Genomic DNA, 55437 nt, shown 5'->3' with positions numbered 1-55437 from the left:
AGCGGGGCTGGTCCCAGGAAACCCTGTCGCTTGAGAGCGGGCTGTCGCGCTCATACCTGAGCGGCATCGAAAGCGGCAAGCGCAACCTGGCGCTCGCCAACATCTGCAGGCTGGCCGAGACGCTCGCCGTGCCAACCCCGGAGATGCTCGACTTCAGCCGCCATGACGCCAGCCAGCTGCAGGTGGAACAATCGCGCGCGCCCTTCGGCAACCGCCAGCGCGCGGCGATCGAGGCCACCGTGCGCCATATGGCGGAGCTGACCGAGCCCGAGCTGAACCTGGTGGCCGCGGTGGCGCGGGCGCTGGCGGGCAAGGGCAGCTTCCGCCCGTCGCTGACTCACGCCACCAACGCCGCATCCGATGCCAAGGGCGACAGCGCAGACTAGACGCCCAGCATGCCCTGCCGTTCGATAAAGCGGATCACCTCGTCCAGGCCCTGCCCGGACTTGACGCTGCCCATCACGAACGGCCGGGCGCCGCGCATCTTGCGCGCATCGCTCTCCATCACTTCCAGCGATGCCCCGACGTATGGCGCCAGGTCCGTCTTGTTGATCACCAGCAAGTCGGACTTGGTAATGCCCGGCCCACCCTTTCTCGGAATCTTCTCACCGCCGGCTACGTCGATGACGTAGATCGTCAAATCAGAAAGTTCTGGGCTGAAGGTGGCAGCGAGGTTGTCGCCGCCGGACTCGATGAAGACCACGTCAGCATCCGGGAAGCGCGCCAACATGCGGTCCACCGCCTCCAGGTTAATCGAGGCGTCCTCGCGGATCGCGGTGTGCGGACATCCGCCCGTTTCCACGCCCATGATGCGTTCCGCCGGCAACGCGCCGGAGACCGTCAGGAGACGCTGGTCTTCCTTCGTGTAGATGTCGTTGGTGATGGCAACCAGGTCGTAGCGGTCGCGCATCGCCTTGCACAGCATTTCCAGCAGCGTGGTCTTGCCGGAGCCAACCGGGCCGCCGACGCCGACGCGCAGCGGAGGGTTCTTCTTGGTACGGGCCTGGGTCATGGTGCGATATGGGTTCAGGATCGGAACAGCCGGGAGTACTGCGTTTCGTGGCGCGCGGAAAGCAGGCCCAGCATCGGGGAAAAGGTGGAAAGTTGCGGCGGCGTGGTGTCGGCGCGGCGCGTGGCTTCATCGACTGTGTCGAGCACCGCGCAGTGCAGGCGCCGCAGCATGTGCTGCCCCGCCACCTGGCCCAGCGGCACCGCCTTGATCGCCGCGGCGACCTGGTTCTCGGCCCAGTTGAAGCAATAGGCAGCGAGGCCGTCGCGCGCCTCGACCTGCAGCGCCACGCATGCCGCAGTGAACGCAGTCGGCAGGCACACCGGCGACAGCGCCGCCAGCGTCTCGCGCAGCACGGGCGCGCCCCACTCCATCTGCGCAATCAGCCTGGACAGCGACCAGCCCATCTGCTCGGTCTCAAGCCGCAACTCGGAAGTCTCGCGCGTGGCGCGGAACCAGTCGTTCCATGTCCGCACCTGCGCGGCATCGCCCGCTTTCCAGCAGCGATGCAGCAGCAGCCACAGCGGCGCTTCGCATTGCGCCTGCACATGCAGCAGGTTGTCGCGGATCCATCGTTCTGCGCTTGCCGCATCGTGCACGCTGCCACAATCGATCGCAGCTTCCAGGCCTTGCGAATAGCTGAAGCCGCCGATTGGCAGCGATGGCGATGCGAGGTGCAGCAGTGAGATCAACTGGTGGAGTTGCGTCATGGCGCGGACTCCGGTTCAGCGATGGCTTGCTCCCCTCTCCCGCAAGCGGGAGAGGGGAGTATCGGCGAGTTCAGTTCTTCATCGGTTGGCATGGTCCGGCACCCACCTTGCAGGGCAAAATTCAGTGCTTATGTCCACACTTCTCGTCATGCACGTGATCGTGCGAGTGCCCATGATGCTCATGAAACACCGCCTGCGCCGCCGCATAGTCCTCCGCAAACGTCGCATCGTGCCCATGCTTGTGCCCGCCGCCATAAGCCCCGGCCTCCGGCTCGAACGGCAGCTCGGCACGTTCGGCGCGCACGCCCAGCCGTTGCAGCATGTCCGCCAGCACCGCGTCATATTCCAGCCGCAGGTAGTCGCGCCCGATCTCCACCGGCGTATGGCGGTTGCCGAGGTGATAGGCCGCGCGCATCAGCGCATGCGGGTCTTCCGCGCGCACTTCCAGCACCGCCTCGGCAGCGGCCTGCACTTCCACGAAGCTGCCGTCTTCGGCCACCAACAGGTCGCCGCCGCGCAGCACGGTGCCGCGCGCCAGGAACAGCGCGGCTTCGTCGCCGTTGTCGAGCACCGCGCGCAGGCGGCTCTTGCTGCGTTCGGCGAAGGGCAGGACCAGCTTGGGCGCGCGGCGCACCAGCACGGGCGCGATGCCGTGCGGGGCGCTCAGGAGTTTGTCGATCTTCAGCATGGGCGATGCGGGGCGCGGGCCCCGGCCAGTCAGAACAGGAAATAGCGCTGCGCCATGGGCAGCTCGGTGGCGGGCTCGCAGGTCAGCAACTGGCCGTCGGCAACGACCTGGTAGGTCTCCGGATCGACCGTGACATGCGGTTGCCAGTCATTGTGCACCATGTCGCGCTTGCTTACCGTGCGCGTGCCGCGCACCGCCGACAGCGTCTTGGCCAGTCCGTAGCGCTCGCCGATGCCGGCCGCCAGCGCCGCCTGCGACACAAAGGTCAGCGACGAACGGTGCAGCGCCCCGCCGGCCGAAGCAAACATCGGCCGGTAGTGCACCGGCTGCGGCGTCGGGATCGACGCATTGGGATCGCCCATCGCGGCCGCGGCAATCATGCCGCCCTTCAGGATCAGGCTGGGCTTGACGCCGAAGAACGCCGGACGCCACAACACCAGGTCGGCCCACTTGCCGACTTCAACCGAGCCCACCTCATGAGCGATGCCATGCGTCAGCGCCGGGTTGATGGTGTACTTGGCGACATAGCGCTTGACGCGGAAGTTGTCGTGCCCGCCGCGCGCATCGTTGGGATCGCCCGGCAGCTTGCCGCGCTGCAGCGCCATCTTGTGCGCGGTCTGCCAGGTGCGGATGATGACCTCGCCGACGCGCCCCATCGCCTGCGAGTCGCTGGAGATCATCGAGAACGCGCCCAGGTCGTGCAGGATGTCTTCGGCGGCGATGGTCTCGCGGCGGATGCGGCTTTCGGCAAAGGCGATGTCCTCGGCAATCGACGGGTCCAGGTGGTGGCACACCATCAGCATGTCGAGGTGCTCGTCCAGCGTGTTGACCGTGTACGGGCGCGTCGGGTTGGTCGACGACGGCAGCACGTTGGCCTCGCCGCACACCTTGATGATATCGGGCGCATGGCCGCCGCCCGCGCCTTCGGTGTGGTACGTATGGATGGTGCGGCCCTTGAACGCGGCGATGGTCGCTTCAACGAAGCCGGCTTCGTTGAGCGTGTCGGTATGGATCGCCACCTGGGTATCGGTCGCGTCCGCCACCGACAGGCAGGTGTCGATCGCCGCCGGCGTGGTGCCCCAGTCCTCGTGCAGCTTCAGGCCGATGGCGCCCGCCTCCACCTGCTCCAGGAGCGGCCCCTGCTGGCTGGCGTTGCCCTTGCCCAGCAGGCCGATATTCATCGGGTAGGCATCGGCTGCCTGCAGCATGCGCTCCATGTACCACGGCCCCGGCGTCACGGTGGTGGCAAAGGTGCCGGTGGCCGGCCCGGTGCCGCCGCCGATCATGGTGGTGACGCCGCTCATCAGCGCCTCTTCGATCTGCTGCGGGCAAATGAAGTGGATATGGCTGTCGATGCCGCCTGCGGTGACGATCATGCCCTCGCCCGCGATCACCTCGGTGCCCGGCCCGACCACGATGGTGACGCCCGGCTGGATATCCGGATTGCCGGCCTTGCCGATCGCCGCGATGCGCCCGCCCTTCAGGCCGATATCGGCCTTGACGATGCCCCAGTGGTCAACGATCAGCGCATTGGTGATGACGGTGTCGACGCAATCGCTGGCCATGCGCTGGCTCTGCCCCATGCCGTCACGGATCACTTTGCCGCCGCCGAACTTCACTTCCTCGCCATAGATGGTGAAGTCTTTCTCGACTTCGATGATGAGCCCGGTATCGGCCAGCCGCAGGCGGTCGCCGGTGGTCGGGCCGAACATCTCGGCATAGGCCTGCCTGGAGATCTTTGCCATCACAGCGCTCCCATGATCTTGCCGTTGAAGCCATAGACGATGCGGTCGCCGTCCAGCGCCACCAGTTCCACCGTGCGCGTCTGACCGGGCTCGAAGCGCACCGCGGTGCCGGCAGCAATATTCAGCCGGAAGCCGCGCGCGGATTCGCGGTCAAAGGCCAGCGCCGCATTGGTCTCGTAGAAATGGAAGTGCGAGCCGACCTGGATCGGCCGGTCGCCGGTATTGGCCACCGTCACGCTGACCGTGGCGCGGCCGGCATTCAGTTCGATCTCGCCGTCGGCGGGCATCAGTTCACCGGGGATCATGGCGATTCTCCTCAGGCCACCAGCAGGCTGGCGCCATACAGCGCCACGCCGGCACCTGCCGCGCGGGCCAGCCAGCCGGCATGGCGGCGCAGCAACGTGCCAGCGCCGATGCCCAGCAGGTGCAGCGCCATGGTGGCGGCCGCAAACCCGCCTACGTATGCGAGTACCGCAGGCAGCGCGCCCGCAGTGGCGGGCAGTTCGGCCCCGTGGGCGTAGCCGTGGAAGATGGCAAAGCCGCCGACCAGCAGCGTACCGGCCCACGCCGGCAGCTTCGCGCGCAGCGCCAGCAGCAACCCGATCACCAGCAACGAGGCCGCGATCATCGGTTCGACTGCGGGCAGCGCCACACCGGACAAGCCGATTGCAGCCCCCACCAGCATCAGCGCCACGAAGGCCAGCGGCAGGCGCAGGGTGTCGGCGGCCGAGCGGGCAATCAATGCGCTCCACACGCCCACCGCCGCCATCGCCAGCAAATGGTCGGCGCCGGTGAAGGGGTGCGCCAGGCCGGCCCACAGGCTGGCGCTGACGGTGGCGGCATCGTGGCCGGGATGCGCCAGCGCGGCGCCGGCGGCAACGGTCAGGGAAGTGCCCAGGGCAAGGCGCAGGCAGGCGGTACGGTTCATGTCGGCTCTCGGGTTGGTCTTGTTATCGCGGTCCAGAATCGGAATCGGTCATGTTCAGACAATGGGATGGTGGACGGTCACCAGCTTGGTGCCATCCGGAAAGGTGGCCTCCACCTGGATCTCGGGGATCATCTCGGCCACGCCATCCATCACGTCCTCGCGGCCCAGCACGGTGGTGCCCTCATGCATCAGCTCGGCCACGGTGCGGCCATCGCGCGCGCCTTCCATGATGGCGGCGGTGATCAGCGCCACCGCTTCCGGGTAGTTCAGCTTCAGCCCGCGTGCCTTGCGCCGCTCGGCCAGCAGCGCGGCGGTGAAGATCAGCAGCTTGTCTTTCTCTCGCGGCGTCAGTTCCATCTCTTGTTCCTGGTTTCTTGTGTTCGGTTGTCTCTGTTGGCGGCCTACGTGGCCCACAGTCGCAGCGGCCGCGCCGCGACACCGTGGATCGGCATGCGCAGCGCCTGCCAGCTGTCGACCATGACGTGGCGCACGGCTTCCATCTGCCGGCCCAGCACGCGCAGCAGCAGCATCGACTGGCCGCTGGCGGCCAGGCAGGTCACGCCGGCGCGCAGCTCCGGCGTATAAGGCAGCTGTTCGGCCAGGGCTTCGGCCAGTTCCTGCGTCGCGCCCTCGCCTACCGCCCACAGCGTGCCCAGCACATTGAGTCCATCGAGGCCGGCCACCGCGGTGCGCAGCGGCGACTCGGCTTCAAGATGCGATTGCTCGATCCACAACGCACGCTCGCCCGTGCCGACGCGGGTATCCAGCCACAGCGCGCCGCGGGTCCACTGCTCGCCGGATGCCTGCCGGCCCAGCACCACAGCATCCCAGCCGATCGCGCTGCCGCCGGGCGCGACGTCGAGCACGGTCGAAATCCGCGCACGGGCGTCGTCGAAGACGATGTTCTCCTGCGGCAGCCAGTCCAGCCGCGCGCCTGCGCCCACCGTCAGGCGCACATGCTGCGCCGCCTCGCGGCCGAGCGACTTGTACCACTTGGTGGCACCCGGCGTGGCCAGCACGGCGTGCGCGCCATCCTCGACCGTCACGTCGATATCCAGGCTGTCGCCGCCTGCCACGCCAGCCGGCGGATGCAGGATCACCGCGTGGCAGATGCCGCCTTCCGGGTACAGCGGCTTCTGTACCAGCAGCGGCCCCTGGTGGCGCCGCTCGGTCAGCGCGGTGCGTTCGCCGCGCTGCGCAAAGCGCAGCCGCAGGGTGGCCTGCCATGCGGCGGGCACGGTGAGCGATGAAGGAAGATCGGGATGGCGCATGGCAAGGACAGCCGGCGGAGGCGCGCGCGCAATGGCGGGAGTTGCAAGCAATCATAGCGCGCTGCCTGGCTTCGCGTAAGCAGCGTATGACCCACAAATCCTGGCGCTGCCGCGCAGCCGCCCTACACGGCGATCAGCTCCCGCACGCCGTCCTGCTCCATGCTGGCGCCGGCACCCCGCGCCACCACTTCGCCGCGGCTCATCACGACATAGTGGTCGGCAATATGCCGCGCGAACTCGTAGTACTGCTCGACCAGCAGCACCGTCATGCCGAACTCGTCGACCAGCAGGCGCAGCGCCCGGCCGATGTCCTGGATGATGGAAGGCTGGATGCCCTCGGTGGGCTCGTCCAGGATCAGCAGGCCCGGCTCGCTCATCAGCGCGCGCCCGATCGCCAGTTGCTGCTGCTGGCCGCCGGACAGGTCGCCGCCGCGGCGCAGGCGCATGGTGCGCAGCACCGGGAACAACTGGTAGATCCGGTCCGGCACGCCGGACGGCCGCGCCCGGCTGGCTGCGCCGATCAGCAGGTTTTCTTCCACCGTCAGCCGCGGGAAGATCTCCCGGCCCTGCGGCACATAGGCCAGCCCGGCGGACACGCGCTCATACGGAGCCTTCTTCTCCAGCGCCTGCCCTTGCCATTGGATGCTGCCGCTGCGCGTGGGCACCACGCCCATCAGGCACTTGAGCAGCGTACTCTTGCCCACGCCGTTGCGGCCCAGCAGCGTGGTCAGCTTGCCGGCGGGCACGTCGAAGCTGACATTGCGCAGGATATGGCTGCCGCCATAGAACTGGTTCAGTGCATTGACCTGCAGCATGCTTATCTTCCCAGGTAGGATTCGATCACGCGCTCATCGCGCTTGACGCTGTCGAGCGTGCCTTCGGCCAGCACGCTGCCCTCGGCCAGCACCGTGACCTGGCCGGCATCGCCCGCGAGCGCGGCGACGAACTCCATGTCGTGCTCGACCACCATCATCGAGCAGCTGCCGCGCAGGCCGTTGAGCAGCGCCGCCAGCTGCATGGTCTCTTCATCGGTCATGCCGGCCACCGGCTCGTCCAGCAACAGCAGCTGCGGCTGCTGCATCAACAGCATGCCGATCTCCAGGCGCTGCTTCTGCCCGTGCGACAGCAGCCCGGCGGGCCGGTAGGCCTCTGCCTCCAGTCCGGTCAGCGCCAGCGTTTCCTCGATGCGGCGATGCCCCTCCGCCGTCAGCCGCGCGCGCAGCGACGACCACCAGCGCTTGTCGGCCTTCATCGCCAGTTCCAGGTTCTCCCACACCGCGTGCTGCTCGAACACCGTGGGCTTCTGGAACTTGCGGCCGATGCCGACCTGCGCGATGCGCGGCTCGGTCATCCGCATCAGGTCGATGGTCTGGCCCAGGAACACGCGCCCGCTGACATTGGCATTGCGCGGCCCGGTCTTGCCGGTGATGACATCCATCATCGTGGTCTTGCCGGCACCGTTGGGACCGATCACGCAGCGCAACTCGCCATGGTCGATCGACAAGGTCAGCTTGTTCAGCGCGCGGAAGCCGTCGAACTGCACCGTCAGGTCTTCCAGGTACAGGATCGGCCCATGCGAGACATCGATGGTGCCGGGCTCGACGATGCGGCCCAGGCCGGTGGCATCGCCGCTTTCGGCCTGGCCGTGCTGGAGTGCGGCGTTCATGCTTCACCTCCCGTGCGGCCTGCCACGGCAGGCGCGGAAACAGGGTCTGCAGCGGCTGATGGTGCGGCCGCGCGCCGCTCGCGCAGCCGGTTCCACAGCCCGGTCACGCCATCGGGCAGGTACAAGGTCACCAGCACGAACATCGCGCCCAGCAGGAACAGCCAGTATTCGGCAAAGTGGGCTGTGAACAGGGTCTTGGCACCATTGACCAGGAACGCGCCGATCACCGGTCCGATCAGCGTGCCGCGCCCGCCCACGGCGACCCACACCGCCATCTCGATCGAATTGCCGGGCGACATCTCGCCGGGGTTGATGATGCCCACCTGCGGCACGTACAGCGCCCCCGCGATGCCGCACAGCACCGCCGAAAAGGTCCACACGAAGAGCTTGTAGCCCAGCGGGTTGTAGCCGGAGAACATCACCCGCATCTCGGCATCGCGCACCGCGGTGACCACGCGCCCGAGCTTGGACGTGACGATGTAGCGGCAGGCGATGAAGCCCGCCAGCAGCGCCAGGAAGGTCAGCACGAACAGCGCCGTGCGCGTCTGCGGCGCCGCAATCGCAAAGCCGGCAATGCGCTTGAAGTCCGTGAAGCCGTTGTTGCCGCCGAAACCGGTCTCGTTGCGGAAGAACAGCAGCATCGCCGCATACGTCATCGCCTGCGTGATGATCGACAGGTACACGCCCTTGATGCGCGAGCGGAAGGCGAAGAAGCCGAACAGCCACGCCAGCACGCCTGGCACCAGCACCACCAGCAGCAGCGCATAGCCGAGGTGCTCGGTGCCGTGCCAGAACCATGGCAGCTCCTTCCAGTCGAGGAACACCATGAAGTCCGGCAGTTCGCTCTTGTACACGCCCTCGCGCCCGATCGATCGCATCAGGTACATGCCCATGGCATAGCCGCCCAGCGCGAAGAACAGCCCGTGGCCCAGGCTCAGGATGCCGCAGTAGCCCCACACCAGGTCCAGCGCGATCGCCGCCAGCGCAAAGCACATGATCTTGCCGACCAGCGTCAGCGCATAAGCCGACAGGTGCAGCGGATGCCCCTCCGGCAACACCAGCGCGCACACCGGCACGCCGATGCCGACGATCACCACCAGCGCCGCAAGCACCAGCCAGCCGCGCGGCGAGAACAGTGCCTGCCGCTCCGGCACCGCTAGCCGGAACGCGGTGGCGGAAGAATTCGATTGGACTCGCTGCATCATGCCTCCGCGCTGCGCCCCTTGAGCGCGAAAAGTCCCTGCGGCCGCTTCTGGATAAACAGCACGATCAGCACCAGGACAAAGATCTTGGCCAGCACCGCGCCGTAGAAGGGCTCGATGAACTTGTTGATGATGCCCAGCCCGAAGGCGCCGACGATGGTGCCGGCCAGCTGCCCGACGCCGCCCAGCACCACCACCATGAACGAATCGATGATGTAGGCCTGGCCCAGGTCGGGGCCGACATTGCCGATCTGCGACAGCGCGCAGCCGCCCAGCCCGGCAATGCCGGCGCCGAAGGCAAAGGCGTAGCTGTCGACCTTCCAGGTGCGCACGCCGACGCAGGCCGCCATGGTGCGGTTCTGCGTGGTGGCGCGCACGAACAGCCCCAGCCGCGTGCGGTTCAGCACCGCCCACGCCACCGCCACCACCGCCAGCGCGAACAGGATGATGACGATGCGGTTGTACGGGATCACCAGGCCCGGCATCCATTCGATGCCGCCGCTCATCCACGCCGGGTTGGCCACTTCCACGTTCTGCGCGCCGAACAGCGTGCGCACCGCCTGCATCAGCAGCAGGCTCACGCCGAAGGTGGCCAGCAGCGTTTCCAGCGGGCGGCCGTACAGGTGGCGCAGCACCAGCCGCTCGAGCACGAAGCCCACCAGCGCGGCGGCCAGGAACGAGGCCGGCAGCGCCGCCGGCAGGTACCAGTCGAACGCACCCGGCGCGTAGGCGCGGAACAGCGACTGCACCACGTAGGTGGCATAGGCGCCGATCATCAGGAATTCACCGTGCGCCATGTTGATGACGCCGATCAGGCCATAGGTGATGGCCAGCCCGAGCGCGGCCAGCAGCAGCACGCTGCCCAGGCTCAGGCCGGCGAACAGGTTGCCGATCAGCTCGGCGCGGCGCTGGTCGCTGCGCAGCGTGTCCAGCGCCTGCTGCGCGGCCAGGCGCACGTCGGCATCGGGCTCGCGGTAGTTGCCGGCGCTGTCGCGCTCCACCAGCGGCGCCAGCTTCTGGCGGCTCTGCGGGTTGCTGTCGCTGCCGAGGATGCGGATGGCTTCAAGCCTCGCGTCATGCGCTGCGGGATCGGCCGGCTCGGCCAGCACCAGGTTGGCCCAGATCACGTCCAGGCTGGTGCGCAGTCCGGCATCGGCCTCGTTCTTGCGCGCGGCTTCGACCGCGGCGCGCGAGGCGCTCTCGGGCTGGTCGCGCAGCGTGGCGATGGCCTGCGCGCGCACCGCGATATCGGGCGACTGCAGCAGCAGGCTGCTGGCGGCGCTGTCGACCAGCGCGCGCAGGCTGTTGTTCAGGGTCAGGGATTCGAGCTCGTCGGCTTTCACCGCGACCGGTTTGCCGGTGACGGCATCGACGGTCTTGTCGCCATCCTGGCGCACCATGCCGACCGACGGCGCATATTGCAGCGCGTCGTCCTGCAAGGCCTTCAGGATCGGGCCGGCCTGTTCCGGCGGGGCCTTGGCCAGCGCGGTCAGCGCCGCGGTCTTGGCATCGAAATCGTCTTCGGCCAGCGGCCTCAGGTCGGCCTGCGTCAGCGCCGCGGCCCACGGCGCAGCCGCCAGCAGCAGCGCCGCCAGCAGGGCGCGCAGCCATGGCAGGATGGAAACGGATAAGGGATTGCGCATAGGTGCTGGCGAGTTGCGGAATGAGTGTTTGGGGAGAAGGCAGGTGTCCATGACGAAGCGAGTACCATCTGGCTGGCAAGCGCCAGCCCTCTCCCCCAGCCCCTCTCCCGCAAGCGGGAGAGGGGAGCCAACCGGCAGCGGGTGGCCCGGCTTACATCACCTTGTCCGGCTTGCCTTCGTTACCCGCGATGAACGGGCTCCACGGCTGCGCGCGCACCGCCTTCGGCGTCTTCCACACCACCGAGAACTGGCCGTCGCCCTTCACTTCGCCGATCATCACCGGCTTGTACAGGTGGTGGTTCTCGCCCATGGTCAGCGTGAAGCCGTCCGGTGCCTTGAAGGTCTGGCCGTACATGGCAGCGCGCACCTTGTTGGTATCGGTGGTGCCGGCCTTCTTCACGGCCTGCGCCCACATATGGATGCCCACGTAGGTGGCTTCCATCGGGTCGTTGGTCACACGCTTGTCGCCGCCGGGCAGGTTGTTGGCCTTGACCCATGCCGCCCACTGCTTGCGAAAGGCGTCGTTCTCGGGGTTCTTGACCGACATGAAGTAGTTCCATGCGGCCAGGTGGCCCACCAGTGGCTTGGTATCGATGCCGCGCAGTTCCTCCTCACCCACCGAGAACGCCACCACCGGCACGTCCTTGGCCTTCAGCCCGGCGTTGCCAAGTTCCTTGTAGAACGGCACGTTGGAGTCGCCGTTGATGGTGGAGATCACCGCGGTCTTGCCGCCCTGCGAGAACTTCTTGATATTGGCGACGATGGTCTGGTAGTCGCTGTGGCCAAACGGGGTGTAGACCTCTTCGATGTCCTTGTCGGCCACGCCCTTGCTCTTCAGGAACGCGCGCAGGATCTTGTTGGTGGTGCGCGGGTAGACGTAGTCCGTGCCCAGCAGGAAGAAGCGCTTGGCGCCGCCGCCTTCCTTGCTCATCAGGTATTCCACCGCCGGAATGGCCTGCTGGTTGGGCGCTGCACCGGTGTAGAAGACGTTCTTCGACATCTCTTCGCCTTCATACTGCACCGGGTAGAACAGCAGCGAGTTCAGCTCTTCGTAGACCGGCAGCACGGATTTGCGCGACACCGAGGTCCAGCAGCCGAAGGTCACCGCGACCTTGTCCTTGGTGATCAGCTGGCGCGCCTTTTCCGCGAACAGCGGCCAGTTCGAGGCGGGATCCACCACCACCGGCTCCAGCTTGCGCCCCAGCACGCCGCCGCTCTTGTTGATCTCGTCGATGGTCATCAGCGCCACGTCCTTCAGCGACGTCTCCGAAATGGCCATGGTGCCGGACAGCGAGTGCAGGATACCGACCTTGATCGGTTCCTTGGACTGCGCCATGGCCAGCGGGCTGGTACCGATCATTGCCGCGGCGGCTATCGCCGACAGCTTCAGCATGTCACGTCGTTGCATTTGCAGCTCCCGTTTATGGTGTTAGTCAGGGACTACGCTCCCCGGGTGATGCTTCTGCAACTAGCGTGCCATGGAGGCAGGCCGCCTGATACCCACCGCACCCCCGGCAGATGGCGTGCTGGCGCGGCGCGCAGGCGCTGCCGCCGCCCGCGATCGCGCATCCGCACCAGAGCAGTGCGGGCGGCGCACGCACCACTCCCGTGCATCTGCGCAATTCCGTGCGGGCGGCATGCGCAAGGCACCAGGCGATGCGCGTCCCCGCACCAAGGCCGGGCACCACGCCCCAAGGCAGGCGACGGGCAAAAAAAACGGGGCCCCTTGCAGGGCCCCGCTCTCGATGCCAGGACGTTGGTCCTTACATCACCATCATGTTGGCATTCAGGTTGTGCATGATCCACAGCGAACCCGCCACCACGATCACCAGGATCAGCGCCGTGAACAGCAGCGCGATCACGTTGCTGCGCTGCTCGGACGACGTGTCCAGGTGCAGGAAGTACTTCAGGTGGACCAGGATCTGGACCGCGGCCATGCCGAGGATGATCCAGAGGATGGTGCCCTTGTCCATGCTGCCGTCCATCACGAGCTTGAACGGGATCACGGTCAGGATCACGGCCAGGATGAAGCCGATTGCGTACGACTTGAAGCTGGCGTGGGTGTCATGACCCGCGTGCGAGTCGTGCGAGTCGTGGGCGCCGTGCGCCGCCGGTGCGTTGTGTTGTGCCATCACAGATGTCCCATCAGGTAGACCACGGTAAACACGCCGATCCAGACCACGTCCAGGAAGTGCCAGAACAGCGACAGGCACATCAGGCGCTTGCTCAGGGTCGGGGTGATGCCCTTCTTCGACAGTTGCCACATCAGCACGATCATCCACAGCATGCCGCTGGCGACGTGCAGGCCGTGGGTGCCGACCAGCGTGAAGAACGACGACAGGAAAGCGCTGCGGCCCGGGCCGGCGCCTTCGGCGATCAGGTGATGGAATTCGTTGATTTCCATCGCCATGAACGCCGCGCCCAGCAGGAACGTGATGCCGAGCCACACCTGCACGCGGCTCAGGCTGCGGTTCTGCAGCGAGATCATCGCCATGCCGTACGTGATCGAGGAGAACAGCAGGATGAAGGTCTCCACCAGCACGTAGTTGAGCTCGAACAGCTCCTTCGCCGACGGGCCGCCTGCCAGTTCGCCGCGCAGCACGGCGAAGGCCGCGAACAGTCCGGCGAAGATGATGCAGTCGCTCATCAGATAGATCCAGAAGCCATACACCGTATTGGCACTGGTATCGTGGTGCGCATGGTCATGGCCATGCGCGTCGGCTTTGGCCGGTGCGCCGGCCTGCGCGGGGATGCGGTCTAGGACTTGAGTCGACATGGTTCTCAGGCTTGCGAAGCAATGCGCTGCAGATGGCGCGTTTCGATCTGCTCGACCTCGGTGGCCGGCACGTAGTAGTCGATATGGTCGTCGTTGCTGCGGTGGATAAACGCCCACACCATGCCCACCAGGCCAACGATGGCCATCCACCAGATATGCCAGGTCAGGGCAAAGCCGAACACCAGGCTGAAGGCGCCGATGATGAAGCCCGCGCCCGTGTTCTTGGGCATGTGGATCTTCTCGTAGCCTTCGGTCGGCAGCGTCTCGCCACGGGCCTTCATGTCGGAGAACGCGTCCAGGTCACGCACCACCGGGGTGTGCGCGAAGTTGTAGAACGGCGGCGGCGACGAGGTGGCCCACTCCAGGGTACGGCCGCCCCACGGGTCGCCGGTCACGTCGGCCAGCTTCTTGCGGTCGCGGATCGACACCACGATCTGCAGCACCTGGAAGAAGATGCCCAGCGCCACGAACACCACGCCCACGACGGCCAGGTACAGCCACGGCGTCCAGGCCGGGTTGTCGGTGTGGTTCAGGCGGCGGGTCATGCCCATCAGGCCCAGCACGTACAGCGGCATGAAGGCGAAGTAGAAGCCGACCAGCCAGCACCAGAAGGCGCACTTGCCCAGGCGCTCGTTCAGCGTGAAGCCGAACGCCTTCGGCCACCAGTAGGTGATGCCGGCCAGGTAGCCGAACAGCACGCCGCCGATGATCACGTTGTGGAAGTGGGCGATCAGGAACAGGCTGTTGTGCAGCACGAAGTCAGCGGCCGGCACGGCCATCAGCACGCCGGTCATGCCGCCGATCACGAAGGTGATCATGAAGCCCAGCGTCCACAGCACCGGCGAGGTCATCTGGACCCGGCCGCGGTACATGGTGAACAGCCAGTTGAAGATCTTCACCCCGGTCGGGATGGAGATGATCATGGTGGTGATGCCGAAGAACGCGTTGACGTTGGCGCCCGAGCCCATCGTGAAGAAGTGGTGCAGCCACACGATGAACGACAGCACCATGATCGCGGCGGTCGCGTACACCATGCCCTTGTAGCCGAACAGCTTCTTGCCCGAGAACGTGGCGATCACTTCAGAGAAGATGCCGAACGCCGGCAGGATCAGGATGTACACCTCGGGGTGGCCCCAGATCCAGATCAGGTTCACGTACATCATGGCGTTGCCGCCACCGTCGTTCGTGAAGAAGTGGGTACCGACGTAGCGGTCCAGGCCCAGCAGCGCCAGGGTCACGGTCAGCACCGGGAAAGCGGCCACGATCAGCACGTTGGTGCACAGCGCGGTCCAGGTGAACACCGGCATGCGCATCAGCGTCATGCCCGGCGCGCGCATGCGCAGGATCGTCACCAGGAAGTTCACGCCGGTCAGCAAGGTGCCCAGGCCCGAGATCTGCAAGCTCCAGAGGTAGTAGTCCACCCCCACACCCGGGCTGAAGTCCAGTCCCGACAGCGGCGGGTAGGCCAGCCAGCCGGTCTTGGCGAATTCACCGACGCCCAGCGAGACATTGACCAGCATGGCGCCCGACACGAACAGCCAGAACGACAGCGTGTTCAGGAACGGGAACGCCACGTCGCGCGCGCCGATCTGCAGCGGCACGACCAGATTCATCAGGCCGGTCATCAGCGGCATGGCCACGAAGAAGATCATGATCACGCCGTGGGCGGTGAAGATCTGGTCGTAATGCTCGGGCGGCAGCACGCCGGTCGCGCCATTGGTGGCGAGCGCCAGCTGGGTGCGCATCATGACCGCGTCGGCGAAGCCGCGCAGCAGCATGATCAGGGCGACCAGGCAGTACATCACGCCGATCTTCTTGTGGTCGACCGAGGTGAACCACTCGTTCCAGAGGTAGCCCCACTTCTTGAAATAGGTGATCGCGCCTAGCAGCGCGGCACCGCCTAGGGCGACGCCGGCCAGAACGACCATGATGATCGGCTCATGAAACGGAATCGCCGACAAACTCAACTTGCCAAACATCATTGCTCCTAGGATTGCGCGCCCAGCGCCTTCACAGGCGTGGTCATCGACAGCTGCTCTTCACCGAGGGTGTTGCGCGACGTGCAGATCGGGCCGCCCTTGAACCCGTCGGCGGCGAGCGCCGTGCCGCTGTGGTCCATGTACTTGTGCAGGATGTTGTGGAAGAGCTTGTCTTCCACCTTGCCGTAGTACGTGACCGGCTCCTTCTCGCTGGGTTGTGCCAGCGTCTTGTAGCCTTCAACCCCCAGTTCGGTGGACGAGGCGCGAACCTTGGCGACCCACTGGTCGAACTCGTAGTTCGACATGGCGACCGCCTTGAACTTCATGCCCGAGAAGCCGCCGCCGCTGTAGTTGGCGGATACGCCGTCGTAAGAGCCGGCTTCGTTGGCGATCAGGTGGAGCTTGGTCTCCATCCCTGCCATGGCGTACACCTGGCTGCCCAGTTGCGGGATGAAGAACGAATTCATGATCGAATCCGAGGTGATCTTGAAGTTCACCGGGGTGTCGACCGGAAAGGCGATCTGGTTGACCGTGGCGATCTTCAGTTCCGGATAGATGAACAGCCACTTCCAGTTCAGCGCCACCACCTCGACGGTGACGGGCTTCTTGCTGGATTCAAGCGGCTTGTACGGGTCCAGGTCGTGCGAGGACTTCCAGGTGATGATGCCCAGCGCAATGATGATCAGGCAGGGGATCAGCCACACCACCACTTCGATCGCCGTGGAGTGCGACCAGTCCGGCTCATAGCGCGCCGAGGTATTGGACGCGCGGTACTTCCAGGCGAACACCAGCGTGAGCACGATCACCGGCAGCACCACCAGCAGCATGAGCCAGGTTGCAATCAGGATGATGTTCTTGATGTCGACGCCGACCTGCCCTTTCGGGTCGAGCAGCGTCATGTTGCAGCCGGCGAGCAGGAGCAGGCCAAGGCAAGGCAGGAACCGCGTCCAACGCGGCAGTATGGGTTTCTTCATGTCACGACTGGTTTGGTTACACCGCGCTTCGGGCAAAAGCGCGGCTAAACCGCCTGATGCTCGCGCAAGAGGCGTGGGGCTGAGGGAAAACCGGAAGGACGTGTCCTTAGCTGGCGTTGCGGTCGGGCGGCGGATCGAACGCCGGGGGACCATGCGGCCTTGCAACGCCATGAACACGGAAGGACAACTGACTGCGTGCGCTGCAGGCCCTGTAGGACCTTGCCGGCGCTGCGGCACCTGGCCGAAACCGCGAACGGTCCCGGCTCAGTACGGCGGCCGGGTAGCGTTGGAATACGAGGTTTTTGCACTTCCCGACGGACTTGCCTTCATGGCAAGCGCGGTTTTCGGCCGGGGAGCGCAACACGTAAAACATCGTGGGCGCGACTGTACCGCAACGCAACATTAGGGGTAAACCCAACGGCACAGAACACACTGTTCAGCAGAACGGACAATCGACGCGCAAATCCGCGAAGCAGCATTTGACCGGCATCAACGTCACAAATCGGTTCCTAAAAATGCAGAAAGCCGCGCATCAGGCGGCCTCCAGGGGTGCGACATGCCTGTGTGGCATATTGTCGCACCGCGTCAAAACTGCGTATCCGTCACCCGTAGCGGCGCGTGATCGACTCGGCGACACAGACCGGACGGTCGCTGCCTTCGCGCTCCACCGTGACTTCCCAGGTCGACTGTGCGCCAACCAGTTCGGGCGACTTCGGCAGCGGATCGAGACGCTCGACCTTCAGCAGCTTGATGCGCGCGCGCAGCTTGCTGCCCACCGGCACGGGTGCCGTGAAGCGCACGCGGTTCAGGCCGTAGTTGACGCCGATCTTCGACGGCATGTGCAGCGCGTTGTGCATGAACTTGGGCAGCAGCGACAGCGTCAGGAAGCCGTGCGCGATCGGGCCGCCATAGGGCGACTCCTTCTTCGCGCGCTCCACGTCGATGTGAATCCACTGGTGGTCGCCGGTGGCATCGGCAAACTGGTTGACCTGCTGCTGGGTCACCTCGATCCAGTCGCTGACCGCGACCTCCTGGCCCTGCAGGCCTTCCAGTTCTTCCAGCGATGCGATGGTACGCATGTTGATAGTCTCCTCGTGACGATAAAGTGTTCTTAAGCGGGGCGGCGGCCGTACATGCCCATGCCCTTGACGGTGCAGACCAGTTCGCCGCGCTGGTTGGTGGCTTCCCACTGGGTGTGGACCACGCCGCGGTCCGGCTTGGACTGCGACGGCCGGCTATCGAGCACATTCAGCACGACGGTGAGCGTGTCGCCGGCGTAGACGGGCTTGAGCCAGCGGATCTCGTCCACGCCAGGCGAGCCCATGCTGGCCGACTTGCCGGTGGTGCTCAGCACCAGCAGCCGCATCATGATCGAGCACGTCATCCAGCCGCTCGAGATCACGCCGCCATAGATGCTCCTGGCAGCGGCTTCCTTGTCGATATGGAACGGCTGCGGATCGTACTGGCGGGCAAAGGCCAGGATCTCTTCCTCGGTGACGAGGTACGAACCCAGTTCGCGGCGGCTGCCGACTTCAAAGTCCTCGAAATACAGCATCGGTTGTCTCTCTGTAGTGATTGGCGCCATGGCACTAAGTTTGCTCAGGCAATGATCGCATGGCCGCCGGGGGCCGGCGTCCGTATTTGCCGAACCCGCCCCTAACGGTCCCCAAAGAAAAAAACCGCGCCTGGACTACAGCGCGGTTTTGATTGGACTGGCAGGATCAGGCAGCTTCCTGGAACCCCGGCTGGGCGGCGAACCTGCCCAGGTGGTGATCCACGTCGCCGAAGGTGGTGTTGATCAGCGTCAGCCGCTTGAACATGTGCGCGGCCGGCAGTTCGTTGGTCACGCCCATGCCGCCGTGGATCTGCACTGCCTCCTGGCCAACCGTGCGCGCTGCCTGCCCCACGCGCGCCTTGGCGGCGGAGACATAGCGGCGGCGCTCTTCCGGCGTTACTTCTTCGAAGCGTGCCGCGGCCAGCAGCGTGATCGAGCGCGACTGCTCGGCGTGGATGAACATCTCCACCATGCGGTGCTGCAGCGCCTGGAAGCGCGCGATCGGCACGCCGAACTGCTGGCGCGTCTTGGCGTATTCCAGCGTGGCGGCATTGAGCGTATCCATCACGCCCACGGCCTCGGCGCACAGCAGCACGGCAGCGTAGTCGGCCACTTGCTCGATCACCGGGAAGGCCTTGCCGGCTTCACCCAGCAGTTGCGCGGGGGCATCCTGGAAGGTGATGTCGGCCGCGCGCAGGTTGTCGATGGTGCGGTAGTCCTTGATGCTGACGCCGGCGCCCCTGGCATCCACCAGGAACAGCGAGATGCCGTCCTGGTCGGCTTCGGCACCGCTGCTGCGGGCCGACACGATCAGCTTGTCGGCCTGGCCGCCGTGCAGCACCACGGTCTTGCGGCCGTTGAGCTTGCCGTCGCGGGCGGTGACGCGCACGTTGTTCAGTTCATAGCGCGCCTGCGGCTCGTTGAAGGCCACGGCCAGCTTCAGTTCGCCGCCGGCGACCTGTTCCAGCAGTGCATCCTGGCCACCGGCCAGGCCCAGGGCGTAGGCGCCCACCACCGTGGCCAGGTACGGCTCCACGATCAGGCCTCGGCCCAGCTCCTGCTGCACCACCATCATGTCCAGGGCCTTGCCCGCGAAACCGCCCTGCGCTTCCGGCACCGGCAGCGCGGTCAGGCCAAGCTCGACCAGCGAGCCCCAGGCGGCGTCGCCATAGCCGGCGGCGCTTTCGTAGTTCTGCTTGCGGGACTCGAAGCCGTAGTCCTTGTCGATGAAACGGCGGACGGCGTCGGCCAGCTGCTTCTGTTCGTCGCTGAGATTGAAGTTCATGTTGCGTGTCTCCTCACAGCCCCAGAATCATCTGGCTGATGATGTTCTTCTGAATTTCGTTGGACCCGCCATAGATGGAGGTCTTGCGATAGTTGAAGTAGTACGCGGCCAGCGGCGCGGCGTCGTCGTAGCCGGTCACGGCGTGCTCGGTCTCGCACTCCAGGTAGGCGGTGTCGAACGGCTGCGCGTACGGGCCGACGGCCTCGACCATCAGCTCGGTCAGCAGCTGCTGGATCTCGGTGCCCTTGATCTTGAGCATCGAGGCCTCGGGTCCGGGGCCCTTGCCTGCCGCTTCGCTCGAGACCACGCGCAGCACGGTGATTTCCAGCGCCATCAGCTCGATTTCCAGCGCGGCCACCTTGGCGCCGAACACCGGGTCTTCCAGCAGCGGCTTGCCGTTCTTCTGCTGCTGGCGCGCCACGCGCTTGAGGAAGCCCAGCTCGCGCTTGGAGTTGCCCACGCGGGCGATCCCGGTGCGCTCGTGGCCCAGCAGGTACTTGGCGTAGGTCCAGCCCTTGTTCTCTTCGCCGACGCGGTTCTCGACCGGCACCTCGACGTTGTCGAAGAAGACTTCGTTCACCTCATGCTCTTCGTCGAGCATGATGATCGGGCGCACGGTGATGCCCGGGGTCTTCATGTCGATCAGCAGGAACGAGATGCCCTCCTGCTTCTTGGCTTCGGGGTCGGTGCGCACCAGGCAGAAGATCATGTCGGCGTGCTGGCCGAGCGTGGTCCAGGTCTTCTGGCCGTTGACGATGTAGTGCTTGCCGTCCGAAGTCAGCTCGGCACGGGTCTTCAGCGAGGCCAGGTCCGAGCCCGAGCCCGGCTCCGAATAGCCCTGGCACCACCAGTCGGTGCAGTCCAGGATGCGCGGCAGGTAGTACGACTTTTGCTCTTCGCTGCCGTACTTCATGATCACCGGCGCGACCATCGCCACGCCGAACGGCAGCACGCCGGGCGCGCCGACGCGGGCGTTCTCTTCATCCCAGATATGGCGCTGGGTGGCGTTCCAGCCGGTGCCGCCGTACTGGACGGGCCAGTGCGGTGCCGACCAGCCCTTGCCGGCCAGGGTCTTGTGCCAGCGCACCAGGTCGTCGCGGTTCGGACGGCGGTGGTTGAGAATCTTGCTGCGGATGTCCGCCGGCAAGTTGGCTTCGAGCCAGCTACGCACTTCCTCGCGGAAGGCGTTGTCGGACGCCGAGTAGTTGAGATCCATGCCCGTCTCCAGTGGTGCCGGCTTGGCGTGGGGCCGCCGGCGGTTTGTTCTGCCTGCACGTCAAGCGCCGACAGCAAACGGGCACAAGACGCAATTCAGTGAGCCGTCTGCTTCAGCGCATCCGGCACCACGAGCGGGAAAGTCTCGATGCCCTCTTCGGCCAGCGCCTGCACCTCCTCCGCCGAGGCCGAACCGCGAATGCCGCGTTCCGGCGCCTCGTCATAGTGCATGCGCCTTGCCTCTTCGGCAAAGCGATCGCCAACATCCTCGGTCTGTGCCAGCACCTGCTTCACTGCCTTCAAATAGAGCGCTTGCAGTGTCACCGGTGCGGCAGCCGGCTGCGCCGGCCTGGCGCTGCCTTCGCGCGCGGTCGCGCCCGACAGGTTCAGGCGCGGCGCGCTGGGCAGCCGCGTCACGGCGTGGTCGCCACAGACCGGGCATTGGACGAGGTCACGCGAGATTTGCGACTGCGCATCTTCTTCCGAGGCAAACCAGCCCTCGAAACCATGGTCATGCGCGCAGCGCAGGTCGAGCACCTTCATGATCTTTCCAGCCCGTCAAAAGCTATATTATCCGCGAATCGAAATTTTGTGAACGGTCGTGCTAAATTTTTTAGAACGACCGTTCGGGAACAACCGCATGGCGCAGAATCCACGCGGCTCACTACTCACTATACGGCGTAATGCGGCAGCGGCTGTTCGCCCGGTTGCCAGGCACCCGAGATCACTTTTTCCAGCCAGAATGCGCCGATGATGGTCTTTACGTCGGTGATGCGGCCGCTGCGGACCCAATCGATCACCTGCCCCACCGGCGTGATGAAGGTCTCGATGAACTCGCCGTCGTCGAGCTGCGCCTCGCCATGCGTCAGGTCGCGCGCCAGGAAGATGTCGATGAACTCGGTGGAATACGAGATAACCGGGTGGATGCGCGTCAGGTAGTCCCAGCGCGCCGCGCTGTAGCCGGTCTCCTCCAGCAGTTCGCGTTCGCCGCAGCGCTGCGCGCCCTCTTCCGGATCAAGCTTGCCGGCGGGGAATTCCAGCATCACTTCGCCGATCGGATAGCGGAACTGGCGCTCCATCAGCACGGTGCCGTCGCTGAACAGCGGGATCATCATCACCGCGCCCGGATGGACTACGTACTCGCGCCCGGTCTGCTTGCCGTCCGGCAGCCTGACGATATCTTGCTTGAGGGTGAGGAACTTGCCGCGATGGACCGTGGCCGAGGCGACGCACACTTCCTTCAGTGCGTCATCGTTCCCGGCGGGTTCAGCGGTAGGCGGGGTGCCGCGTTGGATCTTGTCGGTCATGGACGCTCCGGATCAGGCAGGGCCCGGCGCCGACAAGACCGGCTTCAGGCCGTGCGGTGTTTGACGAGGTATTGCCAGGTGAAGCCCGGGAAGGCAAACACCAGCATCATGCACGCGGTAATGGCATAAAACTGCCAGCCCTGCGGGAAGGCGTTGCCAAGGCTGGCCTCCACCGCAAAGCCGGCGGCGCCCGCCACCGCGAACCATACGATCAGTTCCAGCAGGCGCAGCCACAGCGGCTTGCGCGCCCGCCGCAGCGGGATCAGCACGAACAGGCGCTGGTTCACAAACGGCAGGTTCGCACTGATCAGTGCCAGCAGGATGACAAACCAGCCGCTTGCGGATGCGCTCATGGCGTGTGGCGGATCAGGAACCCAGGGTCGAGCGGATGGCCTGGTAGCACAGGTTCATCAGCGCGGCCGGGAAAATACCCAGCAGGATCACCGCGGCGCCGTTCACGCTCAGCATCGAGCGCAGGCCAAAGGTTGCTTCCAGCTCTTCTTCAGCAGCGGGCGCATCGAAGTACATCAGCTTGACGATACGCAGGTAATAGAACGCGCCGATCAGCGAGAACAGCACGGCCACCACGGCCAGCCAGGTCATGCCCGACTTGACCACCGCATCCAGCACGGCCAGCTTGGCATAGAAGCCCACGGTCGGCGGAATGCCGGCCAGCGAGAACATCATCACCAGCATCAGGAACGCGAACCACGGGTTGCGGCGCGACATGCCCCTCAGGTCTTCCAGGGTCTCGGCCTCGAAACCCTTGTTCGTGCGCAGCAGGATGATGCCGAAAGTGCCCAGCGTGGTCAGCAGGTAGGTCACCGAGTAGAACATCGCCGAGCTGTACGCATCGGCGGCGCCGTCAGCCTTGTTGGCGACCACGCCCGACAGCAGGCCCAGCAGCACGAAGCCCATGTGCGAGATGGTCGAGTACGCCAGCATCCGCTTCAGGTTGCTCTGCACGATGGCGGTCAGGTTGCCGATGGCCAGCGAGATGATCGACAGCACCACCAGCATCATCTGCCAGTCATTGGCCAGCGGCAGCAGGCCTTCCACCAGCACGCGGATAAACAGCGCAAAAGCAGCAACCTTCGGGCCGCCGGCGATCAGCAGCGTCACCGCGGTCGGCGAACCCTGGTAGATATCGGGAATCCACATGTGGAACGGCGCGGCACCCAGCTTGAACGACAGGCCGGCGACGATAAAGACCACGCCAAAGGCCAGCATGGTGGTGTTGACGCGGCCCGACTCGACCACGCGGAACACTTCGCCCAGGTTCAGCGAACCGGTGGCGCCATACATCATCGAGATGCCGTACAGCAGGAAGCCCGAAGCCAGGGCGCCCAGCACGAAGTACTTCATCGCCGATTCCGAGGTCACGCGCGATTCGCGGCGCAGTGCCACCAGTGCGTACGACGACAGCGACAGCAGCTCCAGGCCCAGGTACAGGGTCAGGAAGTTGTTGCCGGTGATCATCACGATCTGGCCGCCCAGCGTGAACAGCGCGAGCTGGTAGAACTCGCCGGCAAACATGTCGCGATCCGCCAGATAGCGGCGCGTGTAGACCAGCGTCACGAACAGGCCGGCAGAGCAGAACGCGGACAGCACGTTTGCCATCGGATCGATCACGACCAGGTTGGCGAACGCGTAGTGCGTCTCGCCGGCGGCGGCATTCAGGCCGAACCAGACGGTCAGCGCCAGCGTGGCCAGCAGCGACAGCGGATATGCCACGCTTTGCTTGCCCTTGCCACGTGCAAGGTCGATCCAGTTGACCGCGCCGATGGCGATCGCCAGGAAAATAATCGGCGCCACGGGGGCGAGTGTCGAGGACGTTTGCATGTTGATTTCTCTCCCCGATTACAGCTTGGACTGTGCCGCGTGGGACAGCAGGTTCACCACGGACGCGTGCATCACGTCGGTAAAGGGCTTCGGGTGCAGGCCCATGTACAGCGTCATGATGGCCAGCAGGCCGAGCATGACGAACTCACGCTTGTTCAGGTCGACCAGCTCGCGCACGTGCTGGTGGACGATGTCGCCGAAGATCACGCGCTTGACCATCCACAGCGAGTAGGCGGCGCCGAAGATCAGGGCGGTGGCGGCCAGCAGGCCGATCCAAAAGTCGAACTTGACCGCGCCCAGGATCACCATGAATTCGCCGACGAAGCCCGAGGTGGCCGGCAGGCCGCAGTTGGCCATCGCGAAGAACACTGCCAGCGCGGCGAACTTGGGCATGGTGTTGACCACGCCGCCGTAGTCGGCGATCTGGCGCGAGTGCACGCGGTCGTACAGCACGCCGATGCAAAGGAACATCGCGCCGGAGATAAAGCCGTGCGAGATCATCTGCACGATGCCGCCTTCCACGCCGATGTCGCTGAAGATGAAGAAGCCCAGCGTGACGAAGCCCATGTGGGCGATCGACGAGTACGCCACCAGCTTCTTCATGTCGGCCTGCACCAGGGCCACCAGGCCGATGTAGATCACCGCGATCAGCGAGATGGTGATGATGAACGGGGCCAGGTAGTGGCTGGCGTCAGGCGCGATCGGCAGCGAGAACCGCAGGAAACCGTAGGCGCCCAGCTTCAGCATGATGGCGGCCAGCACCACCGAACCGCCGGTCGGCGCTTCCACGTGGGCGTCGGGCAGCCAGGTGTGCACCGGCCACATCGGCACCTTGACCGCGAAGGCGACGAAGAAGGCAATGAACAGCGCGATCTGCTCGTTCATCGACAGCTTGGCCTGGTGCCATTGCAGGATGTCGAAGGTACCGGTCTTGTTGTACAGGTACAGCAGCGCGATCAGCGTCAGCAGCGAGCCCGCCAGCGTGTACAGGAAGAACTTGAACGCGGCATAGACGCGGTTCGGGCCGCCCCAGACACCGATGATGATGTACATCGGGATCAGCGTGGCTTCGAAGAACACGTAGAACAGCATGCCGTCCAGCGTGCAGAACACGCCGACCATCAGGCCCGACAGGATCAGGAACGAGGCCATGTATTCGGCCACACGCTCGGTGATCACTTCCCAGGCCGAGATCACCACGATCACCGTGATGAAGGCGGTCAGCACCACGAACCACATCGAGATGCCGTCAACACCCAGCAGGTAGTTGATATTGAAGCGTTCGATCCAGCTCGCCTTTTCGACGAACTGCATGGCCGCGCTGGCGCGGTCGAAGCCGAAGACCAGCGGCAGCGTGACGACAAAGCTGGCGATCGAGCCGAACAGCGACATCCACCGGACAAAGCCAGGGCTGCGGTCCGAGCCGAAGGCCAGGATCAGCAGGCCGAAAAAGACAGGCAGCCAGATTGAGAAAGACAGAACCATTTCTATGTTTTCCTTACTTGGTGCCTATCACTTGGTGCCGATCACGCCCGTGACCGTCAGCGTCAGCAGCACCAGCATGCCGACGATCATCGCGAACGCGTAGTGGTAGATATAGCCCGACTGCAGGTAGCGGCTTGCCGAAGCAAACGAAGCCACCAGGCGCGCCGCGCCGTTGACGAACAGGCCGTCGATCAGGCTCTGGTCGCCGCCCTTCCACAGGCCGGTACCGAGCAGGCGTGCGCCGCGGGCGAACACGGCCTGGTTGATGGCGTCCATGTAGTACTTGTTGTCCAGCAGCTTGTAGAGACCCGAGAAGCGGTTCGCGATGGCTTCAGGGATATCCGGGCGCTTCATATAGAAGAACCAGGACAGCACCACACCGGCGACGGCCAGCCACAGCACGGGCGTGGTCAGCGAGTGGATCGCCATTGCCACCCAGCCGTGGAACGCTTCCTTGAGCTCGGCCATGGCGTGGTGGTTCTCGCCGACGAAGATCACATCCTTGAACGCGATGCCGTTCTTGAAGAAGTTGCCGAACAGCATCGGCTCGATCGCGATCGCACCGACGATCACCGACGGGATCGCCAGCAGCACCAGCGGCAGCGTCACCACCCACGGCGACTCGTGCGGCTTCTCGCCGGCGGCCAGGCCATGGTGGTGGTCGTGCGAGACCTCTTCGTCCTCATGGTCGCCTTCATGATGCTGGTGGGCATGGTTCTGGCCCCAGCGCTCCTTGCCATGGAAGACCAGGAAGTACATGCGGAACGAGTAGAACGCGGTGACGAACACGCCCGCCAGCACGGCGAAGTAGGCAAAGCCCGAACCGGCGATATGCGACTCGGCCACGGCCTCGATGATCGAGTCCTTGGAGTAGAAGCCCGCGAAGAACGGCGTGCCAATCAGCGCCAGCGAACCCACCAGCGAGGTGATCCAGGTGAGCGGCATGTACTTGCGCAGGCCGCCCATGTTGCGGATGTCCTGGTCGTGGTGCATGCCGATGATGACCGAGCCCGCGCCCAGGAACAGCAGTGCCTTGAAGAACGCGTGCGTCATCAGGTGGAACACGGCCACCGAGTATGCCGAAGCGCCCAGCGCCACGGTCATGTAGCCCAGCTGCGACAGGGTCGAGTAAGCGACCACGCGCTTGATGTCATTCTGGATGATGCCCAGGAAGCCCATGAACAGCGCCGTGATGGCACCGATCACCAGCACGAAGGACAGCGCCGTATCCGACAGCTCGAACAGCGGCGACATGCGTGCCACCATGAAGATGCCGGCGGTCACCATCGTTGCCGCGTGGATCAGCGCCGAGATCGGGGTCGGGCCTTCCATCGAGTCAGGCAGCCAGACGTGCAGCGGGAACTGCGCCGACTTGCCCATCGCGCCGATGAACAGGCAGATGCAGGCCACGGTGATCATGAGCCAGTCGGTGCCCGGGAAGATCACGGTCGCCAGCTGGTCGCGCGCGGCGAATACTTCGGTGTAGTTCATGCTGCCGGCATAGGCCAGCAGCAGGCCGATGCCCAGGATAAAGCCGAAGTCGCCGACGCGGTTGACCAGGAACGCCTTCAGGTTGGCGAAGATCGCCGTCGGGCGGGTGTACCAGAAGCCGATCAGCAGGTACGACACCAGGCCCACCGCTTCCCAGCCGAAGAACAGCTGCAGGAAGTTGTTGCTCATCACCAGCATCAGCATCGAGAAGGTGAACAGCGAGATGTAGGCGAAGAAGCGGTTGTAGCCGGGGTCCCCGTCCATGTAGCCGACGGTGTAGATGTGCACCATCAGCGAGACAAAGGTAACCACCACCATCATCATCGCGGTCAGCGAGTCGACCAGGAAGCCGACCTCCATCTTCAGGCTGCCGATGGCCATCCACTCATAGACGGTGCCGTTGTAGCCGGCGCCGTTCATGACGTCGAGCAGCACCATCACCGACAGCACGCAGGCAATGGCCACGCCCAGAATCGTCGAGGTGTGGGCCACCATCCGGCCGCCGCGCGACTCCGAGGAAAACAGGTCAAAGAACTTGGTACCGAACAGGCCGGCGATCGCGGAGCCGACTAGCGGCGCCAGCGGGATCGCAAGCAGCAGGTTGGGGTTGAGCGTGGTTGCCATAGGACGCTTAGTGGTGTGCGGTCGGTGAGTCTTGGGTATCTGCGTAGTGCGCCACGGATCAGCCCTTGAGGGTGTCCATGTCGTCCACGTTGATCGTATCCAGGTTGCGGAACAGCACAACCAGGATGGCGAGACCGATTGCCGACTCGGCGGCGGCCACCGTGAGGATGAAGAAAACGAAAACCTGACCAGCCAGGTCGCCCAGGTAATGCGAGAAGGCGACGAAGTTGATGTTCACCGCAAGCAGCATCAGTTCGATCGCCATCAGCAGCACGATCACGTTCTTGCGGTTCAGGAAGATGCCGACGATGCTGATCGCAAACAGGATCGCACCGAGCACGAGGAAATGAGCGAGAGAGAGCACAGCGATTTCTCCGGGCTTTAGTTCTTATTGGCGGCAGCCGCGGCTTCCGTCTGCTGGGTCTGGCCTTCGGACTGCATCGGCACCAGGCGCACGCGCTCGTCGCGGCGGGTGCGCAGCTGCGCCGACACGTCCTGGGCCTTGACGTCCTTGCGGCGGCGCAGGGTCAGCGCCACGGCGGCGATGATCGCCACCAGCAGGATGATGCCGGCCACTTCGAAGGCGTAGATATAGTCGGTGTAGATCAGCTTGCCGAGCGCGGCGGTGTTCGAGTAGCCCGGGTCCTGCGAACCGTTGGTGGCCACCGGCGTGGTGGTGCCGATAAAGTTGCGCACCAGCACGATCGCCATCTCGGCGATGATCAGCGCGCCCACCACCGAGGCCATCGGCACGTAGGTCCAGAAGTCCCGCCGCAGGTGCTCGATGTCGATGTCGATCATCATCACCACGAACAGGAACAGCACCATCACCGCGCCGACATAGACCAGCACCAGCAGGATGGCGAGGAATTCCGCCTTGAGCAGCATCCAGATCGCCGCCGCCGTGAAGAACGACAGCACGAGGAACAGTGCGGAATGCACCGGGTTCTTCGCAGTGATGACTTTCAGTGCGGAGAGCACCAGCACCAGCGCAAAGACGTAGAAGATGGTGGTCGTGAGTTCCATGGTCCCTATCGGATCCTCTCTGGGCCGTCCGGCACAAGCCACCCCCTCGGGTGGCCCGCTCCTGCGGCATCCTTGCATTGGTCCCTTGCATTGCAGGGACCGCATTCAATTCGGTGGCGGCGGCTGCCAGGTCTGCTGCTTGCGGCAGCCGCGAACCGGTCGTTACTTCTGTCGCTGCTTCGGCTTAGCGATACTTTGCGTCGGCAGCCTTCGCTGCGGCGATCTGCGGCTCGTAGCGGTCGCCCACTGCCAGCAGCATGTCCTTGGTGAAGTACAGGTCGCCGCGCTTCTCGCCGTGGTACTCCAGGATCTGCGTTTCCACGATGGCGTCGACCGGGCAGGCCTCTTCGCAGAAACCGCAGAAGATGCACTTGGTCAGGTCGATGTCATAGCGGGTCGTGCGGCGCGTGCCGTCGGCGCGCGCATCGGACTCGATCGTGATGGCCAGCGCCGGGCACACCGCCTCGCACAGCTTGCAGGCGATGCAGCGCTCTTCCCCGTTGGGGTAGCGGCGCAGCGCGTGCAGACCACGGAAGCGCGGCGAGATCGGCGTTTTCTCTTCCGGGAACTGGACGGTGATCTTGCGCGCGAAGAGATAGCGGCCGGTCAGGGCCATGCCCTTGAAGAGTTCCTTCAGGAGCAGGCTGTTGAAGAAGTCCTTGATGGCGAGCAGCATGATGCTTCCTAGTATTTCCACACGGCGCGCGCCCCGGCGCGCACCGTCGTTTGGCCGTTCAGTGCCAGATGTTCCAGGGCGACTTGATCCAGATCGCCACGATGATCAGCCACGCCACCGTCAGGGGGATGAACACCTTCCAGCCCAGGCGCATGATCTGGTCATAGCGGTAGCGCGGGAACGAGGCACGGATCCAGATGAAGACGGACAGCAGCAGGAATACCTTGATCACCAGCCAGAAGAAGCCCGGGATCGCGTTGGTCAGCACGCTGTCGATCGGGGGCGCCCAGCCGCCCAGGAACATCAGCGCGGTCATCGTCGAGATGATGATCATGTTGATGTACTCGGCCAGGAAGAACAGCGCGAAGCCCATGCCCGAATACTCGATCATGTGGCCGGCCACGATTTCCGACTCGCCTTCCACCACGTCGAACGGGTGGCGGTTGGTTTCGGCCACGCCCGAGATGAAGTAGACGCCGAACATCGGCAGCAGCGGCAGCCAGTTCCACGACAGGATGTTGATGCCCATGTCGGCAAAGTAGCCGGTGTTCTGGCCGTTGACGATGGCCGACAGGTTCAGGCTGCCGGCAACCATCAGCACCGTCACCAGCGCAAAGCCCATGGCGATTTCATACGACACCATCTGGGCCGCGGCACGCATGGCGCCGATGAAGGCGTACTTGGAGTTCGAGGCCCAGCCTGCCAGGATCACGCCGTACACGCCCACCGAGCTGATCGCCATCACGTACAGCAGACCGGCGTTCACATCCGCCAGCACCACTTCAGCCTGGAACGGAATCACGGCCCAGACCGCCACGGCGGGCATCAGCACCATCAGCGGGGCAATCAGGTACATGCCCCGGCTGACCTGCGTGGGCATCATGACTTCCTTGAGCAGCAGCTTCAGCACGTCGGCAATCGGCTGCAGCAGGCCCAGCGGACCCACGCGGTTCGGGCCGATACGGACGTGCATCCAGCCGATCAGCTTGCGCTCCCACAGGATCAGGTAAGCCACGCACAGCAGCAGCGGCACCACGATGATCACGGCGCGAATCAGGATCCACAGCGGCGTCCAGTAGGCACCCAGCAGGCCCTGTCCTTGCGAGGTAATCCAGTCAATCATGTCTTGTTCTCGCTCTTGTTCTTACGCCGTGGCCACGGTGCCGGTGGCCGGCGCCAGGTCAATGGCCTTCTCTACGGTGACCGTGCCGTACATCGCGCCCAGGCTCATGGCCGCCGGCGTCGCCGCCGGCACGCGCACGGTGTTGGCCGGGAGCGTGGCTTCGAGCACGGCCGGCAGCACCACGCTGCCCTGCCCTTGCGTGACCCGCACCGGATCGCCGGACTGGATGCCAAGGCTGGCGAACAGGTCGGCCGGCAGCGCGATCTGCATGGCGCGGCGCGCGGCAGCGCTCAGCTGCAGCGACTCGGCGCGGCGCACGATCGGATCGGCGTGGTAGATCGGCACATCGGCAATGCGTTCGATGCCGTTGGCGGCAGCGGCGGCCACGCGGATCGGCGCGTCGGTGGCGTTGTCCAGCTGCGCATCGACCGGGGCCGACAGCACTTCGGCACGCACCGATTCGGCGGTTTCGTAGTCGAAGCCGGCCACGTCCAGCAGGTTGCCCAGCACGCGCAGCACCTTCCAGCCCGGACGCGATTCGCCCAGCGCGCGCACCACGCCGTTGAAGCTCTGCGGCTTGCCTTCGCAGTTGACGAAGGTGCCGGCGGTTTCCGTGAACGGCGTCACCGGCAGGATCACGTCGGCGTACTGCATGGCCGCTTCCGAACGGAACGGCGACAGCACCACCACCGTGCCGGCCTGGGCCAGCGCGGCCAGCGCCTTGCGCGGGTCGGCGGCGTCGAACTCGGGTTCGGTGTTCAGCAGGATGTAGGCCTTGCGCGGCGTGTCCAGCATCGCCTGCGCATTGGCGCCGCCCTGCCTGGGCAGCGCGCCGGCGACATAGCCGCCGACGGTATTGGCGGCTTCGGTCAGGAAGCCCAGCGTCGCACCGGTTTCGGTGGCGATCCACTGTGCCAGCGCGTGCAGCGCCGAGAACTGCGGATGGCGCACGGCCTCGTTGCCGAGGAACACCGCACGGCGCTCGCCCGACAGCAGCGCTTCCGCCACCTTGCCAGCGGCTTCGCCACCGTCGAAACCTTCAGTGCCGGCCGGGGCAGCGACGCCCTTGGCGGCAGCCACGGCACGGGCCACGCCGGCGAGCGCCGCGGTCCAGCCGGACGGCGCCACGTCGATGCGGGCGGCCACGGGCATCAGCAGGTCTTCACCGCCGGCACCCAGCACCGCCACGCGGGCACCCTTCTTGGTAGCCTGGCGCAGGCGCGAGGCCAGCAGCGGATGATCCTTGCGCAGCGACGAGCCGATCACCAGCACGCGTTGCAGGGTGGTCACGTCGGCCACCGGCATGCCCAGCCACGGCGCGCCCTTCAGTGCCGCCGAGAAGTCGGTCTGGCGCAGGCGGAAGTCGACATTGTCGCTGCCCAGGCCGCGCATCAGCTTGCCCAGCAGGAACAGCTCTTCCAGCGTGCTGTGCGGGCTGGCCAGCGCGGCGATCTGGTCGGCGCCATGATCGCGCTTGATGCTGGCGAGGCCGTTGGCCACATATTCGAGCGCGGTCTGCCAGTCGGTTTCCATCCATTCGCCGCCCTGCTTCAGCAGCGGGCGGGTCAGGCGGTCGGCGCTGTTCAGGCCTTCATACGAGAAGCGGTCCTTGTCGGAGATCCAGCACTCGTTGATGTCTTCGTTTTCCAGCGGCAGCACGCGCATCACGCGCTGGTTCTTGGTCTGCACCACCAGGTTCGCGCCCAGGCCGTCGTGCGGCGACACCGACTTGCGGCGCGCCAGTTCCCAGGTGCGGGCCGAGTAGCGGAACGGCTTGCTGGTCAGCGCGCCGACCGGGCACAGGTCGATCATGTTGCCCGACAGTTCCGAGTCGACGGTCTTGCCGACGAAGGTGGTGATTTCCGAATGCTCGCCGCGGCCCAGCATGCCCAGCTCCATCACGCCGGCCACTTCCTGGCCGAAGCGCACGCAGCGGGTGCAGTGGATGCAGCGGGTCATCTCCTCCATGGAGATCAGCGGGCCCACGTTCTTGTGGAACACCACGCGCTTCTCTTCCTTGTAGCGCGACTCCGAGGCACCGTAGCCCACGGCCAGGTCCTGCAGCTGGCATTCGCCGCCCTGATCGCAGATCGGGCAGTCGAGCGGGTGGTTGATCAGCAGGAATTCCATCACGGACTTCTGCGCCTTGACCGCCTTCTCCGAATTGGTGAAGACCTTCATGCCGGGGGTCACCGGCGTGGCGCAGGCAGGCAGCGCCTTCGGGGCCTTTTCGACCTCGACCAGGCACATGCGGCAGTTGGCCGCGATGGACAGTTTGCGGTGGTAGCAGAAGTGCGGGATGTAGGTGCCCAGCTTGCGGGCTGCTTCCATCACCAGGCTGCCTTCAGCAACCTCAACCTTCTTGCCGTCGATCTCTAGTTCAACCATGTTCTGCCACGCTTAGATGTAGGCCGGAACCATGCACTGCTTGTGTTCGACGTGATATTCGAACTCTTTCCAGTAGTGCTTGAGCATGCCGCGGACCGGCATCGCCGCGGCATCGCCGAGCGCGCAGATGGTGCGGCCCATGATGTTTTCCGCGACGTTGTTGAGCAGGTCCAGGTCTTCCTGGCGCCCCTCTCCGTGTTCGATGCGATTGACCATGCGGTAGAGCCAGCCGGTGCCTTCACGGCACGGCGTGCACTGGCCGCACGATTCCTCAAAATAGAAGTACGACAGGCGCAGCAGCGAGCGGACCATGCAGCGCGTCTCGTCCATCACGATCACAGCGCCCGAGCCCAGCATCGAGCCGGCCTTGGCGATCGAGTCGTAGTCCATGTCGGACGCCATCATCAGGTCGCCCGGCACCACCGGCGCGGACGAACCGCCCGGGATCACCGCCTTGATGCGCTTGCCGCCGCGCATGCCGCCGGCGAGCTCCAGCAGCTTGGCGAACGGCGTTCCCAGCGGGATCTCGTAATTGCCGGGACGTTCGACGTCACCCGAGATCGAGAAGATCTTGGTGCCGCCGTTGTTCGGCTTGCCCAGCTTCAGGTAGTTCTCGGGGCCGACGGCCAGCAGGAACGGCACCGCGGCAAACGTTTCCGTGTTGTTGATGGTGGTCGGCTTGCCGTACAGGCCAAAGCTGGCCGGGAAAGGCGGCTTGAAACGCGGCTGGCCCTTCTTGCCTTCCAGCGATTCGAGCAGCGCGGTTTCCTCGCCGCAGATATAGGCGCCGTAGCCGTGGTGCGCGTGCAGCTGGAAATCGAAGCCCGAACCCAGGATGTTGTCGCCCAGGAAGCCGGCAGCGCGCGCCTCTTCGAGCGCTTCCTCGAAGATCTTGTACTCGTTCCAGATCTCGCCGTGGATGTAGTTGTAGCCCACGGTGATGCCCATCGCATACGCGCCGATGGCCATGCCTTCGATCAGCGAGTGCGGGTTGTAGCGGATGATGTCGCGGTCCTTGAACGTGCCGGGCTCGCCTTCATCGGTGTTGCAGACCAGGTATTTCTGCCCCGGGAACGTGCGCGGCATGAAGCTCCACTTCAGGCCGGTCGGGAAGCCCGCACCGCCGCGGCCCCGCAGGCCCGAGGCCTTGACGTCGGCGATCACCTGCTCGGGCGGGATCTTCTCGGTCAGAATGCGCTTCAGTTGCTGGTAGCCGCCACGCTTGACGTAGTCTTCCAGGTGCCAATTCTTGCCGTCCAGGCCGGCCAGGATCAGCGGCTGGATATGGCGGTCGTGCAGACTGGTCATGTTACTTGCCCCCCTTGGCAGCTTCGGCTTTCAGCTCGTCGACGAGCGCGTCGAGCTTGTCGTCGCTCATGAAGCTGCACATGCGGGTGTTGTTGACGATCATCACCGGCGCGTCGCCGCAAGCGCCCATGCACTCGCCCTCTTTCAGGGTGAAGCAGCCGTCAGCGGTGGTCTCGTTGTAGTCGATCCCGAGCTTGCGCTTCAGGTACTCGCCGGCCCGCTCGCCGCCCGACAGGGCGCACGGCAGGTTGGTGCAGACGGCGAGCTTGAATTTGCCCACCGGCTTGGTGTCATACATGTTGTAGAAGGTCGCCACCTCTTCCACCCACACGGGCGGCATCTCGAGATAGCTGGCGACGAACTGCATGACTTCGGGGGAAACCCAGCCCACCTCGCCCTGCGCCACGGCAAGCGCCGCCATCACGGCCGACTGCTTCTGGTCGGCCGGATACTTCGCGATCGCGCGATCGATTTCCTTGAGAGCTTCTGCTGATAGCATGGTCATTGCAGTAAAACGGCGTCAGGCAGCGCCACCGGGCGTTCCCTTCCGCAGGTTTGCAGCCGTCGCTGCCCGTTCCGCCGGCAGGCCTGAGGCCGTACCGGTCCGCCGCGGGTCTTCCGCCCGCTCCCCCTGGGGAGCGCCGCGGAAAGCGCCCGGATCGTCGTCCGGGCCGGCGGTCCGTGATTAGCGGTCGATCTCGCCGAAGACGATGTCTTGCGTGCCGATGATCGTTACCGCGTCAGCAATCATGTGTCCCTTGGCCATTTCGTCGAGCGCGGCCAGGTGAGGGAAACCAGGTGCACGGATCTTCAGGCGGTACGGCTTGTTGGCCCCGTCCGAGATCGCGTAGATGCCAAATTCGCCCTTCGGATGCTCCACCGCTGCATACGCTTCGCCTTCCGGCACGTGCATGCCTTCGGTGAACAGCTTGAAGTGGTGGATCAGTTCTTCCATGTTGGACTTCATGTCCACGCGCGAGGGCGGCGCCACCTTGTGGTTGTCGGTGATCACCGGACCCGGGTTGCGGCGCAGCCATTCCACGCACTGCCTGATGATGCGGTTGGACTGGCGCATCTCTTCCACGCGCACCAGGTAGCGCGCGTAGCAGTCGCCGCCCACGCCCACCGGCACGTCGAAGTCCAGCTTGTCGTACACCTCGTACGGCTGCTTCTTGCGCAGGTCCCACTCGATGCCGGAGCCACGCAGCATCGGGCCGGTAAAGCCCATCTGCAGCGCACGTTCCGGGCTGACCACGCCGATATCCACCAGGCGCTGCTTCCAGATCCGGTTGTCGGTCAGCAGCGTCTCGTATTCGTCGACGTACTTCGGGAACCGGTTGGTGAAGTCCTCGATGAAGTCCAGCAGCGAGCCCGAACGCGCCTCGTTCATGGCCTTGATGGCGCGCTCGTTGTGTACCTTGGAGGCACGATATTGCGGCATCGTGTCAGGCAGGTCGCGGTAGACGCCGCCCGGACGGTAGTAGGCCGCGTGCATGCGCGCGCCCGACACCGCCTCGTACATGTCGAACATGTCCTCGCGCTCGCGGAAGGCGTACAGGAACACCGCCATCGCGCCCACGTCCAGCGCGTGCGAGCCGATCCACATCAGGTGGTTCAGCAGGCGGGTGATCTCGTCGAACATCACGCGGATGTACTGCGCGCGCACCGGCACTTCCAGGCCCAGCAGGCGCTCGATCGCCATCACGTAGGCGTGCTCGTTGACCATCATCGACACATAGTCGAGTCGGTCCATGTACGGCACGCTCTGGATCCAGGTCTTCTGCTCGGCCAGCTTCTCGGTGGCACGGTGCAGCAGGCCGATATGGGGGTCGGCGCGCTGGATGACTTCGCCGTCCAGCTCCAGCACCAGGCGCAGCACGCCGTGCGCAGCCGGGTGTTGCGGGCCGAAGTTCAGGGTGTAGTTCTTGATGTCTGCCATGGCGCGTTATCAGTGCAAGCCGCCGTAGTTGTCCTCGCGGATCACGCGCGGGGTGATTTCGCGCGGCTCGATCGTGACCGGCTGGTAGATGACCCGCTTCTGCTCCGGGTCGTAGCGCATCTCGACGAAGCCCGAGACCGGGAAATCCTTGCGGAACGGATGGCCGACGAAACCGTAGTCGGTCAGGATGCGGCGCAGGTCCGGATGGCCATCGAACACGATGCCGTAGAAATCGAAGGCTTCACGCTCGAACCAGTTGACGCCGTTCCACACGTCGATCAGCGACGGCAGCACCGGGAAATCATCGTCCGGGGCGAACACGCGCACGCGCAGGCGCCAGTTGTGGGTGATCGACAGCAGCTGCGAAACCGCGGCAAAGCGCAGGCCGTCCCAGGCACCGTCGCCGTACTCGGAATAGTCCACGCCGCACAGGTCGATCAGCTGCTCGAAGCGCAGCGACGGATCGTCGCGCAGGATGCGGGCAACTTCGAGGTAGTCGTCGGCCTTGACGATCAGCGTCAGTTCGCCGGTCGCCTCGATCAGGTTCTGCACGCGCTTGCCGAGAGCTTTCTCGAGCGCGGCCTTCAGGATGTCAAGCTTCGCCATTTCAGCCCTTGCGCGCGATGGTGTTGGTGCGCTTGATCTTGTTCTGCAGCTGGATCACGCCGTAGATCAGCGCCTCGGCCGTCGGCGGGCAGCCCGGCACGTAGATATCCACCGGCACGATGCGGTCGCAGCCACGCACCACCGAGTACGAGTAGTGGTAGTAACCGCCGCCATTGGCGCACGAGCCCATCGAGATCACCCAGCGCGGTTCTGCCATCTGGTCGTAGACCTTGCGCAGCGCGGGGGCCATCTTGTTGCACAGCGTGCCGGCCACGATCATCACGTCCGACTGGCGCGGCGACGGGCGGAAAATCACGCCGAAGCGGTCCATGTCGTAGCGCGCGGCGCCGGCATGCATCATTTCCACGGCACAGCAGGCCAGGCCGAAGGTCATCGGCCACAGCGACCCGGTGCGGGTCCAGTTGATCAGCTTGTCAGCGGTAGTCGTGACAAAGCCTTCGTTGAGAACGCCTTCGATTGCCATTTCACATCACTCCCAATCGAGCGCGCCCTTTTTCCAGATGTAGACGAAGCCCACGATGAATTCCAGCAGAAACACGCCCATGGCGATGAAACCCGGCCAGCCGATATCCCTCAGGGCGACACCCCACGGAAACAGGAAGGCGGTTTCGAGGTCGAACAGGATAAACAGGATGGCGATGAGGTAGTAGCGCACATCGAACTTCATGCGCGCGTCCTCGAACGCTTCGAAGCCGCACTCGTACGGCGACAGCTTCGCGGGATCGGGCTTGTTCGGACCGAGGATCCGACCGATCGACATCAGCGCCACGCCAAGCACGACACCGAAGATGATGAAGATGAGAACGGGGAAGTAGGCTTCGAGATTCAAGGTACGGCCAGCCTTATCTGGAATGTTGTCAACAGCACCAGCTGAAGCGGCGTCCTGTTGCCCACCCCAGGCGCTAAGCCATGAGCCTCATGGCGCGCCGCCTTGCGGACTGCCGGAGCCCCACGCTCGGGTGCATTGCCCGGCCAGGGACTCCGATCAAGTTGTTTGGTGCCGACGGCGAGACTCGAACTCGCACAGCTTTCGCCACTACCCCCTCAAGATAGCGTGTCTACCAATTTCACCACGTCGGCTGGGGGAGAAACAATATTGCCTGGCGCCGGGTTTTCAGGCCCTTCAGGTCCGTTGCAGAGGCTTTCGTCTTTGCTCGGAACCCATCGCTGGGGAATCGTTTCAAGCCTTGCATTCTAACCCAGATTTCTTGCTTTGTTCAACGCACAACTGCAAAAAAACTCAGGAATCCGCCGCAAGGCTTACGGATTATTTCGGTACAGCGGGAGCTGCCGGCGCTGATGCATCAGCGGCCGCTGCCGGGGCTGCAGCGGGAGCCGAAGCACCTGCCACTGCGGGCGCCGAAGCCGGCGCCGCGCCCATCACGCCCAGCGATGCAGCCGGCTTGTAGTTGCCCAGCAGCGTCAGCGCCAGCGTGCAGACGAAGAACAGCGTGGCCAGCACGGCGGTGGTGCGCGACAGGAAGTTTGCCGAGCCGGTGGCACCGAACAGGCTGCCCGAGGCACCCGAACCGAATGCCGCGCCGACATCGGCGCCCTTGCCATGCTGGATCAGCACCAGGCCAATCACGCCCAGCGCCGACAACACCTGCAGCACCACCAACAAAGTCTTGAAGATTGCCATTTGATTTAGATAAGCCTTACTGGCTGGTTACTTGCCTGATCGGTCGATCGGAACGGCCGGCATTCAGGCGTTGCCGATCGCGAGAAAATCTGCCGACTTCAGCGAGGCGCCGCCAATCAGGCCCCCGTCGATATCGGTCATGGAAAACAGTTCGGCCGCATTGTCCGGCTTGACGCTGCCGCCGTACAGGATGGCCATGCGCTCGGCCACGCCCGCGTCGCGCGCGGCAACCTGGCCGCGCAAGAACGCGTGCACCGCCTGCGCCTGCTCGCTGGTGGCGGTCTTGCCGGTGCCGATCGCCCAGACCGGCTCATAGGCCAGCACCACGCGGCTCAGCTGCTCCACCGTCAGCGCGTCCAGCACGGCCTGCAGCTGCCTGCCGACCACCGCTTCGGTTTCGCCCGCCTCGCGCTGGGCCAGTGTTTCACCCACGCAGACTACCGGGACGATGCCGAATTCCAGCGCGCGCAGCGCCTTGGCCGCGACGGTCTGGTCGGTTTCGCCATGATAGGTGCGGCGCTCCGAGTGGCCGACCAGCACATAAGTGCAGCCAAACTCACCCACCATCGATGCCGAGACTTCACCGGTGAAGGCGCCGCGCGCCTCTGCCGACACATCTTGTGCGCCCCAGGCCACTTGCGAGCCATTCAGCAACGCCTGGCATTGTGCAAGATAGGGGAACGGCGCGCAGACCGCCAGCGTCGCCTTGGCCGCGCCAGCCTTGATGCCCTCCAGCAGCGCCGCGTTTGCAGCCAGGCTGCCATGCATCTTCCAATTGCCGATGACGAGCTTTTGTCTCACGAAGTGCCCCTCCCAAATCAAACCCGCTATTGTAGCTTGTGGCGGGGGCACGGCGCTACCGCCGCCCGATGGCGGCGGGCGGCAGCATTGGCCACATGCAACGCTCGATGTGCCTTACCAGGTCAGCACGATCTTGCCGATATGCTCGCTCGACTCCATCAGGCGATGCGCATCGGCCGCCTGCGCGGCCGGGAACACCTCGTGGATCACCGGCTTGATCCTGCCGGCGGCCAGCAGCGGCCACACCTGCTCGTGCAGTGCCGCGGCGATCTTGCCCTTGAACGATGCCGGGCGCGGACGCAGCGTGGAGCCGGTCACGGTGATGCGCCGGCGCAGGATATCGCCCAGCGGGATCTCGGCCTTGGCGCCACCCAGCAGCGCAATGATGACGATGCGGCCATCGTCGGCGATGCACTTCAGCTCGCGCGCCAGGTACGGGCCGGCAACCATGTCGAGGATCACATCGACACCGTTGCCGCCGGTCAGCGCCGACACCTCGGCGACGAAGTCCTGCGTCTTGTAGTTGATCGCGCGATCGGCGCCCAGGTCTTCGCAGGCCTTGCATTTCTCATCGGTGCCGGCGGTGACGAACACCTTGTAGCCCAGCGCCTTGGCGATCTGGATCGCGGTCGTACCGATGCCGCTGGAGCCGCCCTGGATCAGCAGGGTCTCATCCTTGCCGCGCGGGCCCTGGCCCAGGCAGCCGCGGTCGAACACATTGCTCCAGACGGTGAAGAAGGTCTCGGGCAGCGCCGCGGCCTCGATATCGCTCAGGCCTTGCGGCGCGGGCAGGACCTGTGCCAGCGGCGCCGTGCACAGCTGTGCGTAGCCGCCGCCCTGCACCAGCGCGCAGACGCGGTCGCCCACCTTCAGGCCGAAGCGGTTGTCGGCATGCGACAGGTCGCCGCCCACCACCACGCCCGCCACTTCCAGGCCGGGCAGGTCCGAAGCACCCGGCGGCACGGGGTAGTTGCCGGTGCGCTGGAATACGTCCGGACGGTTGACGCCGGCGGCAGCCACGCGGATCAGGACCTCGCCCGCCCCCGCAACCGGGTCGGGACGCTCGGTCAGCTGGAGGACTTCGGGGGCACCGTATTCGCGGATCTCGATGGCTTGCATGCTGCTCTGCTCCTTGTACTTGTCTTGGCGCGGGTCGACGATGCGTCGCGCCAGGGTCGGTGTGAGCCTTGGCTCGATAGGGTTGCCGGCAGTGTAAACAAAAAAACGGCTGGACATCGTCCAGCCGTTTTTTTGGCGGCGCCACCTTGCGGCGGCACCTGCGGGCAATCCTGCCCCGCTGGCTTTACTGCTGTTCCGAGCCTTCGGCCGGAGCCGCCGGCGCGGCGGCTTCGCCGGCGTTGATCGGGCTGATGCTGCCGCCCTCTTCGGTCAGCGCGGCCTTCAGCGACAGGCGCAGGCGGCCCTTCTCGTCAGCCTGGATCAGCTTGACGCGGACCTGCTGGCCTTCCTTCAGCCAGTCCTTGATGTCCTTGACACGCTCGTTGACGATTTCCGAGATGTGCAGCAGGCCATCCTTGCCCGGCAGGATGTTGACGATGGCGCCGAAGTCCAGCAGCTTCAGCACGGTACCGGCGTAAATCTTGCCCACTTCGGCTTCCGCGGTGATGCCCTCGATGCGGCGCTTGGCTTCGGCCATGCCGTCGGTCGAGGTCGACGCGATCGTGATCGTGCCGTCTTCCTGGATGTCGATGGTGGTACCGGTTTCCTTGGTCAGCGCCTGGATGGTCGAGCCGCCCTTGCCGATCACTTCGCGGATCTTGTCCGGATGGATCTTCATGGTGATCATGCGCGGAGCGTGCGCCGACAGTTCGGTGCGGGCGTGGCCCATCGCTTCCTGCATCTTGTGCAGGATGTGCAGGCGGCCTTCACGGGCCTGCGCCAGCGCGACCTGCATGATCTCCTTGGTGATACCCTGGACCTTGATGTCCATCTGCAGCGCGGTGATGCCGTTGTCGGTACCCGCCACCTTGAAGTCCATGTCGCCCAGGTGATCTTCATCGCCCAGGATGTCGGTCAGCACGGCAAACTTGTTGCCTTCCAGGATCAGGCCCATGGCCACGCCGGCCACGTGTGCCTTGACCGGAACGCCGGCGTCCATCAGCGCCAGGCAGCCGCCGCAGACCGAAGCCATCGACGACGAGCCGTTGGATTCGGTGATTTCCGAAACCAGGCGGATGGTGTAGGCGAATTCATCGTCCTTCGGCAGCACCGGGATCAGTGCGCGCTTGGCCAGGCGGCCGTGGCCGATTTCACGGCGCTTCGGGCTGCCCACGCGGCCGGTTTCACCGGTGGCGAACGGGGGCATGTTGTAGTGGAGCATGAAGCGGTCGCGGTATTCGCCGGCCAGTGCGTCGATGATCTGCTCGTCGCTCTTGGTGCCGAGCGTGGCCACCACCAGCGCCTGCGTTTCACCACGGGTGAACAGCGCCGAGCCGTGCGCGCGCGGCAGCACCGACGAGCGGATCTCGATCGGGCGCACCGTGCGGGTGTCGCGGCCGTCGATACGCGGCTCGCCGGCCAGCACCTGGCCGCGCACGATCTTGGCTTCGAGGTCGAACATGATGTTGCCGACTTCCACCTTGTCGGCTTCCACGCCGGCGGCTGCCAGCGCGGCCGCCACGTTGGCGTTTACTTCCTTCAGCTTCTGGCTGCGGGCCGACTTCTGGCGCAGCTGGTAGGCTTCCTGCAGCAGCGGCAGCGCAACTTCGGTGACCTTGGCGATCAGCGGCTCGTTCTTGGCGGCCGGGGCCCAGTCCCACTCGGGCTTGCCGCCTTCGCGCACCAGCTCATGGATGGCGTTGATCGCGATCTGCATTTGCTCATGGCCATAGACCACGGCGCCCAGCATGACGTCTTCCGACAGCTGGTTGGCTTCCGATTCCACCATCAGCACGGCGCGCTCGGTACCGGCGACCACCAGGTCCAGGTCCGAGGTGGCGAGCTGCGAGCGGGTCGGGTTGAGCAGGTACTGGCCATCCTTGTAGCCCACGCGCGCGGCGCCAACCGGGCCGTTGAACGGGATGCCCGACACGGCCAGCGCGGCCGACGCGCCGATCAGCGCGGGAATGTCAGCGGGCACTTCCGGGTTCAGCGACACCACGTGGATCACCACCTGGACGTCGTTGTAGAAGCCTTCCGGGAACAGCGGGCGCAGCGGACGGTCGATCAGGCGCGAGGTCAGGGTCTCGTTTTCCGACGGACGGCCTTCACGCTTGAAGAAGCCGCCGGGGATCTTGCCGGCCGCGTAGGTCTTCTCGATGTAGTCGACGGTCAGCGGGAAGAAGTCCTGGCCCGGCTTCGGGTTCTTGGCGGCGACCACGGTCGCCAGCACCACGGTGTCTTCCACATCGACCAGCACGGCACCGCCGGCCTGGCGGGCGATTTCGCCGGTTTCCATGCGGACCGTGTGCTGGCCCCACTGGAATTCCTTGACGATCTTGTTGAACATGGACATGTGCATTCCTTGGCTTGCGTGCAGGCCGCGCAATCACGCAATAACACGCGCACGGCCTGCGACGCCTGCGTTCTCAGCCGCAGGCAAACTGCCGGGTCGCCGGTCGCAGTCGCAGGGAAGTGCTATGCCATTCCAGCACGGCACCGGCGTTGCCGATGCCGATGCCGTGCTGGAATGACACAAAGCCCTGTTTCCTTGGCCGGTCCGGGGTATTGAAAACAAAAAAAGAACAACTTACTCCGTTGCGCAGCTTGCTGCAACGGGCGCCCGGTGAATCAGAATGTCCGCCGGGCGGCGTGAAGCGAAAATCACTCCATCAACTGCCCGCATCTCTGGGCAAGGCCGATTCACCCCGCCAGAAATGCAAAATGCCTGCCCCAGCATTGCTGAAGCAGGCATCGAGGCCTCACGCGAAACCGTGCAAACCCTGGAATCGCGCTGCCATCGGGCGCAACCTTACTTGCGCAGGCCCAGCTTTTCGATCAGGGCGCGGTAACGGTCGGCGTCGTTGGACTTGAGGTAGTCCAGCAGGCGGCGACGGCGGCTCACCATGCGCAGCAGACCGCGGCGGCTGTGGTGATCCTTCATGTTGGCCTTGAAGTGCGGGGTCAGTTCGTTGATGCGGGTGGTCAGCAGGGCCACTTGCACTTCGGGGCTGCCAGTGTCGTTGGCGCCACGTGCGAACTGCTTGATGACTTCGGACTTGTTGATATCGGCAACTGCCATGATGATTTCCTTTCACTTGCGAACGCTACAGCGCGGGATGCGCCGCATGCGTCGTGCCATGTGTTGACTGGCTACCGCCGCCACCGGGCCAACGGCCAGGCAACGACAGCCGCGGATTATAGCCGAAAAGCCGCGGCAGGAATACCGGGCGGCCCGTGCGGGCGCGCTGGCGCTCAGGGGCGCTCCATCCGGCACGTGGTGGGCAGCGTGGTCTGCGCGGCCTTGAGCTTGCGCACGGTACGGAAGCCATAACCCGAGCCCTCGTTGTCGAAGCGCACTGCCCCGCCCTGGCGCTCCATCACCGACACGTACAGCGGCTGCAGCACCTGGTGGTCGTCGGCGCGCACGGTGGCCTCGTGGAACTGGTTGACGTAGCGCATGTTCTCGAGCGCGCCCGCCACCTTGACCGCATCGGTGGAACCGGCCTGCTCGATCGCGCGCGCCAGCATTTCCACCATCATCTGCATGCGCAGGTGGACGTAGTCGTCCTTCGGCTCCGGATAGCGCACGCGGAACTGCTGGTAGAACGCGTCCGACGCCGCCCCGCCCACATTCGGGTGCCACTCGGCCACCGCCAGCACGCGGCCCACGCCGGCATCGCCCATCGCCGCGGGCGCGCCCAGGCCATTGCCATAGAAGGTGTAGAACTTGGCCTGCAGTCCGCCTTCGCGTGCGGCCTTGACCATCAGCGTCAGGTCGTTGCCCCAGTTGCCGGTGATGACCGCGTCCGCCCCGCTCGCCTTGATCTTGGCGATATAGGGCGCAAAGTCCTTGATCTTGCCGATCGGGTGGAACTCGTCGCCCACGATCTGGATATCCGGCCGGCGCGCCGCCAGCATCTCGCGAGCCGAGCGCGACACCTGGTGGCCGAAGCTGTAGTCCTGGTCGATCAGGTACACCTTGCGCACCGACTGGTCCTGGCGGATCACCTCGGTCAGCGCCTGCATGCGCATGTCGGCACTGGCGTCAAAGCGGAAATGCCAGAAGCTGCAGTTCTCGTTGGTCAGGCTGGGATCGACCGCCGAGTAGTTCAGGAACAGCACGCGCGCGTCGGGCTGGCGCGCATTGTGGCGGTTGATGGCCGACACCAGCGCGCCGGCCACGGCCGAGCTGTTGCCCTGCAGGACAAAGGGAATGCGCTTGTCGGTCAGGGCCCGCAACTGGATCAGGCTCTCGTCGACATTGCCCTTGCTGTCAAAGGTGACCAGCTCCATGGGCCGCGCACCCTCGGCGGTCTTCACGCCGCCGCGCGCATTGATGCGCTCGATTGCCAGGCGCAGGTTGCGCGTCACGGCTTCGCCCGCGTTGGCAAACGGGCCGGACAACCCGTCGATCATGCCCAGCCGGATCGGCTCTTGAGCCGACGCGCCCGCCGCTGCCGCCAGCAACAACCCGCCCAGCCATCCACGCCACCGTGCCGCAACCTTCATGTTCTCTCCCGGAAAGCGCAGGATAGTACGGCAGCGACCGGTTGCGGGCAAATGCCACCGGGCCCGATCATTGGCCGCAGTTTCCGCGAGGAAAGCGCCAGCTTGCGGGAAGATCCACTGAAAAGCAGCGCCCGGCGCACACAAGCGCGGAGGCCGCACTACACTTGCGGTATTCACCATCCACGCATCGACCGAGGTTCGCCATGAATTCTGTCATCGCCAACGGCGCGCGCCGGCTCATGCTGGCGCTGGGCGCCGCCATGCTGTCTGCCTGCACCACGCTGATGCCGGTACCGGAAGGCACCAGGCTGGTGGGCCAGCCGCAGGCCGCAGTACAGGCTGCGTTCGGGCCGCCCACCGATGTGTTCCAGCTGCGCGACGGTACCTCGCGCTGGATCTACACCAAGCAGCCGCTGGGCCAGTACGCCTATGGTGCCGACTTCGACCGCAACGGCAACCTGACCCGCTTCAGCAATGTGCTGTCCACGCTGGAACTGTACAAGGCGCAGGTCGGCACCTGGACCAAGCAGGATGTGGCCGAGCATTTCGGCATGACGCGCCTGCCGGTCGAGTACTACCCGCTGATGCGGCGCGAGGTCTGGTCCTACCGCTTCCGCCATGAAGACGTGTGGCCGTCGCTGTACCACTTCTATTTCGACGACGCCGGCATCCTGCGCCAGACCCAGATCACGCCCGACCCGATGTACGACCCCGACGAGCGCCGCCGCTGAGCCATGAAAAAAGCCCGCCATCCCCGGGTCGGGAATGGCGGGCCTGGTCCGGACGCTCAGGCCGGGTAAGCCTTCCGCCGTCTACGCAGGGGCCTGGGTCAGATCTGCGGATTGATCTTTTGCACAGCCTTGTCGTGCAGCTTGTTCAGCGCGGCCAGGTAGGCCTTGGCCGAGGCGGCGACGATATCCGGGTCGGTGCCCACGCCGTTGACGATGCGGCCGGCCTTGGACAGGCGCACGGTGACTTCGCCCTGGGCCTCGGTGCCGCCGGTGATGGCATTCACCGAATAGAGCACCATCTCTGCGCCGCTGGACACGCGTGATTCAATCGCATGCAGGGTGGCGTCGACCGGACCGTTGCCCTCGCCCTCGCCGCTCTGCTCCTGGCCGTCCATGCTGAACACCACGCGCGCATGCGGGCGCTCACCGGTCTCGGAGCGCTGCGACAGCGAGATAAAGCGGAAGTGCTCGTTGGCATCGTGCTGGGCCTCGTTCGAGACGATGGCGACGATGTCCTCGTCGAAGATCTCGGCCTTCTGGTCGGCCAATTCCTTGAAGCGGGTGAAGGCGGCGTTGACTTCGGTTTCGCTTTCAAGCTCGATGCCAAGCTCCTGCAGGCGCTGCTTGAAGGCATTGCGGCCCGACAGCTTGCCCAGCACGATCTTGTTGGCGCTCCAGCCCACATCCTCCGCACGCATGATCTCGTAGGTGTCGCGCGCCTTGAGCACGCCATCCTGGTGGATGCCCGAGGCATGCGCGAAGGCATTGGCACCCACGACGGCCTTGTTCGGCTGCACCACGAAACCGGTGATCTGCGACACCAGCTTCGAGGCCGGCACGATCTGCGTGGTATCCACGCCGATATCGAGGTCGAAATAGTCGCGGCGGGTCTTCACCGCCATCACCACTTCTTCCAGGCTGGTGTTGCCGGCGCGCTCGCCCAGGCCGTTGATGGTGCATTCGATCTGGCGCGCGCCTGCCATCTTGACGGCGGCCAGCGAGTTGGCCACGGCCATGCCCAGGTCGTTATGGCAGTGCACCGACCAGATCGCCTTGTCCGAGTTGGGAATGCGCTCGCGCACCGAGCGGATCAGCTCGGCGTAGCCTTCCGGCACGGCATAGCCCACGGTATCCGGCAGGTTGATGGTGGTCGCACCCTCGGCGATCACGCCTTCCAGCACGCGGCACAGGAAGTCCATGTCCGAGCGGCTGCCGTCTTCCGGCGAGAACTCGATATCGTCGGTGAACTGGCGCGCAAAGCGCACCGCCAGGCGGGCCTGCTGGTACACCTCGTCCGGCGTCATGCGCAGCTTCTTCTCCATGTGCAGCGCGGAGGTGGCGATGAAGGTGTGGATGCGGAACGAGTTGGCCGGCTTGAGCGCCTCGGCGGCGCGGGCAATGTCCTTGTCGTTGGCACGGGCCAGCGAGCAGATGGTCGAGTCCTTGACCACCTGCGCGATCGAGCGGATGGCCTCGAAGTCGCCGTTGGAGCTCGCCGCGAAACCGGCCTCGATCACATCGACCTTCAGGCGTTCCAGCTGGCGTGCGATGCGGATCTTTTCCTCGCGGGTCATCGAGGCGCCGGGCGACTGCTCGCCGTCACGCAAGGTGGTGTCGAAAATGATGAGTTTGTCAGACATTTTGTGGAGCTCCTGATTGCTTGTCGTGTGCTGTCCCCGGCATGCTGCGTCCGGGGCCTACCGCCTGTTCCGCGCTCCACGGCTGTGGAATGCAAAACGCCCCGGCGTGCATGGAGCAGGCCGGGGCGTTGGAAAAATTCCTTGCGGATTTCGCGCTAAGGGGTAAGTCCGTCCTTAGCGCGCGCGCGTCCCGACCTGATGGCCTAGTAGGCCACCTAGGGTGGTGCGGGCGATTAGAACTTGGCGCGAAATCATGCCAGCGACTATAGCCGAGTTGGCGCGCCCGTGCAATACAGGGTTTAGCCCATATTGCCCGGACCCGCCAGCGGCACGGATCAGCCCTTGGGCGGAATGCGCAGCTTCTGGCCCGGATAGATCTTGTCCGGGTGGCTCAGCATCGGCTTGTTGGCCTCGAAGATCTTGTTGTACTCGGCACCGTTGCCGTAAGCAGCCTGGGAGATCGCCCACAGCGTGTCGCCCTTGACCACGGTATGCCAGCTCGATTCCGCGGATTCGACGTTGACGGACATCTTGTCCTCGACCTTGTCCACGCCCTCGACATTGCCGGCGCACAGGATGATCTTCTCGCGCGTGGCCTGGTCCGGTGCCACGCCGAACACGGTGACCAGCCCCTGCGAGCCGTCCACCTGCACCATCAGCCCGGTGGCATCCAGGCCCATCTTCCTGATGTAGCCCTCGATCGCATCGCCCGCGGCGCGATTGGCGGCATCGACCTTCTCCGCCGACGCATCCGCCGCGGCGGCCTCTTGCGCGGCCTTGGCCTCGCCCGTGCCGAACAGCTTTTCTCCCGCTTCCTTGATGAAGTCGAACATGCCCATGACATCCTCCTGACGGTGAGTGGAAAACACTGCAGAGTGCCACGCCTTGATGGCCGCGGCATGAAAACAATTGTGAATCCGGAAATGCATGAAGGGCGCCTGAGCGCCCTTCTGCCTGAAACGTCTAAGAAGCCTTGCCGCCGTTCTCGCGCTGCTTCTTCTCGATGGCCGGCTTGCCGTGCATCGCCCGCCAGGCCCATAGCACATAGCCCGAGATCGCATAGGCCACGAACAGGCCGAACAGCGCCACCGGCGGATCGGTGGACACCACCACGAACAGCACCAGGACCAGCACCATCATGCCGAACGGCACGCGGTAGCGAACGTCAAGCGCCTTGCCGCTGTAGAACGGCGCGTTGGACACCATCGACAGGCCGGCGTACAGCGTGATGCCGAACGCCACCCACGGCATCCACAGCTCCTTGACCGGCAGCTTGTTGTCGATCACCAGCCAGACGAAGCCCGCGACCAGCGCGGCGGCGGCCGGGCTGGGCAGGCCCTGGAAGAAGCGCTTGTCTACCACGCCGATGTTGGCGTTGAAGCGCGCCAGGCGCAGCGCAGCGCAGGTGCAGTAGACAAAGGCTGCGATCCACCCCCACTTGCCCAGGTCATGCAGGATCCACTCATACATCACCAGCGCCGGCGCAACCCCGAAAGAGGTCATGTCCGACAGCGAGTCATACTGCTCGCCAAACGCACTCTGCGTATTGGTGATGCGCGCCACGCGCCCGTCCATGCCGTCCAGCACCATCGCCGCGAAGATGGCGATGGCCGCCGCATCGAAGCGCATGTTCATGGCCTGGACGATGGCGAAGAAACCCGCGAACAGCGCCGCAGTGGTGAACGCGTTGGGCAGCAGGTAGATGCCGCGCCGGCGCGGACGCTGATAGACGATGTCGTGGTCGTCGGCGGCTTCGTCATCGAAGTTGTCGTCGGCGCCGCGCAGCTGGTTATGGCGGAACGGCCGCAGGTGGGTCACGTTGCCGCTGCTGCTGCGCTTGTTACGTCGATGGAAGGCAACCATCACAGTCCTCCGGTCAGGCTGTCTCTCACTTCACGTCGAGTTCGGCGAGGATGGTCGACGAGGCCGATACCTTCTCGCCGATGGTCACGCGCGGACGCGCATCGAGCGGCAGGTAGACGTCCACGCGCGAGCCGAAGCGGATAAAGCCGTAGCGCTGGCCGCGCGAGAGGTTGTCGCCCACCTTGGTGTAGCACAGGATGCGGCGAGCCACCAGGCCGGCCACCTGCACCAGCGTCACCAGCTGGCCGTCCGCAGCGCGCCGGATCAGCACGGCATTGCGCTCGTTCTCGACCGAGGCCTTGTCCATGTCGGCGTTGACGAACTTGCCGGGGAAATATTCGACCTTCTCGACCGCGCCATCGACCGAGACCCGGTTCGAGTGCACGTTGAAGACGTTCATGAAGACGCTGATCTTCAGCGCCTCGCGGCCGGCGTACGGGTCCTGGGTCTTTTCGACCACGACGATGCGGCCGTCCGCGGGGGCCAGCACCGCGTTGGGCTGCGACGGGATCGGGCGCGGCGGATCGCGGAAGAACTGGAGCACGAATACCGTGATGATCCACAACGGCAACGCCCACCAGAAGCCCGCGCTGGCGTGCACCAGCAGCGAGATGACAAAGGCGCCGGCCAGGAACGGCCAGCCTTCACGGGCGATCAGCGGATGAGGATAGTTCATGCAGTACAGGTGTCGGTGGATACAAGACCATGGCAAGGCGGCGCGGCGGCGGCAATAGCCGCCATCGGGCGGCGCCCCCGTGGTCGCGGAGCAGGATAATGCACGCCTTGCCCAAAGTCTGACAAGCATAACAAAAAGCCGTTCAGGTCCCGCGACTCCCCTCTGATAATAGAAGGGCGTGGCACGGAACGCTGAACGGCTTCGGCCCGCCGCCGTGCGGCGCGGGCCATCAGACAGCGATGCAGCTTAGTTCTTCGACTGGTCGACCATCTTGTTCTTGGCGATCCACGGCATCATCGCGCGCAGCTTGGCACCCACTTCCTCGATCTGGTGCTCGGCCGTCAGGCGGCGGCGCGAGATCAGCGTCGGGGCGCCGGCCTTGTTCTCCAGCAGGAAGCTCTTGGCGTACTCGCCGGTCTGGATGTCGGTCAGGCACTGCTTCATCGCCTTCTTGGTCTCTTCGGTCACCACGCGCGGGCCGGTGACGTACTCACCATATTCCGCGTTGTTGGAGATCGAATAGTTCATGTTGGCGATGCCGCCTTCGTAGATCAGGTCGACGATCAGCTTCAGTTCGTGCAGGCACTCGAAGTAGGCCATTTCCGGCGCGTAGCCGGCTTCCACCAGGGTTTCGAAGCCAGCCTTGATCAGCTCGACGGTACCGCCGCACAGCACGGCCTGCTCGCCGAACAGGTCGGTTTCGGTTTCTTCGCGGAAGTTGGTCTCGATGATGCCGGCACGGCCGCCGCCGTTGGCGGTGGCGTACGACAGCGCGATGTCACGGGCGGCGCCGGACTTGTTCTGGTGCACGGCGATCAGGTGCGGCACGCCGCCACCTTGCGTGTACGTGGCGCGCACGGTGTGGCCCGGGGCCTTCGGCGCGATCATGATCACGTCCAGGTCGGCGCGCGGGATCACGGCACCGTAGTGCACGTTGAAGCCGTGGGCGAAGGCCAGCGCCGCGCCTTCCTTGATGTTGTCGTGCACTTCGTTCTTGTACACGTCGGCGATCTGCTCGTCCGGCAGCAGGATCATGACCACGTCGGCACCCTTGACGGCCTCGGCCACTTCCTTCACTTGCAGGCCGGCGTTGGCAGCCTTGTTCCACGACGCGCCGCTCTTGCGCAGGCCGACCGTCACATTGACGCCCGAATCCTTCAGGTTCAGCGCGTGGGCATGGCCCTGCGAGCCATAGCCGATGATGGTGACGTTCTTGCCCTTGATCAGGGAGAGGTCGGCGTCCTTGTCGTAAAACACTTTCATGATGATTCCTTCAATCTCTGTCTTTTGTATGAGGGGGGCGGCATCCTCGGACGCATCGTGTGCGTCCGGATCGCGCCGCCCCGGGGATGCTGCGTGAAGCCGTATGGGTGAGCCGGGGCCCGGTCAGACCTTCAGGATGCGCTCGCCGCGGCCGATGCCCGAGCCACCGGTACGGACGGTCTCGAGGATGGCGGTGCGGTCGATGGCGTCCAGGAACGCATCGAGCTTGACGCCGTTGCCGGTCAGCTCGATGGTGTAGGTCTTCTCGGTGACATCGATGATGCGGCCGCGGAAGATGTCGGCGGTGCGCTTCATTTCCTCGCGCTCCTTGCCCACCGCGCGCACCTTGACGAGCATCAGCTCGCGTTCGATGTGCGCGCCTTCGGTCAGGTCGACCACCTTGACCACTTCCACCAGGCGGTTCAGGTGCTTGGTGATCTGCTCGATCACGTCATCCGAGCCGGAGGTGACAATGGTCATGCGCGACAGCGAGGCATCCTCGGTGGGTGCCACGGTCAGCGTCTCGATGTTATAGCCGCGGGCCGAGAACAGGCCCACCACGCGCGACAGCGCGCCCGGTTCGTTTTCCAGCAGGACCGAAATGATGTGACGCATTACAGGTCCTCCGCGCCGAGCAGCATTTCGGAAATGCCCTTGCCCGCCTGGACCATCGGCCAGACGTTTTCGGTGGGATCGGTCTGGAAGTCCAGGAACACGGTACGGTCCTTCAGGCGGAACGCCTCGCGCAGCGCCGGCTCGACGTCCGACGTCTTCTCGACGCGCATGCCGACGTGCCCGTAGGCCTCGGCCAGCTTGACGAAATCGGGCAGCGCGTCCATGTAGGAGTGCGAGTAACGGTTGTCGTACTCGATCTCCTGCCACTGGCGCACCATGCCCAGGTAGCCATTGTTGAGCGAGCAGATCTTCACCGGGGTGTCGTACTGCAGGCAGGTCGACAGTTCCTGGATGCACATCTGGATCGAGCCTTCACCGGTGATGGTGACGACTTCCTTCTCCGGGAACGCCTTCTTGATGCCCATTGCGTACGGCAGGCCCACGCCCATCGTGCCCAGGCCGCCGGAATTGATCCAGCGGCGCGGCTCGTCGAACTTGTAGAACTGCGCGGCCCACATCTGGTGCTGGCCGACGTCGGAGCAGATAAAGGCGTCGCCCTTGGTCAGTTCCCAGATCTTTTCCACCACGTACTGCGGCTTGATGATCTCGGAGCTGCGGTCGTACTTCAGGCAGTCCACCGAACGCCATTGCTCGATCTGCTCCCACCATTTGGCGAGCGCTTCGCGCTTGGGCTTGATATCGCTGGCCTTGATCTGGGCGATCAGTTCCTGCAGCACGTCCTTGACGTTGCCGACGATGGGGATGTCGACCTTGACGCGCTTGGAGATCGACGACGGATCGATGTCGATATGGATGATCTTGCGCGCCTGCGAGGTGAAGTGCGCCGGGTTGCCGATCACGCGGTCGTCGAAGCGGGCACCGATGGCGATCAGCACGTCGCAGTTCTGCATGGCCATGTTGGCTTCATACGTGCCGTGCATGCCGAGCATGCCGACGAACTGCTTGCTGGTGCCGGGGAACGCGCCCAGGCCCATCAGCGTGTTGGTCACCGGGTGGCCGGTCAGCGCCGCCAGCTGGCGCAGCTCGTCGCTGGCATTGGCCAGCACCACGCCGCCGCCGGTGTAGATATACGGACGCTCGGCGCCTTGCAGCAGGGCCACGGCCTTGCGGATCTGGCCCGAGTGGCCCTTGTTCACCGGGTTGTACGAGCGCATGTCGATCGACTTGGGGTACTCGTACTTGCAGGCATTGCGCGAGACATCCTTGGGGATGTCCACCACCACCGGGCCCGGACGGCCGGTCGCGGCAATGAAGAACGCCTTCTTGATGGTCGCGGCGAGGTCGCGCACGTCCTTCACCAGGAAGTTGTGCTTGACGATCGGGCGGGTAATGCCGACCGTGTCGCACTCCTGGAAGGCGTCCTGGCCAATGGCGTGGGTCGGCACGTTGCCGGTGATCACCACCATCGGGATCGAGTCGAGGTACGCGGTGGCAATACCGGTGACGGCATTGGTCACGCCGGGACCGGAGGTCACCAGCGCCACGCCCACCTTGCCGGTTGCCCGTGCATAGCCGTCTGCGGCATGAACCGCGGCCTGCTCGTGGCGCACCAGGATGTGCTCGAACTTGGTTTGCTTGTGGAGCTCGTCGTAGATATACAGCACTGCGCCGCCGGGGTAGCCCCAGACGTACTCGACGCCTTCTTCGGCAAGTGCGTGAACGAGAATTTCCGCCCCGATCATTTCGGGTGCGGCAGATGAATTGCTGTCTGCGTGGGAGAATTCCGCGCTGGGCATGTTCATTTCAGTCCTTTGCAATTTTCGGCAAAAAATTGTTTGGATGCTCTCTGCCGGGCTTGTGGCTCGGGTTCAAGCGGTGCGCGTCTGCATGGAAGACCGCCTCATAAGCGGCCGGATGAGACAACCACTGATGTCGTGTGAACCGACGATGATACTGCAATGCACCAGCGCGGTCTACGGTTGTTTTTGCCCTGCGCATGAGGGATTTTCCGGAGTTGCGGCGGATTTTTTGCGCGCCGCAATGTATTTGCAGCAATACAAAGTGGTACAGGGGGTCGTTTTTTTGCTAGCATCGCAGCACCTCGAATGTGCCACGGGCCGTACGCAGCACATTCACCAGAACCGGGCATTTGTCCCGCAGCAACGAGCCGCAACCGCCCGAATGGCCACCGACCAGGAACTGTCCGATTTTCTTGCCAGCGTCGAGCGCCGCGCCTTCAAGCAGGCCGTATTTGCGGTCCGCGACGACGACGCCGCGCTGGACATTGTCCAGGACGCCATGATCAAGCTGGCCGAGAAGTACGGCGACAAAGGCGCCGCCGAGCTGGCGCCGCTGTTCCAGCGCATCCTGCAGAACACCATCCACGACTGGTTCCGCCGCCAGAAGGTGCGCAACACCTGGGTCTCGCTGTTTTCCAGTCTGCGCGACGACCGCGACGGCGACGACAATGACCTGCTTGAGACGCTGGAGGCACAGGCCGGCTCCGAATCGGCCGAAAGCAGCGCCGACAAGGTCGAGCGCGCCCAGGTCATGCACATCATCGAGCAGGAAATCCAGCGCCTGCCGACGCGTCAACGCGAGGCATTCCTGATGCGTTACTGGGAAGATATGGACGTCGCCGAAACCGCCGCCGTAATGGGGTGCTCCGAAGGCAGCGTCAAGACGCACTGTTCCCGTGCCACGCATACACTTGCGCAGGCCCTGCGCGCACGGGGGGTCCGACTATGAGCAGAAACGAAAAAGAAATCCGCGAACGCCGGTTTGCCCAAGAGATTCGGGCGGCACTCGATGCCGGCACCGACGACCTGCCGGCCGACATCACCGAAAGGCTCGCCGCTGCGCGCCGGATGGCGGTCGCCCGCAAGAAGGCCGAGGCGCCCGTGCTGGTCCCGCAACTGGCCATGCCCGGCGCGCACGTCCCGCTGTTTGATGAAGACAGCTCCCCGCTGTACCGCGCCGGCGCCTGGCTGCGCCGCCTTGGCCTGATCTGGACGCTGGTGGCGCTGGCCGCCGGCCTGATCGGCATCTATCACTGGCAGGAGCAGAAGCGCATCGAGGAACTGGCCGATATCGACGCCGCCATGCTGCTCGACGATCTGCCGCCCACGGCCTACGCCGACGAGGGCTTCCACGTATTCCTGAAGCGCGGGCAATAGCATGGCGCGCGCAATATTCCACCCCGACGCCTTGCGCCGCCGGCTGGCCGCGCTGCTGGCCGGTGCCGGCGCAGCCGCCTGCTGGGGCCTGCTGCCGCCCGCGGCGCATGCCCAGGGGGCTTCGGCGGTGACAGCGCCTGCGGCCGCGCAGGCAACCAATGCCCGGCCGGCCTGGGCCGATCTGAGCCCGGTCAACCAGCGCATCCTGGCCCCGCTGCAGCCGCTGTGGGACAGCCTGCCGGAACTGAACCGCCACAAGTGGCTGCGCATCGCCGAGCGCTACCCCAAGTTCTCCCCGGCCGAGCAGGCCCGGCTGCAGGCGCGCATGGCGGAATGGGTCAAGATGACCCCGCAGCAACGTCGGCTGGCGCGCGAGAACTACCAGATCACCCGCTCGCTGCCGGCCGAGAAAAAGGCCGAGGCCTGGGACAAGTACCAGCAGCTGCCTGAAGAGCAGAAAAAGAAGCTGGCCGCCACCGACCACGTGCCGCGCCGCCCCGGCGCTGTCAGCGCGCTGCCCAGCGGCAAGCGCCTGCCCAGCGAAACCAGCCGCCAGTTCCACCGCGAGCCGAAAACGGCCAGCGCCGCAGCGGGTCGCAGTGGCCACGCTGCCGGCAAGCCCGCCAGCGAAGCCCAGGCGCAACCGGCCTCCGCGCCCGCGGCCGTGACCGCCGCCTCGGCGCCGGCCGCCTCGCCACCGGCAGCGCTCGCCGCACCGGCATCCGCAGCCGAGGTCGCCACCGAAGCGGCCGCGGCTTCCGACGCCACCGTGCGCCAGTAATCCCCACGTCATTTGGCATAATGGCCGTCTCACGCCGGCCAGCGCAGCAAGGCCGGCCCCGACTGACCCGCGCCGGCACCGCCATGCCCCCGTGCGCCAGCCCAGCCTTCTTCGCCTTCCATGCCCGCTGCCACCCTCGATCCCAAGCCCGCCGCAGCCGCCCCCCCCCCCCCCC

Annotated in this window: 56 protein-coding genes and 1 tRNA gene (1 of these 57 only partly in view); 5 read left to right on the top strand and 52 right to left on the bottom strand. The window is 65.0% G+C overall.

Annotation, left to right across the window (positions count from 1 at the left end):
• Positions 1–386, top strand: the 3' portion of a protein-coding gene (locus AC3WRR_RS24770) for a helix-turn-helix domain-containing protein (RefSeq protein ID WP_011614870.1). The gene continues 55 nt to the left of window position 1, outside the view; only the last 386 of its 441 coding nucleotides appear in the window; its start codon lies off the left edge, out of view; it ends in the stop codon at positions 384–386.
• On the opposite strand, the gene ureG is transcribed toward AC3WRR_RS24770, so the two are convergent.
• From ureG to AC3WRR_RS24545, 45 genes are all read right to left on the bottom strand, one after another.
• Positions 383–1012: an urease accessory protein UreG gene (gene ureG / locus AC3WRR_RS24765; RefSeq protein WP_010809095.1), complete on the bottom strand. Its 630-nt coding sequence runs from the start codon at positions 1010–1012 to the stop codon at positions 383–385. The genes AC3WRR_RS24770 and ureG overlap by 4 nt on opposite strands.
• A 14-nt stretch (positions 1013–1026) precedes the next feature.
• Positions 1027–1719, bottom strand: coding sequence for an urease accessory protein UreF (locus AC3WRR_RS24760; RefSeq protein WP_010809096.1), 693 nt, complete (start codon positions 1717–1719; stop codon positions 1027–1029).
• Positions 1720–1840: 121 nt separating this feature from the next.
• Positions 1841–2407 (bottom strand): urease accessory protein UreE, encoded by a 567-nt coding sequence (gene ureE / locus AC3WRR_RS24755; RefSeq protein WP_010809097.1) that lies wholly within the window; start codon positions 2405–2407, stop codon positions 1841–1843.
• Between the two features lie 29 nt (positions 2408–2436).
• The gene (gene ureC, locus AC3WRR_RS24750; RefSeq protein ID WP_305367557.1) at positions 2437–4155 is read right to left on the bottom strand and encodes an urease subunit alpha; all 1719 of its coding nucleotides are present in this window, start codon (positions 4153–4155) and stop codon (positions 2437–2439) included.
• Positions 4152–4457, bottom strand: coding sequence for an urease subunit beta (locus tag AC3WRR_RS24745; RefSeq protein WP_492298369.1), 306 nt, complete (start codon positions 4455–4457; stop codon positions 4152–4154). The genes ureC and AC3WRR_RS24745 overlap by 4 nt, the downstream gene beginning before the upstream one ends.
• An 11-nt stretch (positions 4458–4468) precedes the next feature.
• Positions 4469–5080 carry a HupE/UreJ family protein gene (locus tag AC3WRR_RS24740; RefSeq protein ID WP_010809100.1) on the bottom strand — a complete coding sequence of 204 codons (612 nt, stop codon included), beginning with the start codon at positions 5078–5080 and terminating at the stop codon, positions 4469–4471.
• Positions 5081–5134: 54 nt separating this feature from the next.
• On the bottom strand, positions 5135–5437 hold the full coding sequence (locus AC3WRR_RS24735; RefSeq protein ID WP_010809101.1) for an urease subunit gamma: 303 nt from the start codon (positions 5435–5437) through the stop codon (positions 5135–5137).
• Positions 5438–5481: 44 nt separating this feature from the next.
• Positions 5482–6351, bottom strand: a complete 870-nt coding sequence (locus AC3WRR_RS24730; RefSeq protein WP_439671479.1) for an urease accessory protein UreD — start codon at positions 6349–6351, stop codon at positions 5482–5484.
• A 122-nt stretch (positions 6352–6473) separates the two neighbouring features.
• On the bottom strand, positions 6474–7166 hold the full coding sequence (urtE, locus tag AC3WRR_RS24725; RefSeq protein ID WP_010809103.1) for an urea ABC transporter ATP-binding subunit UrtE: 693 nt from the start codon (positions 7164–7166) through the stop codon (positions 6474–6476).
• 2 nt (positions 7167–7168) lie between these two features.
• Entirely contained in the window at positions 7169–8017 is an 849-nt protein-coding gene (gene urtD, locus AC3WRR_RS24720; protein WP_010809104.1) for an urea ABC transporter ATP-binding protein UrtD, read from the bottom strand.
• A complete protein-coding gene (gene urtC, locus AC3WRR_RS24715; RefSeq protein ID WP_011614864.1) occupies positions 8014–9219 on the bottom strand; it encodes an urea ABC transporter permease subunit UrtC in 1206 nt (401 codons plus the stop codon). Before urtC ends, urtD begins: the two co-directional genes overlap by 4 nt.
• Positions 9219–10862, bottom strand: a complete 1644-nt coding sequence (urtB, locus tag AC3WRR_RS24710; protein WP_492298366.1) for an urea ABC transporter permease subunit UrtB — start codon at positions 10860–10862, stop codon at positions 9219–9221. The genes urtC and urtB overlap by 1 nt, the downstream gene beginning before the upstream one ends.
• Before the next feature lie 151 nt (positions 10863–11013).
• On the bottom strand, positions 11014–12270 hold the full coding sequence (gene urtA, locus AC3WRR_RS24705; RefSeq protein ID WP_010809107.1) for an urea ABC transporter substrate-binding protein: 1257 nt from the start codon (positions 12268–12270) through the stop codon (positions 11014–11016).
• Between the two features lie 355 nt (positions 12271–12625).
• Positions 12626–12994, bottom strand: a complete 369-nt coding sequence (gene cyoD, locus AC3WRR_RS24700) for a cytochrome o ubiquinol oxidase subunit IV (protein ID WP_010809108.1) — start codon at positions 12992–12994, stop codon at positions 12626–12628.
• On the bottom strand, positions 12994–13638 hold the full coding sequence (gene cyoC / locus AC3WRR_RS24695; protein WP_058698665.1) for a cytochrome o ubiquinol oxidase subunit III: 645 nt from the start codon (positions 13636–13638) through the stop codon (positions 12994–12996). Before cyoC ends, cyoD begins: the two co-directional genes overlap by 1 nt.
• A 5-nt stretch (positions 13639–13643) precedes the next feature.
• The gene (gene cyoB / locus AC3WRR_RS24690; protein WP_010809110.1) at positions 13644–15617 is read right to left on the bottom strand and encodes a cytochrome o ubiquinol oxidase subunit I; all 1974 of its coding nucleotides are present in this window, start codon (positions 15615–15617) and stop codon (positions 13644–13646) included.
• Between the two features lie 8 nt (positions 15618–15625).
• The gene (cyoA, locus tag AC3WRR_RS24685) at positions 15626–16591 is read right to left on the bottom strand and encodes a ubiquinol oxidase subunit II (protein WP_010809111.1); all 966 of its coding nucleotides are present in this window, start codon (positions 16589–16591) and stop codon (positions 15626–15628) included.
• A 602-nt stretch (positions 16592–17193) separates the two neighbouring features.
• Entirely contained in the window at positions 17194–17670 is a 477-nt protein-coding gene (locus AC3WRR_RS24680; protein WP_010809112.1) for a MaoC family dehydratase, read from the bottom strand.
• 32 nt (positions 17671–17702) lie between these two features.
• On the bottom strand, positions 17703–18146 hold the full coding sequence (locus AC3WRR_RS24675; protein WP_010809113.1) for a MaoC family dehydratase: 444 nt from the start codon (positions 18144–18146) through the stop codon (positions 17703–17705).
• 166 nt (positions 18147–18312) lie between these two features.
• On the bottom strand, positions 18313–19431 hold the full coding sequence (locus AC3WRR_RS24670) for an acyl-CoA dehydrogenase family protein (protein WP_010809114.1): 1119 nt from the start codon (positions 19429–19431) through the stop codon (positions 18313–18315).
• Between the two features lie 13 nt (positions 19432–19444).
• Entirely contained in the window at positions 19445–20647 is a 1203-nt protein-coding gene (locus AC3WRR_RS24665; protein ID WP_010809115.1) for an acyl-CoA dehydrogenase family protein, read from the bottom strand.
• A 95-nt stretch (positions 20648–20742) separates the two neighbouring features.
• On the bottom strand, positions 20743–21189 hold the full coding sequence (locus AC3WRR_RS24660) for a DUF1178 family protein (RefSeq protein WP_492298364.1): 447 nt from the start codon (positions 21187–21189) through the stop codon (positions 20743–20745).
• 128 nt (positions 21190–21317) lie between these two features.
• The gene (locus tag AC3WRR_RS24655) at positions 21318–21953 is read right to left on the bottom strand and encodes an NUDIX domain-containing protein (protein ID WP_010809117.1); all 636 of its coding nucleotides are present in this window, start codon (positions 21951–21953) and stop codon (positions 21318–21320) included.
• A 44-nt stretch (positions 21954–21997) separates the two neighbouring features.
• Entirely contained in the window at positions 21998–22306 is a 309-nt protein-coding gene (locus tag AC3WRR_RS24650) for a DUF2818 family protein (RefSeq protein ID WP_010809118.1), read from the bottom strand.
• A gap of 13 nt (positions 22307–22319) precedes the next feature.
• Positions 22320–23795 carry an NADH-quinone oxidoreductase subunit NuoN gene (nuoN, locus tag AC3WRR_RS24645; RefSeq protein ID WP_439668662.1) on the bottom strand — a complete coding sequence of 492 codons (1476 nt, stop codon included), beginning with the start codon at positions 23793–23795 and terminating at the stop codon, positions 22320–22322.
• Positions 23796–23813: 18 nt separating this feature from the next.
• Positions 23814–25280, bottom strand: coding sequence for an NADH-quinone oxidoreductase subunit M (locus tag AC3WRR_RS24640; RefSeq protein WP_010809120.1), 1467 nt, complete (start codon positions 25278–25280; stop codon positions 23814–23816).
• A 27-nt stretch (positions 25281–25307) separates the two neighbouring features.
• A complete protein-coding gene (nuoL, locus tag AC3WRR_RS24635) occupies positions 25308–27395 on the bottom strand; it encodes an NADH-quinone oxidoreductase subunit L (RefSeq protein ID WP_011614858.1) in 2088 nt (695 codons plus the stop codon).
• Between the two features lie 58 nt (positions 27396–27453).
• Positions 27454–27759 (bottom strand): NADH-quinone oxidoreductase subunit NuoK, encoded by a 306-nt coding sequence (gene nuoK, locus AC3WRR_RS24630; RefSeq protein ID WP_010809122.1) that lies wholly within the window; start codon positions 27757–27759, stop codon positions 27454–27456.
• Positions 27760–27776: 17 nt separating this feature from the next.
• Complete coding sequence (locus AC3WRR_RS24625) at positions 27777–28421, bottom strand: NADH-quinone oxidoreductase subunit J (protein WP_010809123.1); 645 nt, start codon at positions 28419–28421, stop codon at positions 27777–27779.
• Positions 28422–28605: 184 nt separating this feature from the next.
• Positions 28606–29097, bottom strand: coding sequence for an NADH-quinone oxidoreductase subunit NuoI (gene nuoI, locus AC3WRR_RS24620; RefSeq protein WP_010809124.1), 492 nt, complete (start codon positions 29095–29097; stop codon positions 28606–28608).
• A 58-nt stretch (positions 29098–29155) separates the two neighbouring features.
• Complete coding sequence (nuoH, locus tag AC3WRR_RS24615; RefSeq protein ID WP_010809125.1) at positions 29156–30220, bottom strand: NADH-quinone oxidoreductase subunit NuoH; 1065 nt, start codon at positions 30218–30220, stop codon at positions 29156–29158.
• Positions 30221–30241: 21 nt separating this feature from the next.
• Complete coding sequence (nuoG, locus tag AC3WRR_RS24610) at positions 30242–32608, bottom strand: NADH-quinone oxidoreductase subunit NuoG (protein WP_492298361.1); 2367 nt, start codon at positions 32606–32608, stop codon at positions 30242–30244.
• Positions 32609–32620: 12 nt separating this feature from the next.
• The gene (gene nuoF, locus AC3WRR_RS24605) at positions 32621–33916 is read right to left on the bottom strand and encodes an NADH-quinone oxidoreductase subunit NuoF (protein ID WP_010809127.1); all 1296 of its coding nucleotides are present in this window, start codon (positions 33914–33916) and stop codon (positions 32621–32623) included.
• A gap of 1 nt (position 33917) precedes the next feature.
• On the bottom strand, positions 33918–34415 hold the full coding sequence (nuoE, locus tag AC3WRR_RS24600) for an NADH-quinone oxidoreductase subunit NuoE (RefSeq protein ID WP_010809128.1): 498 nt from the start codon (positions 34413–34415) through the stop codon (positions 33918–33920).
• A gap of 186 nt (positions 34416–34601) precedes the next feature.
• A complete protein-coding gene (locus AC3WRR_RS24595; RefSeq protein ID WP_010809129.1) occupies positions 34602–35855 on the bottom strand; it encodes an NADH-quinone oxidoreductase subunit D in 1254 nt (417 codons plus the stop codon).
• A 9-nt stretch (positions 35856–35864) separates the two neighbouring features.
• On the bottom strand, positions 35865–36461 hold the full coding sequence (locus AC3WRR_RS24590; protein ID WP_010809130.1) for an NADH-quinone oxidoreductase subunit C: 597 nt from the start codon (positions 36459–36461) through the stop codon (positions 35865–35867).
• Between the two features lies 1 nt (position 36462).
• Positions 36463–36945: a NuoB/complex I 20 kDa subunit family protein gene (locus AC3WRR_RS24585; protein ID WP_008643342.1), complete on the bottom strand. Its 483-nt coding sequence runs from the start codon at positions 36943–36945 to the stop codon at positions 36463–36465.
• A gap of 6 nt (positions 36946–36951) precedes the next feature.
• Complete coding sequence (locus AC3WRR_RS24580; RefSeq protein WP_010809131.1) at positions 36952–37311, bottom strand: NADH-quinone oxidoreductase subunit A; 360 nt, start codon at positions 37309–37311, stop codon at positions 36952–36954.
• Positions 37312–37477: 166 nt separating this feature from the next.
• Positions 37478–37562 (bottom strand) — tRNA-Leu (locus AC3WRR_RS24575).
• A 187-nt stretch (positions 37563–37749) separates the two neighbouring features.
• On the bottom strand, positions 37750–38124 hold the full coding sequence (gene secG / locus AC3WRR_RS24570) for a preprotein translocase subunit SecG (protein ID WP_010809132.1): 375 nt from the start codon (positions 38122–38124) through the stop codon (positions 37750–37752).
• Between the two features lie 63 nt (positions 38125–38187).
• On the bottom strand, positions 38188–38925 hold the full coding sequence (gene tpiA / locus AC3WRR_RS24565; protein ID WP_011614855.1) for a triose-phosphate isomerase: 738 nt from the start codon (positions 38923–38925) through the stop codon (positions 38188–38190).
• A gap of 114 nt (positions 38926–39039) precedes the next feature.
• Positions 39040–40044, bottom strand: a complete 1005-nt coding sequence (locus AC3WRR_RS24560) for an NAD(P)H-quinone oxidoreductase (protein WP_011614854.1) — start codon at positions 40042–40044, stop codon at positions 39040–39042.
• A gap of 184 nt (positions 40045–40228) precedes the next feature.
• A complete protein-coding gene (pnp, locus tag AC3WRR_RS24555; RefSeq protein WP_011614853.1) occupies positions 40229–42400 on the bottom strand; it encodes a polyribonucleotide nucleotidyltransferase in 2172 nt (723 codons plus the stop codon).
• A gap of 456 nt (positions 42401–42856) precedes the next feature.
• Positions 42857–43126, bottom strand: coding sequence for a 30S ribosomal protein S15 (gene rpsO / locus AC3WRR_RS24550; RefSeq protein WP_010809136.1), 270 nt, complete (start codon positions 43124–43126; stop codon positions 42857–42859).
• A 173-nt stretch (positions 43127–43299) separates the two neighbouring features.
• Positions 43300–44556 carry a branched-chain amino acid ABC transporter substrate-binding protein gene (locus tag AC3WRR_RS24545; protein ID WP_492298357.1) on the bottom strand — a complete coding sequence of 419 codons (1257 nt, stop codon included), beginning with the start codon at positions 44554–44556 and terminating at the stop codon, positions 43300–43302.
• Between the two features lie 203 nt (positions 44557–44759).
• Here AC3WRR_RS24545 and AC3WRR_RS24540 point away from each other — a divergent pair, with 203 nt between their 5' ends.
• The gene (locus AC3WRR_RS24540) at positions 44760–45287 is read left to right on the top strand and encodes a hypothetical protein (RefSeq protein WP_010809138.1); all 528 of its coding nucleotides are present in this window, start codon (positions 44760–44762) and stop codon (positions 45285–45287) included.
• A 98-nt stretch (positions 45288–45385) separates the two neighbouring features.
• Here the strand turns inward: AC3WRR_RS24540 and AC3WRR_RS24535 are convergent, their stop codons facing one another.
• The 7 genes from AC3WRR_RS24535 to AC3WRR_RS24505 form a co-directional block, all read right to left on the bottom strand.
• Positions 45386–46927, bottom strand: a complete 1542-nt coding sequence (locus AC3WRR_RS24535; RefSeq protein ID WP_010809139.1) for a 2-isopropylmalate synthase — start codon at positions 46925–46927, stop codon at positions 45386–45388.
• Positions 46928–47262: 335 nt separating this feature from the next.
• Complete coding sequence (gene lysM / locus AC3WRR_RS24530) at positions 47263–47766, bottom strand: peptidoglycan-binding protein LysM (RefSeq protein WP_010809140.1); 504 nt, start codon at positions 47764–47766, stop codon at positions 47263–47265.
• Between the two features lie 124 nt (positions 47767–47890).
• Complete coding sequence (gene pssA, locus AC3WRR_RS24525; protein WP_010809141.1) at positions 47891–48790, bottom strand: CDP-diacylglycerol--serine O-phosphatidyltransferase; 900 nt, start codon at positions 48788–48790, stop codon at positions 47891–47893.
• A 25-nt stretch (positions 48791–48815) separates the two neighbouring features.
• A complete protein-coding gene (locus tag AC3WRR_RS24520) occupies positions 48816–49466 on the bottom strand; it encodes a phosphatidylserine decarboxylase (RefSeq protein WP_010809142.1) in 651 nt (216 codons plus the stop codon).
• Between the two features lie 246 nt (positions 49467–49712).
• Positions 49713–50729: a ketol-acid reductoisomerase gene (gene ilvC / locus AC3WRR_RS24515; RefSeq protein WP_010809143.1), complete on the bottom strand. Its 1017-nt coding sequence runs from the start codon at positions 50727–50729 to the stop codon at positions 49713–49715.
• A 123-nt stretch (positions 50730–50852) separates the two neighbouring features.
• Positions 50853–51344 (bottom strand): acetolactate synthase small subunit, encoded by a 492-nt coding sequence (gene ilvN / locus AC3WRR_RS24510; RefSeq protein ID WP_010809144.1) that lies wholly within the window; start codon positions 51342–51344, stop codon positions 50853–50855.
• The gene (locus tag AC3WRR_RS24505; RefSeq protein ID WP_041687231.1) at positions 51344–53107 is read right to left on the bottom strand and encodes an acetolactate synthase 3 catalytic subunit; all 1764 of its coding nucleotides are present in this window, start codon (positions 53105–53107) and stop codon (positions 51344–51346) included. The genes ilvN and AC3WRR_RS24505 overlap by 1 nt, the downstream gene beginning before the upstream one ends.
• On the opposite strand from AC3WRR_RS24505, the gene AC3WRR_RS24500 reads away from it, so the two are divergent.
• The 3 genes from AC3WRR_RS24500 to AC3WRR_RS24490 are packed head-to-tail and all read left to right on the top strand — an operon-like array spanning position 53100 to position 55262.
• Positions 53100–54053 carry an RNA polymerase sigma factor gene (locus tag AC3WRR_RS24500; protein WP_439668658.1) on the top strand — a complete coding sequence of 318 codons (954 nt, stop codon included), beginning with the start codon at positions 53100–53102 and terminating at the stop codon, positions 54051–54053. The two genes, AC3WRR_RS24505 and AC3WRR_RS24500, sit on opposite strands and share 8 nt — an antisense overlap.
• The gene (locus AC3WRR_RS24495; protein ID WP_011614851.1) at positions 54050–54481 is read left to right on the top strand and encodes a DUF3619 family protein; all 432 of its coding nucleotides are present in this window, start codon (positions 54050–54052) and stop codon (positions 54479–54481) included. The genes AC3WRR_RS24500 and AC3WRR_RS24495 overlap by 4 nt, the downstream gene beginning before the upstream one ends.
• Before the next feature lies 1 nt (position 54482).
• Complete coding sequence (locus tag AC3WRR_RS24490; RefSeq protein WP_058698673.1) at positions 54483–55262, top strand: DUF3106 domain-containing protein; 780 nt, start codon at positions 54483–54485, stop codon at positions 55260–55262.
• Positions 55263–55437: the final 175 nt, after the last annotated feature.

This window comes from Cupriavidus sp. FW305-3-2-15-C-LB2 (genome assembly GCF_058787575.1).
The sequence above is the reverse complement of the archived record's forward strand: the minus strand, read 5'-3'. Positions and strand labels throughout refer to the sequence as shown.

What these genes read in the sequence shown, in the direction of transcription:
- AC3WRR_RS24670 (WP_010809114.1), bottom strand. Translation starts at nt 19,431, where the DNA reads ATGAACTTCAATCTCAGCGACGAACAGAAGCAGCTGGCCGACGCCGTC.
- AC3WRR_RS24505 (WP_041687231.1), bottom strand. Translation starts at nt 53,107, where the DNA reads ATGAACATGCCCAGCGCGGAATTCTCCCACGCAGACAGCAATTCATCT.
- AC3WRR_RS24650 (WP_010809118.1), bottom strand. Translation starts at nt 22,306, where the DNA reads ATGAGCGCATCCGCAAGCGGCTGGTTTGTCATCCTGCTGGCACTGATC.
- urtA (WP_010809107.1), bottom strand. Translation starts at nt 12,270, where the DNA reads ATGCAACGACGTGACATGCTGAAGCTGTCGGCGATAGCCGCCGCGGCA.
- nuoL (WP_011614858.1), bottom strand. Translation starts at nt 27,395, where the DNA reads ATGGCAACCACGCTCAACCCCAACCTGCTGCTTGCGATCCCGCTGGCG.
- pnp (WP_011614853.1), bottom strand. Translation starts at nt 42,400, where the DNA reads ATGTCCATGTTCAACAAGATCGTCAAGGAATTCCAGTGGGGCCAGCAC.
- AC3WRR_RS24560 (WP_011614854.1), bottom strand. Translation starts at nt 40,044, where the DNA reads ATGCAAGCCATCGAGATCCGCGAATACGGTGCCCCCGAAGTCCTCCAG.
- nuoI (WP_010809124.1), bottom strand. Translation starts at nt 29,097, where the DNA reads ATGCTGCTCGCCATCAAGGACTTCTTCAACAGCCTGCTCCTGAAGGAA.
- AC3WRR_RS24535 (WP_010809139.1), bottom strand. Translation starts at nt 46,927, where the DNA reads ATGTCTGACAAACTCATCATTTTCGACACCACCTTGCGTGACGGCGAG.
- AC3WRR_RS24500 (WP_439668658.1), top strand. Translation starts at nt 53,100, where the DNA reads ATGTTCATTTCAGTCCTTTGCAATTTTCGGCAAAAAATTGTTTGGATG.
- AC3WRR_RS24490 (WP_058698673.1), top strand. Translation starts at nt 54,483, where the DNA reads ATGGCGCGCGCAATATTCCACCCCGACGCCTTGCGCCGCCGGCTGGCC.
- cyoB (WP_010809110.1), bottom strand. Translation starts at nt 15,617, where the DNA reads ATGTTTGGCAAGTTGAGTTTGTCGGCGATTCCGTTTCATGAGCCGATC.
- cyoA (WP_010809111.1), bottom strand. Translation starts at nt 16,591, where the DNA reads ATGAAGAAACCCATACTGCCGCGTTGGACGCGGTTCCTGCCTTGCCTT.
- nuoG (WP_492298361.1), bottom strand. Translation starts at nt 32,608, where the DNA reads ATGGTTGAACTAGAGATCGACGGCAAGAAGGTTGAGGTTGCTGAAGGC.
- AC3WRR_RS24545 (WP_492298357.1), bottom strand. Translation starts at nt 44,556, where the DNA reads ATGAAGGTTGCGGCACGGTGGCGTGGATGGCTGGGCGGGTTGTTGCTG.
- AC3WRR_RS24745 (WP_492298369.1), bottom strand. Translation starts at nt 4,457, where the DNA reads ATGATCCCCGGTGAACTGATGCCCGCCGACGGCGAGATCGAACTGAAT.
- urtB (WP_492298366.1), bottom strand. Translation starts at nt 10,862, where the DNA reads ATGCGCAATCCCTTATCCGTTTCCATCCTGCCATGGCTGCGCGCCCTG.
- urtD (WP_010809104.1), bottom strand. Translation starts at nt 8,017, where the DNA reads ATGAACGCCGCACTCCAGCACGGCCAGGCCGAAAGCGGCGATGCCACC.
- AC3WRR_RS24655 (WP_010809117.1), bottom strand. Translation starts at nt 21,953, where the DNA reads ATGACCGACAAGATCCAACGCGGCACCCCGCCTACCGCTGAACCCGCC.
- AC3WRR_RS24735 (WP_010809101.1), bottom strand. Translation starts at nt 5,437, where the DNA reads ATGGAACTGACGCCGCGAGAGAAAGACAAGCTGCTGATCTTCACCGCC.
- AC3WRR_RS24540 (WP_010809138.1), top strand. Translation starts at nt 44,760, where the DNA reads ATGAATTCTGTCATCGCCAACGGCGCGCGCCGGCTCATGCTGGCGCTG.
- AC3WRR_RS24675 (WP_010809113.1), bottom strand. Translation starts at nt 18,146, where the DNA reads ATGCTGTATTTCGAGGACTTTGAAGTCGGCAGCCGCCGCGAACTGGGT.
- AC3WRR_RS24665 (WP_010809115.1), bottom strand. Translation starts at nt 20,647, where the DNA reads ATGGATCTCAACTACTCGGCGTCCGACAACGCCTTCCGCGAGGAAGTG.
- lysM (WP_010809140.1), bottom strand. Translation starts at nt 47,766, where the DNA reads ATGGGCATGTTCGACTTCATCAAGGAAGCGGGAGAAAAGCTGTTCGGC.
- AC3WRR_RS24730 (WP_439671479.1), bottom strand. Translation starts at nt 6,351, where the DNA reads ATGCGCCATCCCGATCTTCCTTCATCGCTCACCGTGCCCGCCGCATGG.
- ureG (WP_010809095.1), bottom strand. Translation starts at nt 1,012, where the DNA reads ATGACCCAGGCCCGTACCAAGAAGAACCCTCCGCTGCGCGTCGGCGTC.
- AC3WRR_RS24595 (WP_010809129.1), bottom strand. Translation starts at nt 35,855, where the DNA reads ATGGCAGACATCAAGAACTACACCCTGAACTTCGGCCCGCAACACCCG.
- urtE (WP_010809103.1), bottom strand. Translation starts at nt 7,166, where the DNA reads ATGCTGCAGGTCAATGCACTGAACCAGTTCTATGGCGGCAGCCATATC.
- AC3WRR_RS24520 (WP_010809142.1), bottom strand. Translation starts at nt 49,466, where the DNA reads ATGAACTATCCTCATCCGCTGATCGCCCGTGAAGGCTGGCCGTTCCTG.
- ilvC (WP_010809143.1), bottom strand. Translation starts at nt 50,729, where the DNA reads ATGAAAGTGTTTTACGACAAGGACGCCGACCTCTCCCTGATCAAGGGC.
- cyoC (WP_058698665.1), bottom strand. Translation starts at nt 13,638, where the DNA reads ATGTCGACTCAAGTCCTAGACCGCATCCCCGCGCAGGCCGGCGCACCG.
- AC3WRR_RS24590 (WP_010809130.1), bottom strand. Translation starts at nt 36,461, where the DNA reads ATGGCGAAGCTTGACATCCTGAAGGCCGCGCTCGAGAAAGCTCTCGGC.
- urtC (WP_011614864.1), bottom strand. Translation starts at nt 9,219, where the DNA reads ATGCAGCGAGTCCAATCGAATTCTTCCGCCACCGCGTTCCGGCTAGCG.
- nuoF (WP_010809127.1), bottom strand. Translation starts at nt 33,916, where the DNA reads ATGACCAGTCTGCACGACCGCCATATCCAGCCGCTGATCCTGGCCGGC.
- AC3WRR_RS24640 (WP_010809120.1), bottom strand. Translation starts at nt 25,280, where the DNA reads ATGGTTCTGTCTTTCTCAATCTGGCTGCCTGTCTTTTTCGGCCTGCTG.
- rpsO (WP_010809136.1), bottom strand. Translation starts at nt 43,126, where the DNA reads ATGGCAGTTGCCGATATCAACAAGTCCGAAGTCATCAAGCAGTTCGCA.
- AC3WRR_RS24660 (WP_492298364.1), bottom strand. Translation starts at nt 21,189, where the DNA reads ATGAAGGTGCTCGACCTGCGCTGCGCGCATGACCATGGTTTCGAGGGC.
- pssA (WP_010809141.1), bottom strand. Translation starts at nt 48,790, where the DNA reads ATGGTTGCCTTCCATCGACGTAACAAGCGCAGCAGCAGCGGCAACGTG.
- cyoD (WP_010809108.1), bottom strand. Translation starts at nt 12,994, where the DNA reads ATGGCACAACACAACGCACCGGCGGCGCACGGCGCCCACGACTCGCAC.
- AC3WRR_RS24740 (WP_010809100.1), bottom strand. Translation starts at nt 5,080, where the DNA reads ATGAACCGTACCGCCTGCCTGCGCCTTGCCCTGGGCACTTCCCTGACC.
- AC3WRR_RS24495 (WP_011614851.1), top strand. Translation starts at nt 54,050, where the DNA reads ATGAGCAGAAACGAAAAAGAAATCCGCGAACGCCGGTTTGCCCAAGAG.
- nuoN (WP_439668662.1), bottom strand. Translation starts at nt 23,795, where the DNA reads ATGCAAACGTCCTCGACACTCGCCCCCGTGGCGCCGATTATTTTCCTG.
- ilvN (WP_010809144.1), bottom strand. Translation starts at nt 51,344, where the DNA reads ATGCGTCACATCATTTCGGTCCTGCTGGAAAACGAACCGGGCGCGCTG.
- AC3WRR_RS24760 (WP_010809096.1), bottom strand. Translation starts at nt 1,719, where the DNA reads ATGACGCAACTCCACCAGTTGATCTCACTGCTGCACCTCGCATCGCCA.
- AC3WRR_RS24585 (WP_008643342.1), bottom strand. Translation starts at nt 36,945, where the DNA reads ATGGCAATCGAAGGCGTTCTCAACGAAGGCTTTGTCACGACTACCGCT.
- nuoE (WP_010809128.1), bottom strand. Translation starts at nt 34,415, where the DNA reads ATGCTATCAGCAGAAGCTCTCAAGGAAATCGATCGCGCGATCGCGAAG.
- nuoH (WP_010809125.1), bottom strand. Translation starts at nt 30,220, where the DNA reads ATGATTGACTGGATTACCTCGCAAGGACAGGGCCTGCTGGGTGCCTAC.
- secG (WP_010809132.1), bottom strand. Translation starts at nt 38,124, where the DNA reads ATGGCAATCTTCAAGACTTTGTTGGTGGTGCTGCAGGTGTTGTCGGCG.
- AC3WRR_RS24680 (WP_010809112.1), bottom strand. Translation starts at nt 17,670, where the DNA reads ATGCGTACCATCGCATCGCTGGAAGAACTGGAAGGCCTGCAGGGCCAG.
- ureE (WP_010809097.1), bottom strand. Translation starts at nt 2,407, where the DNA reads ATGCTGAAGATCGACAAACTCCTGAGCGCCCCGCACGGCATCGCGCCC.
- AC3WRR_RS24625 (WP_010809123.1), bottom strand. Translation starts at nt 28,421, where the DNA reads ATGGAACTCACGACCACCATCTTCTACGTCTTTGCGCTGGTGCTGGTG.